General features: G+C 69.4%; 51 protein-coding genes and 6 pseudogenes (1 of these 57 cut by a window edge). 23 read left to right on the forward strand and 34 right to left on the reverse strand.

Annotated features, from left to right (window positions below; genetic code table 11):
- Window positions 1–88: 88 nt before the first annotated feature.
- Entirely contained in the window at window positions 89–460 is a 372-nt protein-coding gene (locus D7044_RS32105; protein ID WP_147434607.1) for a hypothetical protein, read from the reverse strand.
- Window positions 461–474: 14 nt separating this feature from the next.
- On the opposite strand from D7044_RS32105, the gene D7044_RS08650 reads away from it, so the two are divergent.
- Entirely contained in the window at window positions 475–705 is a 231-nt protein-coding gene (locus D7044_RS08650; protein WP_147434608.1) for a hypothetical protein, read from the forward strand.
- A gap of 355 nt (window positions 706–1060) precedes the next feature.
- Window positions 1061–1366 (forward strand): annotated as a pseudogene (locus D7044_RS08655) (hypothetical protein); the annotation flags it as partial.
- A 456-nt stretch (window positions 1367–1822) separates the two neighbouring features.
- Here D7044_RS08655 and D7044_RS08665 read toward each other — a convergent pair.
- Window positions 1823–2707 carry an ABC transporter substrate-binding protein gene (locus D7044_RS08665; RefSeq protein ID WP_120688494.1) on the reverse strand — a complete coding sequence of 295 codons (885 nt, stop codon included), beginning with the start codon at window positions 2705–2707 and terminating at the stop codon, window positions 1823–1825.
- Between the two features lie 98 nt (window positions 2708–2805).
- On the opposite strand from D7044_RS08665, the pseudogene D7044_RS32910 reads away from it, so the two are divergent.
- Window positions 2806–3395: pseudogene (locus D7044_RS32910) on the forward strand (IS3 family transposase); the annotation flags it as partial.
- Between the two features lie 472 nt (window positions 3396–3867).
- Here D7044_RS32910 and cas2 read toward each other — a convergent pair.
- The 14 genes from cas2 to D7044_RS08750 form a co-directional block, all read right to left on the reverse strand.
- Window positions 3868–4155 carry a CRISPR-associated endonuclease Cas2 gene (gene cas2, locus D7044_RS08675; RefSeq protein WP_199716540.1) on the reverse strand — a complete coding sequence of 96 codons (288 nt, stop codon included), beginning with the start codon at window positions 4153–4155 and terminating at the stop codon, window positions 3868–3870.
- A gap of 124 nt (window positions 4156–4279) precedes the next feature.
- Window positions 4280–5611, reverse strand: coding sequence for a CRISPR-associated endonuclease Cas1 (gene cas1, locus D7044_RS08680; RefSeq protein WP_120688495.1), 1332 nt, complete (start codon window positions 5609–5611; stop codon window positions 4280–4282).
- Window positions 5612–5616: 5 nt separating this feature from the next.
- Window positions 5617–6012, reverse strand: a complete 396-nt coding sequence (locus D7044_RS08685; RefSeq protein ID WP_120688496.1) for a reverse transcriptase family protein — start codon at window positions 6010–6012, stop codon at window positions 5617–5619.
- A 537-nt stretch (window positions 6013–6549) separates the two neighbouring features.
- The gene (gene cas6, locus D7044_RS08690; protein WP_120688497.1) at window positions 6550–7248 is read right to left on the reverse strand and encodes a CRISPR system precrRNA processing endoribonuclease RAMP protein Cas6; all 699 of its coding nucleotides are present in this window, start codon (window positions 7246–7248) and stop codon (window positions 6550–6552) included.
- A 12-nt stretch (window positions 7249–7260) separates the two neighbouring features.
- A complete protein-coding gene (gene cmr1, locus D7044_RS08695; RefSeq protein ID WP_120688498.1) occupies window positions 7261–8559 on the reverse strand; it encodes a type III-B CRISPR module RAMP protein Cmr1 in 1299 nt (432 codons plus the stop codon).
- 36 nt (window positions 8560–8595) lie between these two features.
- Window positions 8596–10122, reverse strand: coding sequence for a hypothetical protein (locus tag D7044_RS08700; protein WP_147434609.1), 1527 nt, complete (start codon window positions 10120–10122; stop codon window positions 8596–8598).
- 116 nt (window positions 10123–10238) lie between these two features.
- Entirely contained in the window at window positions 10239–11171 is a 933-nt protein-coding gene (locus tag D7044_RS08705) for a hypothetical protein (protein ID WP_147434610.1), read from the reverse strand.
- The gene (gene cmr6, locus D7044_RS08710; RefSeq protein ID WP_120688501.1) at window positions 11168–12157 is read right to left on the reverse strand and encodes a type III-B CRISPR module RAMP protein Cmr6; all 990 of its coding nucleotides are present in this window, start codon (window positions 12155–12157) and stop codon (window positions 11168–11170) included. The genes D7044_RS08705 and cmr6 overlap by 4 nt, the downstream gene beginning before the upstream one ends.
- The gene (cmr5, locus tag D7044_RS08715; RefSeq protein WP_120688502.1) at window positions 12154–12594 is read right to left on the reverse strand and encodes a type III-B CRISPR module-associated protein Cmr5; all 441 of its coding nucleotides are present in this window, start codon (window positions 12592–12594) and stop codon (window positions 12154–12156) included. The genes cmr6 and cmr5 overlap by 4 nt, the downstream gene beginning before the upstream one ends.
- On the reverse strand, window positions 12591–13562 hold the full coding sequence (gene cmr4, locus D7044_RS08720; protein WP_233564943.1) for a type III-B CRISPR module RAMP protein Cmr4: 972 nt from the start codon (window positions 13560–13562) through the stop codon (window positions 12591–12593). The genes cmr5 and cmr4 overlap by 4 nt, the downstream gene beginning before the upstream one ends.
- Before the next feature lie 5 nt (window positions 13563–13567).
- Window positions 13568–14659 carry a type III-B CRISPR module-associated Cmr3 family protein gene (locus D7044_RS08725; RefSeq protein ID WP_158609964.1) on the reverse strand — a complete coding sequence of 364 codons (1092 nt, stop codon included), beginning with the start codon at window positions 14657–14659 and terminating at the stop codon, window positions 13568–13570.
- Window positions 14660–14664: 5 nt separating this feature from the next.
- On the reverse strand, window positions 14665–16542 hold the full coding sequence (locus D7044_RS08730) for a Cas10/Cmr2 second palm domain-containing protein (RefSeq protein ID WP_120688504.1): 1878 nt from the start codon (window positions 16540–16542) through the stop codon (window positions 14665–14667).
- A gap of 869 nt (window positions 16543–17411) precedes the next feature.
- Window positions 17412–18077 carry an NIPSNAP family protein gene (locus D7044_RS08745; protein WP_120688505.1) on the reverse strand — a complete coding sequence of 222 codons (666 nt, stop codon included), beginning with the start codon at window positions 18075–18077 and terminating at the stop codon, window positions 17412–17414.
- A complete protein-coding gene (locus D7044_RS08750; RefSeq protein ID WP_267901591.1) occupies window positions 18074–18538 on the reverse strand; it encodes an Rrf2 family transcriptional regulator in 465 nt (154 codons plus the stop codon). The genes D7044_RS08745 and D7044_RS08750 overlap by 4 nt, the downstream gene beginning before the upstream one ends.
- Window positions 18539–18691: 153 nt before the next feature.
- Here D7044_RS08750 and D7044_RS08755 point away from each other — a divergent pair, with 153 nt between their 5' ends.
- Both D7044_RS08755 and D7044_RS32585 read left to right on the forward strand, forming a co-directional pair.
- Window positions 18692–21832, forward strand: coding sequence for a discoidin domain-containing protein (locus D7044_RS08755; protein WP_120688507.1), 3141 nt, complete (start codon window positions 18692–18694; stop codon window positions 21830–21832).
- A 54-nt stretch (window positions 21833–21886) separates the two neighbouring features.
- Window positions 21887–22105 carry a hypothetical protein gene (locus D7044_RS32585; protein ID WP_199716541.1) on the forward strand — a complete coding sequence of 73 codons (219 nt, stop codon included), beginning with the start codon at window positions 21887–21889 and terminating at the stop codon, window positions 22103–22105.
- Here the strand turns inward: D7044_RS32585 and D7044_RS08765 are convergent.
- Entirely contained in the window at window positions 22083–22601 is a 519-nt protein-coding gene (locus D7044_RS08765) for a hypothetical protein (protein ID WP_120688508.1), read from the reverse strand. The genes D7044_RS32585 and D7044_RS08765 overlap by 23 nt on opposite strands.
- Before the next feature lie 42 nt (window positions 22602–22643).
- On the opposite strand from D7044_RS08765, the pseudogene D7044_RS33395 reads away from it, so the two are divergent.
- Window positions 22644–22741 (forward strand): annotated as a pseudogene (locus tag D7044_RS33395) (IS5 family transposase); the annotation flags it as partial.
- Between the two features lie 137 nt (window positions 22742–22878).
- Here D7044_RS33395 and D7044_RS08770 read toward each other — a convergent pair.
- Window positions 22879–24108: a PucR family transcriptional regulator gene (locus D7044_RS08770; protein WP_120688509.1), complete on the reverse strand. Its 1230-nt coding sequence runs from the start codon at window positions 24106–24108 to the stop codon at window positions 22879–22881.
- A 270-nt stretch (window positions 24109–24378) separates the two neighbouring features.
- Here D7044_RS08770 and D7044_RS08775 point away from each other — a divergent pair, with 270 nt between their 5' ends.
- On the forward strand, window positions 24379–25701 hold the full coding sequence (locus D7044_RS08775) for a pyridoxal phosphate-dependent decarboxylase family protein (RefSeq protein WP_199716542.1): 1323 nt from the start codon (window positions 24379–24381) through the stop codon (window positions 25699–25701).
- 73 nt (window positions 25702–25774) lie between these two features.
- Window positions 25775–25912, forward strand: coding sequence for a hypothetical protein (locus tag D7044_RS32285; protein WP_158609965.1), 138 nt, complete (start codon window positions 25775–25777; stop codon window positions 25910–25912).
- Between the two features lie 9 nt (window positions 25913–25921).
- Here D7044_RS32285 and D7044_RS08780 read toward each other — a convergent pair whose 3' ends face one another.
- Both D7044_RS08780 and D7044_RS08785 read right to left on the reverse strand, forming a co-directional pair.
- On the reverse strand, window positions 25922–26740 hold the full coding sequence (locus D7044_RS08780; protein WP_120688511.1) for a thiamine pyrophosphate-binding protein: 819 nt from the start codon (window positions 26738–26740) through the stop codon (window positions 25922–25924).
- 410 nt (window positions 26741–27150) lie between these two features.
- Window positions 27151–28383, reverse strand: a complete 1233-nt coding sequence (locus tag D7044_RS08785) for a cytochrome P450 family protein (RefSeq protein WP_199716543.1) — start codon at window positions 28381–28383, stop codon at window positions 27151–27153.
- 895 nt (window positions 28384–29278) lie between these two features.
- Between D7044_RS08785 and D7044_RS08790 the strand changes: the two genes are divergently transcribed.
- Window positions 29279–31027 carry an FAD-dependent oxidoreductase gene (locus tag D7044_RS08790; RefSeq protein WP_459178188.1) on the forward strand — a complete coding sequence of 583 codons (1749 nt, stop codon included), beginning with the start codon at window positions 29279–29281 and terminating at the stop codon, window positions 31025–31027.
- A gap of 68 nt (window positions 31028–31095) precedes the next feature.
- On the opposite strand, the gene D7044_RS33510 is transcribed toward D7044_RS08790, so the two are convergent.
- Window positions 31096–31584, reverse strand: coding sequence for a hypothetical protein (locus D7044_RS33510; RefSeq protein WP_158609967.1), 489 nt, complete (start codon window positions 31582–31584; stop codon window positions 31096–31098).
- Between D7044_RS33510 and D7044_RS33255 the strand changes: the two genes are divergently transcribed.
- The gene (locus D7044_RS33255) at window positions 31571–31696 is read left to right on the forward strand and encodes a hypothetical protein (RefSeq protein WP_267901592.1); all 126 of its coding nucleotides are present in this window, start codon (window positions 31571–31573) and stop codon (window positions 31694–31696) included. The genes D7044_RS33510 and D7044_RS33255 overlap by 14 nt on opposite strands.
- A 168-nt stretch (window positions 31697–31864) precedes the next feature.
- On the opposite strand, the gene D7044_RS08800 is transcribed toward D7044_RS33255, so the two are convergent.
- Genes D7044_RS08800 through D7044_RS08825 form a run of 6 tightly spaced genes read right to left on the reverse strand, consistent with a single transcriptional unit; the run spans window position 31865 to window position 38193 of the window.
- Window positions 31865–32821 (reverse strand): NHL repeat-containing protein, encoded by a 957-nt coding sequence (locus D7044_RS08800; RefSeq protein ID WP_147434636.1) that lies wholly within the window; start codon window positions 32819–32821, stop codon window positions 31865–31867.
- A complete protein-coding gene (locus tag D7044_RS08805) occupies window positions 32821–34020 on the reverse strand; it encodes a DUF1501 domain-containing protein (RefSeq protein WP_120688514.1) in 1200 nt (399 codons plus the stop codon). Before D7044_RS08805 ends, D7044_RS08800 begins: the two co-directional genes overlap by 1 nt.
- A 10-nt stretch (window positions 34021–34030) precedes the next feature.
- Entirely contained in the window at window positions 34031–35371 is a 1341-nt protein-coding gene (locus D7044_RS08810; protein WP_158609968.1) for a DUF1800 domain-containing protein, read from the reverse strand.
- Window positions 35368–36369: an ABC transporter substrate-binding protein gene (locus D7044_RS08815; RefSeq protein ID WP_120688516.1), complete on the reverse strand. Its 1002-nt coding sequence runs from the start codon at window positions 36367–36369 to the stop codon at window positions 35368–35370. The genes D7044_RS08810 and D7044_RS08815 overlap by 4 nt, the downstream gene beginning before the upstream one ends.
- Window positions 36370–36391: 22 nt before the next feature.
- A complete protein-coding gene (locus tag D7044_RS08820; protein ID WP_120688517.1) occupies window positions 36392–37189 on the reverse strand; it encodes a heme ABC transporter ATP-binding protein in 798 nt (265 codons plus the stop codon).
- Window positions 37186–38193: a FecCD family ABC transporter permease gene (locus D7044_RS08825; RefSeq protein ID WP_199716544.1), complete on the reverse strand. Its 1008-nt coding sequence runs from the start codon at window positions 38191–38193 to the stop codon at window positions 37186–37188. The genes D7044_RS08820 and D7044_RS08825 overlap by 4 nt, the downstream gene beginning before the upstream one ends.
- Window positions 38194–38795: 602 nt before the next feature.
- Between D7044_RS08825 and D7044_RS08830 the strand changes: the two are divergent.
- Both D7044_RS08830 and D7044_RS33515 read left to right on the forward strand, forming a co-directional pair.
- A pseudogene (locus D7044_RS08830) lies at window positions 38796–38966 on the forward strand (transposase family protein); the annotation flags it as partial.
- A gap of 128 nt (window positions 38967–39094) precedes the next feature.
- Window positions 39095–39254 (forward strand): annotated as a pseudogene (locus D7044_RS33515) (transposase); the annotation flags it as partial.
- A gap of 188 nt (window positions 39255–39442) precedes the next feature.
- Here the strand turns inward: D7044_RS33515 and D7044_RS08835 are convergent.
- Window positions 39443–39889: pseudogene (locus tag D7044_RS08835) on the reverse strand (permease); the annotation flags it as partial.
- A 326-nt stretch (window positions 39890–40215) separates the two neighbouring features.
- Window positions 40216–43521 carry a S8 family serine peptidase gene (locus tag D7044_RS08840; RefSeq protein ID WP_120688520.1) on the reverse strand — a complete coding sequence of 1102 codons (3306 nt, stop codon included), beginning with the start codon at window positions 43519–43521 and terminating at the stop codon, window positions 40216–40218.
- Between the two features lie 430 nt (window positions 43522–43951).
- On the opposite strand from D7044_RS08840, the gene D7044_RS08845 reads away from it, so the two are divergent.
- Window positions 43952–44344 carry a Fur family transcriptional regulator gene (locus tag D7044_RS08845; protein WP_233563011.1) on the forward strand — a complete coding sequence of 131 codons (393 nt, stop codon included), beginning with the start codon at window positions 43952–43954 and terminating at the stop codon, window positions 44342–44344.
- Between the two features lie 204 nt (window positions 44345–44548).
- Here the strand turns inward: D7044_RS08845 and D7044_RS08855 are convergent, their stop codons facing one another.
- The gene (locus tag D7044_RS08855) at window positions 44549–45271 is read right to left on the reverse strand and encodes a class I SAM-dependent methyltransferase (RefSeq protein ID WP_120674114.1); all 723 of its coding nucleotides are present in this window, start codon (window positions 45269–45271) and stop codon (window positions 44549–44551) included.
- Window positions 45272–45387: 116 nt separating this feature from the next.
- Here D7044_RS08855 and D7044_RS08860 point away from each other — a divergent pair, with 116 nt between their 5' ends.
- Window positions 45388–46236 carry a class I SAM-dependent methyltransferase gene (locus D7044_RS08860; RefSeq protein ID WP_411710974.1) on the forward strand — a complete coding sequence of 283 codons (849 nt, stop codon included), beginning with the start codon at window positions 45388–45390 and terminating at the stop codon, window positions 46234–46236.
- Window positions 46237–46377: 141 nt separating this feature from the next.
- Window positions 46378–46755, forward strand: a complete 378-nt coding sequence (locus tag D7044_RS08865; RefSeq protein WP_233564907.1) for a helix-turn-helix domain-containing protein — start codon at window positions 46378–46380, stop codon at window positions 46753–46755.
- On the opposite strand, the gene D7044_RS08870 is transcribed toward D7044_RS08865, so the two are convergent.
- The 4 genes from D7044_RS08870 to D7044_RS08885 are packed head-to-tail and all read right to left on the reverse strand — an operon-like array spanning window position 46694 to window position 49573.
- On the reverse strand, window positions 46694–47116 hold the full coding sequence (locus D7044_RS08870; protein ID WP_120688521.1) for a Fur family transcriptional regulator: 423 nt from the start codon (window positions 47114–47116) through the stop codon (window positions 46694–46696). The genes D7044_RS08865 and D7044_RS08870 overlap by 62 nt on opposite strands.
- A 5-nt stretch (window positions 47117–47121) precedes the next feature.
- Window positions 47122–47991: a class I SAM-dependent methyltransferase gene (locus D7044_RS08875; protein WP_120688522.1), complete on the reverse strand. Its 870-nt coding sequence runs from the start codon at window positions 47989–47991 to the stop codon at window positions 47122–47124.
- On the reverse strand, window positions 47988–48251 hold the full coding sequence (locus D7044_RS08880; protein WP_120674120.1) for a type B 50S ribosomal protein L31: 264 nt from the start codon (window positions 48249–48251) through the stop codon (window positions 47988–47990). Before D7044_RS08880 ends, D7044_RS08875 begins: the two co-directional genes overlap by 4 nt.
- Entirely contained in the window at window positions 48248–49573 is a 1326-nt protein-coding gene (locus D7044_RS08885) for a CobW family GTP-binding protein (protein WP_120688523.1), read from the reverse strand. The genes D7044_RS08880 and D7044_RS08885 overlap by 4 nt, the downstream gene beginning before the upstream one ends.
- A 45-nt stretch (window positions 49574–49618) precedes the next feature.
- On the opposite strand from D7044_RS08885, the gene D7044_RS08890 reads away from it, so the two are divergent.
- The 8 genes from D7044_RS08890 to D7044_RS08925 form a co-directional block, all read left to right on the forward strand.
- Entirely contained in the window at window positions 49619–50146 is a 528-nt protein-coding gene (locus tag D7044_RS08890; protein WP_120688524.1) for a winged helix-turn-helix domain-containing protein, read from the forward strand.
- 53 nt (window positions 50147–50199) lie between these two features.
- A complete protein-coding gene (gene rpmB / locus D7044_RS08895) occupies window positions 50200–50436 on the forward strand; it encodes a 50S ribosomal protein L28 (protein ID WP_120688525.1) in 237 nt (78 codons plus the stop codon).
- Window positions 50436–50603 (forward strand): 50S ribosomal protein L33, encoded by a 168-nt coding sequence (gene rpmG, locus D7044_RS08900; RefSeq protein ID WP_095565727.1) that lies wholly within the window; start codon window positions 50436–50438, stop codon window positions 50601–50603. The genes rpmB and rpmG overlap by 1 nt, the downstream gene beginning before the upstream one ends.
- A complete protein-coding gene (rpsN, locus tag D7044_RS08905; protein WP_120688526.1) occupies window positions 50603–50908 on the forward strand; it encodes a 30S ribosomal protein S14 in 306 nt (101 codons plus the stop codon). The genes rpmG and rpsN overlap by 1 nt, the downstream gene beginning before the upstream one ends.
- Before the next feature lie 91 nt (window positions 50909–50999).
- Window positions 51000–52472, forward strand: coding sequence for a choice-of-anchor M domain-containing protein (locus D7044_RS08910; protein ID WP_199716545.1), 1473 nt, complete (start codon window positions 51000–51002; stop codon window positions 52470–52472).
- Between the two features lie 310 nt (window positions 52473–52782).
- Window positions 52783–53919: a WxL protein peptidoglycan domain-containing protein gene (locus D7044_RS08915; RefSeq protein WP_411710976.1), complete on the forward strand. Its 1137-nt coding sequence runs from the start codon at window positions 52783–52785 to the stop codon at window positions 53917–53919.
- Window positions 53920–54026: 107 nt separating this feature from the next.
- Window positions 54027–55595 (forward strand): TIGR03773 family transporter-associated surface protein, encoded by a 1569-nt coding sequence (locus D7044_RS08920; RefSeq protein WP_120688529.1) that lies wholly within the window; start codon window positions 54027–54029, stop codon window positions 55593–55595.
- 225 nt (window positions 55596–55820) lie between these two features.
- Window positions 55821–57013, forward strand: partial view of an anchored repeat ABC transporter, substrate-binding protein gene (locus D7044_RS08925; protein ID WP_233564945.1) — the 5' portion only. 361 nt of this gene lie beyond the right edge of the window; the window shows 1193 of its 1554 coding nt (coding positions 1–1193); it begins with the start codon at window positions 55821–55823; its stop codon lies beyond the right edge, outside the window.

Consider the following 57013-nt stretch of genomic DNA (forward strand, 5'->3'; position numbering starts at 1 on the left):
CGTCACCGCTATGGTGGCCACGAGGTCTCCGGTATTCAGGTTCTTCTTCGTCGATGAACCCTCTACCGGAGACCTCGCTATCTATCGATCACCGACACGCGCCATCTGACTTCGAGACACGACCTAGGCGTTCTACATGCTGACGACTGAGGGGTCGGCTCCGGCGCCGAGGGCGGCTCGGTGGCGCAAGTTTCGCGTCGCGTTCGGCGATGGTTGCGTGAGCGGCGGCAACGGCCGGGGCGGGCTGGTTGGCCAACTGGGCGTCCGTCATTGCGGTGATCGTCGTTCTGAGGTGGCCCGGAGTGAACGCGGTGGCGAGCCAGGTGTCGAGTGGATCGGTGAGGGCGTCCTCGCGCAGGTAGATGTCACGGGGGTGGTCGATCTCGTTGGCGAGGGCGTATTCACTCACGTGTCCTTCAAGATCTGCGACGATGCAAGAAAATGGATTGCGAATAGTCATGTCCACTCTTTCCGTTGAACGCGATGCCGGATATTCCGCTTGACCGGTACGGCCGCATTCTGGCCGGCGAGAACGAGGGCTACTTCATCCGCATCCACTTCGACGCGGAGGTCACTCACGGGTACTACGTGTTCTTGGTCGACGATATCGATAGCCCCACTGACGGCGGTGACTACTGGGTTATGGACATGGCTGAGTTGGCGAACATGTTCCACGGCTCTGAGTGGCGCATCGAGTGGCTGTGAGGAAGTCAGCAGCGCTGGCTGACCACGCTCGTGGTCTCTGCCCGGCTCGATCATTGCCGGGTGTTGCCGATCTTCGCTCGGAGTTCGGGTTCGGAGCGGGTGCGTTCTGCCAGGGTTGGGCGACGGGCGACGGGCGCCCGGTCGCCACATGACCACTGCGGCCGCAGGCGCGTAGAGCTGTGTGAACAGGGACATCTCTATGATGCGGGGGGCAACGATCCCCGCCCGTACGGCTCAAGCGGCGGTTTCGCCGGTGCTGCGACGCCAAGGCCGGTTCGACGACACCAACGGTCACTACTACGCACGAAACTGACGAAACCATTCTGATGGACATGCTGATCGGTTGCCGCCTGGCCGCGGTCACGCGGCTGGCTTACCGTCCGCTGTCATCGCCGCCGACGTCCGCGCCGGCCTGACGCCGACCGAGCGATGCGTCGCCCTCCTCGCGGCGGTCCGCGACGGGCACCTCGTCGCCCGCCCGTCGTTCTTCCAACTCCAGGCCGTACGCAAGGCCCGCGCCGGCGGCACCCCGCTGCACCTGATCACCCACGAGGACGTGCTGATCTTCCGCCGCCCCTCGATCGACTCGAGTTCAGCCAGCCTGGACAACGACACACGCACCGTGACCGGTCTCGTTGACGGTCCGGAGGTGCGTGATTGACCACCGAACCCCACCACGTATCGGATTCTTGTGCACCGGCTTCGGCGGACTCGACCTGGCCGTCGAGCTGGTGCTCGGCGGCCGACCCACCTGGTACACCGAGGTCGACCGACACGTCCGCACCGTCCTGGCATTGGATGGGCATGCGGTGCGCTTGACAGCCCGCCGAGTTGTGCGGCGGATTCCGGCCGCTGGCCGAGATCAGGGGCGTTCCCGAGTACCTTGACTACGACGCCGGCGGTTGGTGGTTGCCGGCTTGGCCGTCTCGATGCTGGCTACGGCTGCGGCGCTCGTGCTGGCGTATCCGTCGGTCGCCGCGACCATCTGCCCCGCTGCCACGTGGCTGGTGCTGGTGCAGTAGGGGCTCTATGCCGAACCGGGCTTGTCCTGTGCCGACCGGCAGGGCCTCCGGCTGCTTCCAAGCGGGAACCACCGGCTGTAGAGGGTTATCCGTCGTCACACCACCCGGGCGACGGTGCCCACGGGAGGTTCGGGAACGGCGTCGGGGTGCAGGATCGCGGCGATCGCTTCGACGCCGTCGACGAGCCGCGGACCCGGGCGTACGACGAGGCCGTCCGCGTCGATCGCCCACACCGCGGCCCCGGGAAACCTCGGTGCGACCGTTTCGGCCTGCTGCGTCGCGCCGTCGAGCTGGAATCCACAGGGCGTGACGAGTACGACGTCGGGAGCGGCGTCACTGAGTTCCTGCCAGGTTGTCTGCACCGACCGGTCACCGGGGCGGGCGGCAACTGGGTTGCCGCCGGCGCTTCGCACCAGGTCGGGCACCCAGTGCCCGGCGGTGAACGGCGGGTCGACCCACTCCACGATGGCGACGCGGGGTCGCGGCCGGCCGGCGACCGCCGCCGCGACGGCCTTGAGCCGGGCGCGCAGGCTGGTGACCAGCGCCTCGGACCGTTCGGGTACGCCGGCCCGGGCGCCTACCGCAAGGATCGTGTCGAGGACCTCGTCGAGCGTGTGCGGGTCCAGGGACAGTACGTCGGCGCGGCAGCCGAGGTAGTCCAAGGCGTCCGAGACCTGGCCTGAGGGCAGGGCGCACACTCGGCAGAGGTCCTGCGTGAGGATCAGCTCAGGTTTCAGGCCGGCCAGCGCGCCCCCGTGCAGGGTGTAGAGGTCGCGGCCTGCTGCCATCTGTGCCTTAACGTAGGCGTCGATCTCGTGTGGAGTGAGGCCGCGGGTGTCCCGGCCGCCGACCACGACGGTCTTGTCGCCCCGTGCGGCGGGCGGCACGTCACACTCGAACGTCACGCCAATCAGGTCGTCACCTAAACCGAGGGCGTAGACGATCTCCGTCGCGGACGGCAGCAGGGATACCAGACGCATAAGGCCATCCTGCCCGTTCCCGCCGCGATGAGCGAGCTGACTCAACCGTGCCGTGACGGCGCTGTTGCGGTTCTCTGATCGGCGGACGCGTTGAACCCCGGTTCGTCGCCGACCACCAGCAGCGCTACGGCGTGAAGCGGTTGTGTCAGATCATCGGGGTGTCTCGATCCGGCTACTGCTGGCGTTCGGCCGCTGAAGCGCGCGCCGTCCGTGACGCTGCGGATACGGCTCTCGCGGTCCGGATCCGAGCGCGGTACACGCGGAGTACGACGGCACGTACGGAACACCACGAATCACCGCCGAACTCCGCGATGCCAGCCTGCCGGTCAACTGTAAGCGGGCCGCACGGGTGATGCGCCGCTTCGGCATGCAGGGCCTGCGGCTGCGCCGCCGCCTCCGCACGGTGGTGCCGGACCCCGCCGAGGCGAAGGCCCCGGACCTGATCCGCCGGGACTTCACCGCCCCCGCCGTCAACCAGCGCTACGTCGGCCACATCACTTACCGATCGGTCGGGGAGCGCGGCTTCCTCCACCTGGCCACCGTCCTCGACCTGCACTCCCGGCGCCTCGCGGGCTGGGCGATCGCCGAGCACATGCGCATCGACCTGGTCATCGACGCCCTTCACCCAGCACAGCGCCCCCGCGGCAGCCTGCACGGAGCGTTCATGAACACCGACCACGGAGCCCAGGGCGGATTCAAGCGGTCGTCGCGGCTGTGGATGGCGATGACCATGTCATGGCCCTCCGGATTCAGCTCGGTTTCTATGCCCGCTGGGGTGGGCGGTGGATGGCGATGGTCGACCATCTGGACGATCCTCTGGGCGATCCTCAGCGTTTCTATGCCCGCTGGGGTGGGCTGTGGATGGCGATATTCTCCTTCAATCTGTGCAGACATGGAAGAGAAGTTTCTATGCCCGCTGGGGTGGGCTGTGAATGGCGATCCTACCGGGGAATCGGTGGGTCTGACGTGCCGGGATGAAGATCATCGCGCACGCCTCCGTGTGTCGGCGTCCAGGGGTGGTGTGTCCCAGGCCACAGGCACCGGGAAATGCTGGTCTCAGCTGCCCATACAGGGTTTTGCGCACCTACGCTCCTGACGGGATCATCTGGCGAGTCCGGGTTCGGGTGGTATGTCGGAGAACTGGCGGGCGATGCTGATCGTCACACGATCCAGAAGTCGACGCGTTCCTCGATTGTTCGGCGGCCGTAGATTATCCGCTGGTTGAGGAGTTCGGGAGTCAGCCGGTAGAGGCGCACCTGGTCGTCGTCGGGGTCGATCAGGTCACGTAGGTGTTCCCGGAAGGCGGCTGCCGCGTCAATGTCGGGTAGTTCCACCTCGAAGACGGACAGTTGCACCCGTGGGCCGTAACCTGAGAGGAACATTGACACGTCGGCGCGGCGGTCGTCGTCGGCGATGTCGTACGCGATCAGGTAGCGGATTCGGCTCACCGCCACCCACCGGCCGGTATTCCGGCTTGCGGCCTGACAGCACGGCGGCGAGCGTCCGAGCCTGTGCCAGGAGGACGTGCCGCCAGGGGATCCCGTCGCCGTTCGGCCGGGTGGTGTACCAGGGTCAGCATGCGGCGTTCGTACCGTTGAGGAACGCGCGTCGGCCGTGGTCGTCGAGCCGGCAGCCACGGTCTTCGGTGAGGGCGAAGTTCATCGGGGTGACCTGCCCGGTGCGGACCAGGCGGACCACCATCGCGTCAACCACCACGGGCCGCAACCCCTCGACCAGGTCCAGGGCGAGGGACGGGCGGTTGCGGCGCGGCGAGTGCAGCATCCTCAGGTACGGGTCGAGGCCGGCGAGCTGACACGCGGCCACCGCCTCGTTGGTAAGTAGGGTGTAGCCGAAGGAGAGCATCGCGTTCACCGGGTCGGGCGGCGGGCGACGCTGCCGAGAGGTGAATCCCCACTCCGGTCCGAGGATCTGGGCCAGCGCGGCGAAGTAGCCGCGGGTGGCCGAGCCTTCGTATCCCATCAGCTCGGCGGCGCTGTCAGCGGCGAGCGCCGACTGTCGCGCGGCCGCGAGCCGCGCCTGCCGTTCGGCCAGCTCAGGGGCTTGCTGCGCACGGGCGGCGCGCAGCAGGCCTACCCGCATGTTCGTCACCTTCCCGGCCACCATCTGGCGGGCGATGCGTAGCGCCCGCCGATCGTCGCCGGCAGCACGGTACTGCGCCAGCCTCAACTCCGGGTCCGTACCGTCCAGACCGGACACCCGGGCGGCATGCCGGCCGTCCTCATACAGCCAGGCCAGCTCGATGCCCCGCTCAACCACCCGCTGTAGCAGGGTAGACGTGACACCCACCCGGCCGAAACACACGATTTGACGTACCCGCTTGAGGTTGACGTTGGCGAGTAGCCGGTCACCGTCCTGCACCCGCAGCCGTTCGCCCTTGACCCGGAGCAGGGCACCCTGCGTGGTCACAAAAACGGTGCCCTGCAGCGGCTTAGCCTGCGCGTCCGCGGTCGAGCCGGAGGTGGCGGTGACGACCTGCCCACAGAACGGCACTCCCTCGTCGAACCCGATCACCCGCCGATCGTCTGCGTTGAGCCGAAGGCCGAGCGCGTCAGCCTCGGCGGCGGCGAGTTCGAGCACCCGCAACCCGGTCGGGCGATCGGATACCGGGATCGCGATATCGTCGCCGTAGCGCACCACACGATGGCCAAGCCGCATCAGTGCGCGGTCGAACGTGTCCAGGTAAAGATTCGCCAGCAGCGGCGACAGGCGGCCGCCCTGATGCAGGCCACGCCCACCGTTGGTCCGTTCACCAATCACCGGCCGGGCGACCAGCTGCTCCACGAGCGCCACCAGCTCCGCATCCGGTACGAGCTCACGCAGCCGACGCAGCAGCGGCCAGCGCGGAATGCTGTCGAAGCAGTCGTCGATATCGCAGCGGGCCACGAAAGTCAGCCCCGACTCGCGACTTCCGCCAAGGCGCGTACGGCGTCTTTGACCCCGAGCCCCCGCCGGTAGACGAAACTCCAGGGCGACAGCGTCGGGTCAACCACCGGATCGAGTACATCCAACAGTGCCCGCTCCACGATACGGTCCTCAATCGCGCCGATCGCCAGAGCGCGGGTGCCACCGTCCGGCTTCGGAATCGAAATGCGTGTCATCGGCTTCGGCTCGTAACGGTCGCTGGCCAAGTCTTGCGACAGCTCGCTCAGCCGGACAAGAGCCCGCGAGTCGAATGCCATGACCGCGGCGCTCGGCTGCCCATCGTCGTACGCGTTCTCCCGCACCTCCTCCCACGCGCGCAACAGCGCGTCACCAGTCATCGCCCGCGCCAACAACGCCCCCACAGGTTCTCCCTTTCCCGGCCCACCCGCAGATACCGATAGTGCCGCTGGAGCACTTCCTTCGCCCGCTGAGGTGGGCTGTGGATGGCTATACAGGGCAGTCGAGGATGCAACAGCTGCTGTGGGGGTTTCTATGCCCGCTGGGGTGGGCTGTGGATGGCTATGAAAGATTTGTTTCGCCGGACTTGCTGTAATGCTGGGTGCGTTTCTATGCCCGCTGGGGTGGGCTGTGGATGGCTATTCCGAGAGGACAAAAGCAATCATCATCCCCTACCTGTTTCTATGCCCGCTGGGGTGGGCTGTGGATGGCGATCCTACCTGATATGGGTGGGTCTGAGCTGCCCCAATGAAGATTATTCCGCGCCTCGCGGAGCGTTGCCCCTGAAGCGACGTGGGCCAGGCCACAACTGCGATGAAGTTGGCGTTGACGTGCGCAAATGCGGTTGCGCGTACCTCGGCTTCCGAGCGATGCATCTGGGCAGTCCGGGTTCGGGTGGTTTGCCGGGGTAGTGGTCGACGCGGACGCCGGCTGACCACCGATCACTGTTGCAGGAGTTCGGTTGAGCCGAGACCGTGGGTGGTGCCGTGCCCGAGGCCCGCGATCACCATGAAGCCGTTGAGTGTGGCGAAGAGTCGTGAGACGCCTGGTGGCGCGGTGCGGGGCAGGCCGAGCGAGATCGTGCCGAGGAAGCCGGCGCTACGGGCGCCGTGCCATGTGTAGGGCTCGGTGTGGATGTTGTGGGCGTAGAGAAGCGCGGTGCGGCTCAACTCTCGTACGTCGTCGTCGGTTGCCTGGCCGCCTGCGGACCGGAAGCGTCGGGCGAGCGTCGAGTAGATCAGGTAGGGGTCTGGTAGGGGGTAGTCCCGCCCGTGCTGGCGGAACTTGGCCGGTGTGGTGACCATGAGCCGGACTCGCCGGGCGGGAACGCTGTCGGTCAGTCGCTCCAGCGGGATTCGCTGGATGCGCGCTTCGGTCACCTCGCACCAGTGGGCGCCGAAGCGTAGTCGCTGTGGTATCCCGGTGGCCGGGGGTGGGGTGTCCGGCAGCCAGCTGAGGATCACCCCGGCGCACTTGTCGGGCGGGCCTTGCAGCCGAGCGGTGAAGGGCTTGTCGTCGGCGTGATGTGCCTCGTCGCCCTCCTGAAAAAATCCGCAGGCGAACGCGTGCAGGTGGTCGTGGTACGGCTGGGCGCTGAGATCGACCGGTGTCGCGAGATTGATTGTCCACTGCGTCGGCATCCGGGCCCGCTCTTAACGGGTTGCGGCGCGGACGAACGAGTCGCCTCGGCTCAACGTGGTTATCCAATTCGTGCTGAGTTCCCTGACGTCGGCCACGCTGACGTCGAGCTTTTTGCTCTGTGGGCCGCGCAGGAAGACCTCGGCCTCGCCGTCGGGCAGGAAACGACCGAGGAACGCGAAGGAGAGCAGGCGCCACCCGTTGTCGCCGTCCTGTACCGGTCGTAGCCACAGCGGAGAGGCACGGCGGAGGGGGGCCTTCCCGCCGGCGGCCGCAGCGGTCTTCTCCGGCTGCACGATGTTTCCGTCTTTGAAGTTGACCGGGAGTCCCAGTGCGCCCAGCGCGAACCGGCGGTCGTTGCCCCGGACGGTGTGTAACCATTCGCGGGTCTTGATCGGCGGGTGGTACGGCGCGCCCGGTGCCGGCTCGGTGGCCCGGAACCAGCGGTACTGCTCGCCGGCGAAGCCGAGGACCGCCGGCCAGTCGCCGAAGGTACGGGCGCTGAGCCCGGCGATGAATATGTCGGGGCCGCCGAACACGGGATAGGTGGGCAGGTCAGCCCAGCCTTCGGGTGCCGCCTCGCCTACATCCTGTCGAGCCAGGGCGGCGATTCGGGCCAGCGCCGGTGCGCACGCCGCGATCTCCGGCGGCCGACCCTGCTCGTCCGAGTCCAACCCGTCGCCGGATACGACGGCGGCGGCGCACAGCCTCTCGGTGGTCCAGGGCGTGGGCAGGTGACCTTCGACCGCGATGACACGCAGCCCGCCGAAGCCGCGACGGGTGCGGGCACCGAGGCCGCCGTAGCGGCACAGGGACCATAGTGCCGCCATGACGAGCGCGGCGGTGTCGTCGTCCCGGGGGAGGCGCAGTTGCAGGTCGAAGGTCGTACCCGGCGCGACGAAGGGGCGGGTGAGCTGACATCCGCGGCCGGCGGGCTTGGACAGCCCTTGACCGGCGAGGTAGCCGATCCACCTGGCGTCGTCGCGTTTGCACCAGTCAGGCTGGCTGTTACGGCTGACCGGTGGCGGTTTCGGGACTCGCATTGCGACCGACGACGCTCGCGTGGTGCTGCCGAAGACCCGGCTCTCCAGTGCGGCGAGTACGTGGATCTGGTTGCCCACCTCCGCACCGGCGATCGCGCGCAGCCAGTACCGCATCGCGCCGCGCAGGGATGACACGCGTATCCCGGCGTCGGCGTCGAGGTTTCGGGCGCTCCGGCTGTTTCCGCCTTCCGTCGATTCGGACGGTGCCGGCTGATGGCCTCCGTTGAACAGCGGGGTGGTTACCTGCATGGTCAGCGTCGTCCAAGCCATGGCTGCCTCTCGTCGTAGTGCCGCTGTGTCGGAGGGTCACCGGCGCCAGCGCAGGTGGGCCAGGGGCGCGGTGATCGGACGGTCGTCCCAGAGGATCTGGGCGAAGACGCCGACGGTCAGGCACCAGGCGGTGCCGAGGCCGAGGGTTGCCAGGCCTGCGGTGGTCGACCCGTTCTGCCATGCGTCGCGCAGTTCGCGGCCGTTCTCCATCAGCGCGGGCGCGACGGCGACCAGGCCGATGACCGTCACCAGGAACGCGTGTCCGGCTCCGACCACGGCGAGCGCGGTGGCGCGGCCGATCGACGTCACGGCGGCAACGCCGTGGTTACGTGCTTCCACGACGAGGTAGCCGATGCTCGCCGCGGTGAGGGTGAGTGGCGCCCACCAGGTGCCGGCGGGCTGCTGCCACCAGTGCGGGTGCAGGGTGAGCAGCGCGAACAGGCCGACCGTGCCTGCGGCGGGCAGGCGCAGCAGCCATGCGGTGGCCCAGATCCGTCCGAACACGACGACGAGAACGCCGAGCAGTGTGTAGGTCGCCGCGGCGGCGGCCGCCGCCGCGTGAAAGTGTCCGCGAGCAGCCAGCGTCAACGCGCCTGCCGCGCTGAGCAGCGGCAGCATCCCAGCCCACCGTCTCGACCAGCGGGCGGCCGTAGCGGTCCAACCGTGTTGGTGCGGTGCCGTGACGGCGGCCGGGTAGGTGGCGGCGCGGAGCACCCGCCCCAGCCGCATTCGGGGCAGCAGATGCCGATCGAGTACGTCGTCGAGCAGGGCCGTGTCGTCCGCGGTCATCGGCGCGCTCGCATCGTGGATCACGTCCCAGTCGGTCACCAGCGGCGGGCCCGGCGGGCCGCCGCGCCAGGGGGCCGCCGGCCGTCCTCGTCGCGGACGGCGGAAGGCCAGCGCGTCGATCTCGCTTTCGATTTCGGCTGGCGTCGCGGCGGCGAGCAGCGGATGAGACTGATACGCGTCGAGGCAGTGGTGCCACTCCCAGCGGGCCTGCCGGCAGCGCAGCACCACCAGGTGGGCCGTGTTGGTGCCGAATACCGTGCCCAGGTCCAGGGCGGGGTCAGCCGTGCCGTCCCGCCACAGGTCGCGGTTGTCCGCTGACCCACCACGGAATGCCTCGCTGAGCACAAGGAACCGCAGCCGGGCCGCCGCGGGACGAAGCAGCTCAGCGTCCTCAGGTACGGGACGACGTGGCGTGGCGTCCTCGGGCGCGGGACCATGTGGCTCGGCGTACTCAGGTGCGGGACTTCGCAGCTTGGTGTCCTCGGGTGCGGTGTCGGTGACGGCCTGCCAGGTCGCCTCGGAGATCCAGCACGCCCACATCCATACCTGTTTCGAAAACACGTCGGGCTCGTCGAGCACGGCGACGATCCGCTCGGGTAGCCGTCCCGGTGCGAGCAGGACGGCCAGGAGCGCGGGTCGGTCCCGGCTGAGCCGATCCGCCGTCCTCCTGATCGCTTCTGCCACGTCCTCCGGACCCAGTGCGCTGCGGCGCGGCAGGTGTCCGTCGAGATGAAACAGGTCGGTCCAGAGCGCGGGGTCGGCCAGGGCGGTCATGTCGTGCGATTCCCTGTGTGGTGGGCGCCAGCGGCTGATCGCCGCTCCCAGCCCGGTGCCGAGGCGGTCCACCAGCCCGGACACCCCGCTCGGCGCTCCGCTGGCCGTCAACACGGTTAGCCTCTGCCGATCGCTTCGGCGGGGATGCCCAGCAGGGTGCGCAGCCCGGCACCGAACGGGGTGAGCCGGGCGGTGCGACCTACCAGATCGGCGGTGTACGCGTAACCGTCCATCGACCGTTCGGCCGGCAGGCCCTTGCGGGAACCGTCCGGCGCGAAGCCGGCCAGCTCGTTGCGGATCGCGTCGGGGTAGAGCGTGCGCAGGGGCAGTTGGATGACGTTGTCGCTGGTGTCATGCAGCACGTACGCCTCGACGTCGGCCACTTGCGAGGGCGGGAAGGACCTCAGCCCTTCGGCCAAGCCGATCAGGTAGGGGATGGCCGCCTTGAAGCCGCCGGAAAGGTGCAAGCGGAAGTTGACGGGTTGTCCGCCGCTGGTCGGCAGTAGTGCGTGGCCCAGCGCGCCGAGCCCCGACATCGCTGTGATGAACCCACGTTCGTTGCTGGCGTCCAGGTACGGCACGCGTACCAGCGCCACTCCGGGGGCTGGGGTGATCGAGGCGGGCTCGGCGACGTACCGGATCCGGTGATGCTCCCCATCGGCTATGCCGACCGCGGTCCACAGCCCGGAGACGAGGCCGGCGACGGTGTCGGTGGCGAGGAGGACCACCAGTTCGTTGTCGTCGGCGACGCTGTTTCGTCTGGTCACCCGGGTGAAGGTCTCCATCTCGGCGCAGACCGTGGCCGGCCAGAGCCGCGCCTCGACCGCGGCGATCAGGCTCGCTGGTTTCTCCGGAAGGTGGCCTCCCTCGCCGAACCAGGCGGTCAGTCGGCCGTTCACGCCGTCGGTGCTGGTGCCGAGATCCGCGAGGATATTTTGCGGTTGGTGTTTGGTGATGACCGGGCGCAGGTGGTCGCCGAAGAGTTCGCGCTTCTTGGTGAACGTGTCGAGCAGGCTGCGTCCCACAGAGATGAGGTGCACCTCCCTCACGGCTGGTCCTCCCGTACGGTGAGATAGCCGTAGCCGGCCGAGGTCTTCGCCCCGACACCCAGCTCGTCCACGGCGGCGGCGCACCATGCCGAGGCGACCGTCACGTCATCGTCGACGGTTGCTGATGTGCAGGTCCCCGATCCAGGGACGCCGGCCGGGCCGACGAGGTCGATGGCGAACGCCCCGCCGTCCACGACGAGGAATTCGCTGGGGATCGGCTGGTGGTGCTCGCCCGGGGCCAGCCTCTGCTCGTCGTCGTAGTACGGCTGCTGGTGTGGGGTCACCACGTCGCGGGTGACGCTGACCGGTCCGCCGGCCGGCAGCGCGTCGAGAAAGACCACACTGCCTCGTACGGCGCTCTTACCGCCACCGCCACCGCCGCGGCTGTCGCCGCCGTCAATCTCCGGTGGAGAGGCTGGTGCGTCGGTGTCAGCCGTCGTCTGGGCGCGGGGTAATCCGAAGATCCGGTCGAAGCGCTGCGGGTCGTCCCGATCGACGCCGCATTCTCGGGCCCAGGCGCGGGTCAGGCCCTTGATGGTCGAGCCGGGGATGATCGGCCAGCCGTAGGTGCCGTGCAGGGACAGCCCGATCTCGTACGGGTTGAGGCGGTTGCCAACGCCGACCGTCATCCGCCACTGCGGGGTGACGTGCCGCCGCTGCCAAACCAGCCTGCCTTTGCTCTGGCGGACCAGTGCCTCCAATGCCCGGGTACGCCGCCGGGCGGCCACCGCGAGCAGGCCGGGTTCCTGACCAAGCCCGGTGTCGGCCGCCCAGCGCAGCACGGCCGCCTCAGTCGTGGTGTCGAACACACCCTTCCCGCTCACGAAAGCCGCCCGGTGCAGCACGACGAGCGGGTTCGCGCCGGCACCCAGCGCCCCTCCGTGACCACGGATCAGCAGATCCCCGGTCCACAACACCCTGCCGATCGGCCCGGCCGCGGCTCGGCGGGGAAACTTCTTCTCCGCCTTGGCGTCCTGGCCGGTCACGGTCGGCCCCCGCCGTCCGCGTCGCTGTCGTTTACGCACCCGCCGGCGGCGATGTAGCGGGCCTCGGCGAGCCGACTCAGCCAGCCGGCGAGCACCTGCACCTCGGCCGAGACCCGGGCGTAGACCGACGTGTCGAGTTCGGCCAGGGCGTGCAGGAGCTTCTCGTTGGTGTCGATCTGGGCCGCTGCGACCAGTCCGCTGCGGGTCGTCAGGTGGGTTCGGATCCCGTCGGCGACTTTCTGGTAGGCCGGGCCCCTCTTCGTCTTGGTGCTCTTGCCGATAAGGTACGCGTAGGTGGCCGCCAGCCCCGAGACGCGCACCAGCACCGGCAGCTGCCGATAACGGGTACGCAGCTCAGCGTCGATCTTCTCGGGCAGCATGGCCGCGGCGGCGGCGGCCATCTGCTGGTCGACCCGACGTACCCGGCTGCCGCTCACCGCCCGGCCTCCGCCGCGTTGTCGGCGGCCTCCGGCGCGGCCACCGCCTCGACGTCGTCCGGGCGCAGCAGACGCGCCCAGAGCAGGCCCTTGCCGATCGTCTCGTCGCCTCCGATCTGGATCAGCTTGTCGTGCAGCATGTCGCGGAGCAACTCGACGGCGTCCGCGGTCGTCAGCCCACCGTCGGATCGCATCGGGCGCAGCGACAACGAGGCGGCGAGGATCGTCTCGGTGGGCAGGTACTCGCTGTGGAAAGGGCCGTTCTGCACGGTCTTGTCCGCGTTCAGCTGCACGCGGGCGACGAACTCGGTGCACTCGGTGAGCAGCATCGGCATGACGTCCGACCCGACGGCGAGCAGATCTTCGCGGAGCTTGTCGCCGAGCGGCGCCAACGGCGCGGAGGCGTCGGCGTCACCGAGGACGTCGGTGGCGAGCTGGGCGGCCCAGTGCCGTAGCTGAGGGTGTGGTGCGGCGCCCAGCTCGACCAGGCACGGCCCGAGCACTTCGCTGCGGGCGCGGCGGCCGTCCCCGGTCCAGGCTTCCGAGGCGGCGGCTCCGCCCCCGGGGGCGAGCCTGGGTGGCTGCGGCAGCCCGGTCACCGCGAGCCGCGCGTACTTGCGCGCCAGCCGGTGCAGCGCCAGTTCCGAGGTGACCCAGGCGAAGGTGCGTCGCAGGGTGGGTACGGGCATCGCCACCACCTGCGCGTCGCCGACCGTCAGCAGCCCCGCGCTCAGCTCGATCTCCGCGTCGTCACTCCCCGGCGCCCGGACCGGGGCGCCGAAAACCGGCACCACGAGGTCGCCCAGACCCGCGTCCAACGCCGCCTGACGTAACGCGCCCTTGAGGCTCTGCCCCCAGATCACCGGGTACCGGGTGGTCGCCTCCCGCTGCACCGGCAGATCCAGGACCCCGAGACTGTCGGCCGCGCCGGCGTGCACGGGCGACTCGGCGTACAGGTGGAGCAGCATCTCCGTCACGACCACACTCCTGTCAGAACCACTCCGAAACCCGCCGTGCGCAGCCGATCCTTCGCGGGGCGGCCGTACGCGGTCCCGTGCGCCCCGACGCGATCGCCGTCGCCGATCGCCCAGGCCGCCGCCGCGTCGGCATTGTCGAACTGCAGCAGGTACACCGAGCCGGGTGGAACCGCCCAGCGCAGCACACGAGTAGCGCGTACACCGCCGGGGGAACGCGGCGAAGCCGTCGCGATCGGCTCCGGCGGGCCGACGGCGGCGGCCACCAACCGAGCACCGGGCGGCACCGTGATGCGCCAACCGTCCGGCCAGACCGCCGGGGTGGCCACATAGACCAGCACCCGGCCCTCGGTGAACTCTGCCGGCGGGTCCGGCCAGGCGACACCATCCACCTCCGCCACGTCCGCGAGCCGACCACGCCCGCCGAGCGCCACCGGCCCCGCCGCCGTGCGCTGCCAGGCCGGCGGCAGTACGCATTCGGCTAGCAGCGCGACCCCGTCGACCGGCCGCAGGAACGTCGCCTGGTAGAGCAGCCCGTCCCGCGCTACCCGCTCCGCGGTACGGCCGAGGCCGACCCGCGGCTCGCGGGCCAGCGGCCCAGGGTCGATGTCCGGGTCGTCACGAACGAACCCCAGGTCGAGGTCATCGACGGACCGGTGAGGATCAGCGCCGGTGAAGAGTTCGCCGCGCAGGTAAGCGCCGAGGGTGTCGCCCGGCAGCCACCCGTCCAACGGGTCACCCTCGCCGACCATCAACCGGGGACATCCGTCGCCGAGGTCCGTGACCGCGGCCGACTCGGTCGGGCGTAACCGGGTCACCAGGCTGTGATCGTCAGCGGAGCGGACCAGGTCGGCCGGGGCCGGGAAGTACGGCGTCCACCAACCGCCCGCGTGCCATTGGGCGAGTACCGGACCGCGGATCTCCTCGGGTTCCGCGCCGGGCAACCCGCCATACGCGCTGAAGATCGCGCCGCCGACAGTGCTCGGGGTAGGGCGGGCCGGCTCGGCGGACGTGTCCGCGCCCGCGTCGAACCGCCGCCCGTCCCGGATCAGCAGCGCGTCGCGCGGGGTGAGTGCCAACCATTGCCGCATGCCGGTCACCGCGCAACCCCGGTCGAGTGGGCCGGCAACGGCCGGCATTCCTGGCGCAGGAACACCGCGACCCGCGCCGCCCGCTCCGGCGTACGCCGCCCGTCGCCGCGTGCCGGCCGGCCGGCACGCTCCAGATAGCCGAGGCAGGCCAGCGCCTTCGCATCCGCCGGTGCGCCACCGTGCCGCACAACCAGCCGGGTCAACTCCGCCTCGTAGAGATCCTCCGGCAGGTGCCGGTCGGCGAACTCGTCGGCGTCGCGGGTCAGCTCGCCGAGAAGCCGGGGGGAGAGCCGCCGTCGCTGCGGCTCGGCGGCGAAAACGGCGAGCAGGTCCGCCGCTGTGCCGCCGGCGGGAAGGGCGGTGGCCAGCTCCGGCGCTGGCACCCACGGCTGAATAGTGCTCTCGCGCGCGCCGCTGCGCCGCAGGAAACCAACCGCCAGGGCGTGTTTGTCCGGGTGGCTGTCCTTCGCGTCATGCAGCAGTCGGGTCACCTCCACCACAGCCCTGCGCAGGGAGGACCCGCGATGGAAGTACAACACCGCCGTGCTTGCGGTGGGCAGCGCATCCAGTGGCACCAGTTGGTGACAGTCGCGGGCCGCATCGATCGCGGTGGTGGCCGGGGCGAAGGCCAGCAGGTCGTCGCCGCCGGTGTAGACGGGTACGCCCAGCAGCCGCCGTGCGCGTAACGCCGCCCGCTGGGCGCCGGCCAGCTTTGACAGCCGCGCCGATATCTGGCGGTGTACCGCCGGGCTGACCGATGCCCGGTCGTTGAGGAACCGGCCCATGCCGTCGAGGTCCTGGGCGACGACCGCCAGGTATGCCGGTGGCTGGAGGCCATCGGACCGTTCCGGGGCGAGGGCGTGGGCGAGGCCGTTCGTGGCGCGACGGCCGGCGGCGGCGAGACGGCCGAAGTCCCGCCTGTCAGCGGCGTCTCGGCCGAACTCGCGGTGCAGCCGCCGGGCGTCCCAGGCATCCGGGTAGACCCATGGCCCCGCCGACTCCGCCAGCCAGCGCGCCAACCCAGCGTGCTCCGCGTCCGGTGGAACGATCAACCCGGGCACCGGCGACTCCCGCACCCGGGTCAGCGGCCGCACGGCGTCGCGCAGGGCGGTGACGGCCTGGCGTACCTCGTCTTCGCCGAGCCGGTCCAGGATCAAGCGCCGGTAGGGCGCCGAGGCGATGGAGCTGGTGGAAGGGAAGCCGATGCGTTCCTCGTCAGCCGTGCCCGGCCCTCGTCCCCACCGGCGTTTCACCCAGTTTGCGGCGCTGAGCAGGTCGGTCTCGTGCGCTGGCGCATCGGGCGGCCGTTTGTCCTCTGCCGGCCAGCGGGGGCTCTGGGCGCAAAGCCGCTGGCCGGGCCATTCGCACTGGCCGCCGCCGGGAAAATCGCGTACCCGCTTGCGCGCGGCGAGCGCTTCCTGGGCCAGCTTCCACTGCGCGGGATAGCCGCCGGGGCCGGCCGGCACCGCGACCCACTGCACACTCGGCATACCGGGAGTTGGCACCTCCCGGTGGAGGACATCGCGGACCCATCCGGCCCACTGCTCACGTATCTCAGCGGCGGCAGCCGCCGCGACCCGCGCTCCACTGCCGGACCTGACCAGCGCCACCACCCGATTGGGTACCGCAACAACCGCGTCGGCCAGGCCGTCCGTAGCAGACGTCATGGCGCTCACCGCCGAGGGGAAGACGACCTCGGCATCAACGGCCGCCGCGCAAACCTCGGCAGCGGTAGACGCCAGCCGACCGACAATCGCGCTCGCCGCGTGGAGATCGGCGGTCGTGCGGGACTCGGCGATGAACGACTGGACCCCGGAGAGCGCGATCATCACCAGATCCCTGCCATCGGCACCGGTCGTGGCCGTGACGTCCGGGTCAGACACCCTTTCCCCTTCGTCGAAACCCCTCCGGGTTGTCCGTCGTATTAAGGTCTGCAGCTAGCCGCGAACGTCCATCCTGGAAGGTCGATTCCTGTCGGCGCAACCGCTGCCGGCGGTCGCTTCTGTCGGCTAAGCGACAAAAACGGTAGCGAAGGTGATGAACTACCGTGAACGACGCAGGTCCGGAAAGATCTACATGGGCGGCCCTGAAACACTGCCCCGTGAGGGCGAGCAAAGAGCAGCACGCTGTGACATCGCACGATCCGGAGCTCGGTCCGAGGCCGGTGTTCACCCCGAATTCGCGTCGCCGCGATCGAGGACAACATCGCCGGCGCCTGTACGGTGCCAATACCTGCCGCACACGCTGTGAGCTGGTCCCTCGCGGAGCTGCTGGCGCTGCGACACGAGGTCGCGGTGCTCCGCCGCCAGGTCCACAGCCGACCACGGCTGTCCTGGCCAGACCGGCCAATCCTGTCCGCTCTCGCCCGGTTCCTACCCCGTCCGGTCCGCGCCCACCGGATCGTGACCCCGGCGACCCCGCTGGCCTGGCACCGACGGCTGGCGCGACGTCGCTGGACCTACCCCAGCCGTGTCGGCCGCCCGCCGGTCAGCCCAGAGATCCGGGAGTTGCTCGTGAGCACTGCCCTACACCAGCTACGTCGATCTCGACCTGAGCTTCGACGCCCTGCCGGCCGGTTCACGCCTGGCCATCGGCGACCGGGCCGTCATCGAGGTGACCGACCAGCCGCACAACGGCTGCGCCAAGTTCGCCGCCCGGTTCGGACGCGACGCCCACAAGCTCGTCTAGACCGAGGATGGGAAGCGACTGCGACTACGCGGCCTCAACGCCCGGGTGCTCGTCGGCGGGACGATCAGGGCAGGCGACCCGGTACGGCAGGGGTGACGGCGGATGTGGGGACGTCCGGTGCCCGGGTCGGCGTGCCGGTCGCCCTTTCAGCGCAGGCTGGAGCGGCGGGTGGGCGCAGGCGCAAGCTCTCGGTCTTCACCACCCCGGCGGGAACGTCCGCCGGTAGGGGCGATCGGGTGAACCAGACCAGGGCGTGCTCCTTCTCCCGGACCGGCAGCCGGGGAAAGTCGTTCACGGCGTACTCGGTCCTCAGCACGGCCACGGCCTCCTCCGGGTTGGGGGTGGGGTCGGGGAAGGGGCCGGCCCAGTACCAGATCGTCGCGTGCAGCACGGTCTCGGAGTCGTCGGTGCCGCGGTCGAAGACCGGCACCGCGACGAGTTCACGCAGCAGGAGCACGTCGTCCGAGTCGAGCATCGTCGCGTTTGCCGCTGCTGCGTGCCGCGCCCACACCGGCCCCGAGTAGAAGGCCGCCAGGCTGGTCCGGCGCGATGGCATGTCGGCGAATCCGCGCAGCCATACGAACTGGTCGGGCCGGTCGAGGTCGCGGAACTGGCCCAGCACGGCCATTCCCCACTCCTCCTGGCTCTCCACGAACTCGCGGTCGAACAGGTCGATCAGCTCGTCGCGGCGTCCCGCACGCAGGGTGTAGCGGCGCAATTCGACGATCATGCGAGGATCCTTTGCAGAATGTCGGCGACGGTCGAGCGCGCGAGCGCCGCCCGGAAGGTGTCGGTCGCCTCGTCGTACAGGTCGGTGAGCACCGGCCGGATTCCGCGTCCGACCGGGCACTCCAGGTTCGGTTCGCAGTGGTGCAGGGCCAGCAGCGGCTCCGGTGAGACGGCCAGCCAGACGTCCAGCAACGTGATCTCCGTCGCCGACCGCGCGAGGGAGTAGCCGGCGCCGTTGCCGCGGCGTGCCCGCACCAGGCCGGCCCGCTGCAGGTCACCGAGGCTGCGTCGGACGATGACCGCGTTCGTGTTGACGCTGGCGGCCACCTCCTCGGAGGTGAGCACCTCACGACCGCGCCGCCTGGCCAGTTCCATCCAGGCCAGGGCATGAGCCGCGATCGTCACCCTGCTGTTGGCCGCCACCCCGGCAGTCTCGCCGACCCGTGTGGCAAAAGTAACCATCACTGTTACGTTCGGCGGCCGTCGCGCGCCAAGCCCGGGTGTCCGTGGCGTCGAGCAGGCGGTAACGGGTTCGCGCGCCTTGACATCCGGAGAAGATCATCGAAGCCTGTGGGGATTGAGACAACGTTGTCAACGGGGGAGCGAGGCCATCCCATGTCTGATTTCGCGTTGAGCCGCAGGCGGCTCCTCGTCCTTGCCGGTGCCATCGGCAGCGGCCTCGCCATCGCCTCGCCCGCCGGCAGCGCCCAGGCCGCGCCGCTCGCGCCCACGTCGCCGGTCGCGGCCACCGACCCGGTCGCCGCCACCTACCACGCACTGCTGCTCGCCCACACGCGATGGTCGGAGCAGCAGTGGGATCCGGCGCTCAACGCCTACCGTCTCGCGGACTTCCGCTTCGCGGTCGTCCTCGGCAACGCGGTCCTGCTCACCGCGCCCGGATACGACGCGGCAGCCGCTGGCGTCGACCGGGACACCCTGCACAGCCGCACCGTCGCCACCATCCGACGGTACGCGGCCACCAACCGCCTTGCCGGCGGCACCGAGTGGGGCCAGCGACTCTTCTGGGACAGCACCTTCGAGCTCTACTTCATCCTGGCCGCCCGGCTGCTCTGGGCCGACCTGGACGAGGCGACCCGCACCAACGTCGACAGCATCGCCCGCGGACAGGCCGCGTACGCCTCCGACCTGGGCACGGGTGACGACCCGCTCAGTGGCGACTGGACGCCGAACGGCCTGACCGGTGGCTGGATCGGTGACACCAAGCTCGAAGAGATGGGCGTCTACGCCCAGGCGATCGCGCCCGGCCTGGCCTGGGCGGCGGACGACGACCGCGCCGCCGAGTGGCGCGAGCGGTTCCTCACGTGGACGATCAACGCGACCGGACTTCCCCCCGCCGACCGCGCCAGCCACGCCATCGTCGACGGGCGGACGGTCGCGCAGTGGAACACCGCCCACAACATCCACGACACCTTCCTGGTCGAGAACCACGGCTCCTTCGGGCCGCACTACCAGGAAGAGCTCTGGCGTACGGCGGGCCGTACCGCAGCACACTTCCTGACCGCCGGCCAACCACTCCCCGAGGCGCTCACCCGGCAACCCAACGGCGCTGAGCTGTGGCGGACCATGCGACTGATGGCCAGCGACGCCGGCGAACCGTTCATGCCGATGGTCGCGGACCGCTACCACCTGTACGGCCGCGACGTCCTGCCGCTGGCCTTCCTCGCGCAGGTCCAGGGTGACCGGCACGCGGCCCGGGCCGAGGCGGACCTGGCCGACCGGCTCATGCCCTACCTGAACTACCCGCCCGAGGACCGACTTACCAAGTTCAGCGGCGAACCGAAGTACGAGCCGGAGGCGCGGGCCGAGGTCGCGATCAGTTATCTCTTCCACGCCTGGCGGGCCGCCAACGGCGGTGTCGTCCAGCCGGTCGACAGCACCACGTTCTTCACCGCGGCCGCCGGCACGAGGGACTTCGGGGAGCAGGCCGGCCTGACCGCCCAGCAGACCGCGACCGCCTTCGCCGCGGCGGTCAGCAAGACCGGCTTCGTGTCGTTCCTGTGGGCCCCCGCCCACGACAACTGGCTGTTCGACACGCGGGCCGCCTCGCTGCTTCCGAGGCAGTCCGCGCCCGTCCTCGGCCGCACCTCCGCCGCGTACACCGTGGCGCGCGACGGTGTCGACGCCACCGCCACCGTCCTGCGCGTCGCCGGCGGCACCGCCGGATACGCCACGCTCCCCACCGGCACGGTCGTGTACGCCACCACCGGCATCGCGGAAGACGAGGGCGTCCTCACGCTGTTCAACCTGGACATGCCCGGCGTACCCGGGCTCACCGGCACCCGCACCTTCACCGGCGAGCAGGGGTCCGTCACCCTGGCCGGACAATCGGGCCTCGGCGACGGCGGGACCGACCAGGTCAGCCTCCCGCCCCGGTCAGCCCGGTGGGTGCGGATGCTCGGCCAGGCCCCCGCCACCCAGTACGGCTACTCGCTGTTCGCGCTCGCCGTGCTCGACGCCCGCGGCGCCGACCTCGCCACCGGCCGACCCACCACCGCCTCGTCGGCCGACCCGGCCTACCCCGCACGAAACGCCACCGACGGCAACACCGGAACCCGCTGGGCGGTGGCTCGCGAGGAGCGCGCCCGCCCGGACAGTTGGCTCGCTGTCGACCTCGGCGCGCCGACGGACATCAGCGGCGTACGCCTGGACTGGGAGGCCGCCTACGGCACCCGGTACGTCATCCAGACCTCGCTCGACGGCGTCACCTGGAGCGACGCGGCGGTGGTGCCGGACCGCCCGACCATCGCCGGCTCCTGGCTGGACGTCGACGGGCGTGCCGGCCTGGTGGTCCACAACGGCCAGAACCCGATCACGGTGACCGGCACCAACGTCACCCTCTCCAGCGGACCGGCCGCCGGCAGCACCCGGCTGATCGTCGAGGGGTACGCGGACGCGAACCACTCGGCCCTGGCCGCGGCGGCATCCCGTGCACTGCCGAGCGGCGGGCCGGAGGCGTTGCGGGTCAGCGACGCGGACGGATACCTCAGCGTGTTCAACCTGTCCGACGAGGACATCACGACGGCCACCGTCACGCTCCCGCAGCCCACGACGCCGCGCCTGTACCGCGGGAGCCAGGTCACCGGATCCGGCACCACCGACTACCAGGTCGACCTCGCCGCCGCCACCGCACGCGTCGAGCCACCCCGGTTCACCGCGACCCCGGTAGCGCCCGCGAGGGCGGTCCCCGCCGGCACCCGGTTCGACGTCACCGACTCCCACCACCTCACGATCACCGCACCCGCCGGCGACATCGTGTCGGTACAGGTGGAGTGCGCCGCCAGCGGTGCCACCCGTCGGGTGACCGTAGCCGCTGGTCGTAGCCGCGACGTCGAGTTCGCCGGTGCGCCGGTGACGCCGACCAGCGACCTCGCCCGGTCCCGGACGACCTACCCGACGTCGCCGCTGCCGGCCGGCATGACCGACCCGTCGGCGGCCGTCGACGGCGACCCGGGTACCTCCTGGGAGCCCGGTCCGACCGGCCGGATGGTGATCGACCTCGGAACGCGCCAGGACCTTGCCTCGCTCCACCTGACCTGGACCCCCGGTCGGCGCCGGCCGGTCACCGTGGCGGTCTCCGCCGACGGCCTCGACTACGTCGAGGTCGCCTCCGTCGCGCGTCCGCGCCCGGAATCCGACATCGCCGTCCGGACCTCCGGGCGCTACGTGGCGATCGCGGTCGCCGACTGGCGGCACGGCGACGCGCGGCTGACCCACGTGGAGGTCTTCCGGGCCTGATCCGTCACCGGCGGTGGGCTGCTGACCGCCGAGGCGTTCCAGGCGCTGGGCAACATGCTGGGCACCAGCAGCGGGTCGCACACGCTGCACTACCTGCTCGAGGACGCCTTCCTGGCCGGCGACGAGCTGTCCGACACGTTCCTCGCCCAGGTCCAGGGCCACCTCTCGTACGCGAGCGCTTGTTGCTCGGCCGGCAAGGAGATCGCCTCCGCGCCCTTGGAGCCACGCAGCGGTTGCCCCGATGGTTGCCTCAGTCGTCGGCGGCGACGATGAGAATGATCTGCCCGACCGAGCGGTCGATGAGCACGAACTCGTGAAAGTAGTCGTGCACACGTCCCCAGTCATGATTTGCCTCATCGCCGAGCTCGGCGAGGTAGTAGATGCCATCGGCTGCGGCCAGGCGGGCGAACACCTCCCGCTGCAGATCGGTCTCCAGCTCGGTGGGCATGTCCCAGAGCGGATCCAACCAGTCACGCAGGATCTGTACGGCCTTCTCCTGGCTGATGGGCTCGTAGAGTTCGGGAGTGATCACCCGCAGCCAATACGGGCCGTGCCGGGGCCCGTCCGGCAGCACTCCACCACCTGCATAGTCGTCCCGGAACTGCTCATGCCCGATGAGTGCGGCAAGCAGCCCTCTATCGTCCGCGGACTCCGCTGAGAAGTGGAGCTGCTTGATGTCGACCCATCGGAACCCGTGCTCCCTTGGATCCGGGGCGTAGCGTCGAAAGTTGATGAAGGAGCTACCCGCGTGAGTGAGCGCGTTGTCCATGGCAGCAGCCTAGAAGGCGGGCAAGAGGCCCTGCCGATCCACCGACCGGCGTCGTCGGTATCGCGGCTCGGTGGGCCTCAACAGCGAACCTCATCCGTCGGCTGACCGGCACGGCCACGCCGTCCTGGCGCGACGCATGACACCGAACTTGAGCAGACCGTCGATCCTGGAACTGAGCACCGAACGCGAAGGCGCCACCGGTATCACGGCCGAACGGCTACGCGAGCAGATCGCCACACTTACCGACCAGCTCACCGCGGCCGACGTCGCGCAGCCTCTAACGATCGGGATCTTTGCCGTCAACGGCGTACGCGGACTGCTCGCCCCGCTGGCGCTCGGCGAGCGCGATGCTCAGCAGCGACCGTTGTAGACCGTCCAGGGTTCGGGGATCCCAGCCGGCGAGGTGTTGCCAGCGGTCGAGCCGGTACTTGACGGTGTTGGGATGCACGTGCAGGGCCTCGGCGCTGGCGGTGATGGAGAAACCGTGGCCGGCGTAGGCGCGGACGGCCTCGCACAGGTGCGCCTGCTCCGTCGCCCGGCCCGAGTCGAGCAGCGGGCGGAGCCGATCGAGCTGCGGGGACAGGGTGGCGAGCAGCCAGGAGGAGCTGAAACGGACGACCTCCCCGGCGGGCGCGCCCTGCGCGACGCCCAGCGCGCGCTCGGCGTCGACGACGCTCTCGGCGGCGCCGACGAGGCCGGGACGGGGCAGGCCGAGCCCAGCGGTCGGTTGCCCGTCGAGACCGTCCAGCGCCTGGATCACGCGCGGCTCGGGTAGCCCCTGCGACACGACCACCAGGACGCGGCCGCGCACCATCGCGCACTCGGCGCCGCCGTTGTCCCGCAGGCGCCGCCGCAGGCGGTCGAGGTACTCGCTCGCGGCAGGTGGCGCCGGGCAGCAGATCGCCTGGAACAGCCCGTCGGGGTCGAAGCCCAGCGCGCGCGCCAGCATCTCGGTCTCCTCGGCCGTGGCGCGACCGGCGTAGAGCGCGTCCAGGAACTGGTGACCGAGTCCGATGCGGATCTCGTCCCGTGACCGGGCGGCCTCGGCGTGACCGTCGGCGAAGGCGCTGGTGTTCCTCCGCAACCAGATCAGCGTCAGATCGACCAACTCCAGGACCAGCGACGTCTGCTCCGGCTCGTCGGGGCGTGCGCGAGCGGCCAGCGCGTTCCAGATGTACTGGTACGCCCGGTGGTAGGCGCCGAGCACCACCTCGACCGGGAGCCCCTGCTGGGCGCGGCGGCGGCCCAGCGCTCGCGCGTGATCGGTCTCCGTGGCGGTCGGCGGGCGCCGTGCCGCCAACCCGGCCAGGAGCAGTACCGCCTGCTCGTGGATCCAGGCCTCGTGTTCCGCCCGCGACACGTTCACGTACGCGGCGGACTGGTCTCGGCGGATGTCATCCATGATCTGTGTCACCAGGGTGGCGAGGCCGCTCTCGACCTCTCGACAGATCGCCGCGACCGCCGACCAGTCACGGGTGGTGTCGTCCTGCGTACTGCTGCGTGTCACGGGGGCGCCATTCTGTGGATTCCACAAACTCCGGCCAGGATATCTCAGGAAAAGTGCCCTACACGGTCTGAATCTTGGCGAATAACGTGAATCTAGAGCTGAAGTGCGGAAGCGCGTCGCCGTTGCCGAGCGGCGGCGGATTCACGGAGAGACGGTATGAAGCACACTTATCCCCTCGAGCCTGATCACGCCGAGATGGTCCGTACCGGACGTCTGGTCCTTGGGCGCGCGGTCGACTTCATTGAGAGTCTGCCGGATCGGCCCGCCTTCGTGGCCGACGAACCTGACGCTCGCGGGCGTGTCGGCGCCCTGCTGGTCCCGCCCCCGGAGGGACCGCAGGAACTGTCGGAACTCCTGGATCGCATCGACGCGGCGGCGGGGCAGGCGATAGAGACCACCGGCCCCGGCTTCCTCGGGTACGTGCCGACCGGCGGCCTCTACGCGGGGGCGCTCGCCGACCTCTACAAGAGCGCGCTCAACCGGTACAGCACCCTCGCCGCCGCAGCCCCGGGCATCACGGCGATCGAGGAGAGCGTCGTCCGGTGGATCGCCCGCGACGTCTTCGGGCTTCCCGGCGGTAGCGGTGGCCTACTCACCAGCGGCGGATCCATGGCGAACTTCTCCGCCGTCATCGCGGCGCGGACCGCGCGGACCGTGCGGTCCGGCGCGAACCTGTCCGACGCGACGATCTACGTCTCCGAGCAGACCCACCACTCCGTCGGCAAGGCCGCCATCCTGGCCGGGTTCTCGCCGTACCGGATCCGGGTCGTACCGGGCGCCGACGACCTGCGGATGGACCCGGTGGCCGTGGCTGACATGATCAAGGAGGACCACCTCGCCGGGCTGCGTCCCACCATGCTGGTCGCCACCGCCGGATCGACCGACACCGGCACCGTCGACCCGCTGCACCGGCTCGCCGACCTGGCGGCGCGCGAGGGCATGTGGTTCCACGTGGACGCCGCCTACGGTGGCTTCTTCGCGCTCAGCGAGCGCGGCCGCGCGCGACTGGCCGGCATCGAACGGGCCGACTCCATCACCGCCGACCCGCACAAGAGCCTGTTCCTCCCGCTCGGGGTCGGCGCCATCCTGGTCCGCGACCGAACCCGCCTGGCCACCGAGCAACTGTCTGCTCCCTATCTCGACGACGTGACCTCCGACGACCTGCTGCCCGACTACGCCGACCTCGGGCCGGAACTGACCCGCGAGGCACGTGGACTGCGGGTCTGGCTGCCGCTGCACCTGCACGGAATCCGGGCGTTCCGGGACGCCCTCGACGAGAAGCTCGACCTCGCGACGATCGCCTTCGAGCGGCTGCGCGCGATACCGGAACTCGATCTGCCCTGGACGCCGGAGCTGAGCACCGTCGCCTTCCGGGCACGCGCCGAGGGCCGCACCGGCGCGGCGGCACGGCGGGCCGACGAACGTACGACCCGGCTGCTGGAACAGGTCAACGCCAGCCGCCGCGTCTATCTCAGCAGCACCGTCATCCGGGGCCGCAAGGTGATCCGGATGTGCATCCTGTCGCACCGTACCCACCGCGACCGTGTCGAGGAGGCGCTCGACCTCGTAGAGAAGGCCCTCGCCGGCCTCTAGTGAGTGTGCGGCCGGGCGGGCGAATCTGATGAGGACGGATGGTGGCAGGCGGTGAAGTGAAGGCGAGAGGGCGATGACGAACCGTGTGACCAGCGCCGTGGGCGAGGCCGCCGACGTGCGCGGAGCGGCCGGGGCCGGTGGCGAGGCTTCCGGCGGGGCGGTGAGCGCCGGACCGGACTGGGACGCCACGACGGGCCACCGCTGGCAGTAGCTCGGCCAGCTACGGGGCGCCGGCCTGTCGAGTGGTATAAGCGTTGAGCCGGGCGCCGAAGCTGATGATAAGGTCCGCCGAATCGATGACTTCGCGGGCAACCGGTCCGGCCAGCCCGCCCGCAATACCCAGGTCGAACGGATCGCCACGGAACAGGTCCTTCGCCTTGAGACTCGTCGTCCTAGGCGCACCGATGCGCTCCGCCAGCCGCAGCAGGGAGGTACGCGCGGAGATGGGCCCGTGTCCGGCGAGCATGACAGTTTTTCGCGCTGCGGTGATCAGATCCACGGCCCGCCGGATCGATGTCGGGTCCGGGTGAATCCTCTGCGAGGCCGGTAGGTCCAGCGGAACATCGAGATACTCGATGTCCTGCCACGTGTCGTCCGACGGAATGTTGAACACGACGGGACGGCGTTCGACGATGGCCCGCCGGATGGCCACCCCCAGGTCCGCTAGCGCGCTCTCAGGTGTCCGCGCCTGCTCGAATCCTGCGCCGGTGGGCAGCACCACGTCACGCTGCGGGATGCCCTGGAGGTTAGCTCGGCTGCCGGTGGCGGTGTCGCCGGCGACCAACAACATCGGTACCCACCCTCGCACCCCCTCCACCAAGCCGGTGAGCGTGTTGGTGAGGGCGGGACCATGCGTAACCGTGACCACACCCAGCCCACCGGTCCGGCTGGGGTATCCGAACCGCATGAACATGGCGCCCGCCTCGTGCGCGGCGCCGAGGTAGTCGCTCCCGTCGAAGACAAAGCTCTGGACGCAGAACATCTCGGCGTCGCCGATCAGCCCGAACATCGCCTGTACGTCGCGGCTTGCCAGGCACATGCATGCGCCGCATGCGGCTTCATCCTAGGTACCCCGCAGACGGCCTGGGTTCGAGCCAACGCATAACGGCTGGCGTCGACGGCCTCGGAAACGAACGCCTCCGGCAACCAGCTCGCATGGTTGTCCATGGCAGGAACGCGAGCCTGCGTCCAAACGTTCACACCAGAGACATGCCTCACGGTCTTTCACCGAAATTGCCTGGACTACCCCTCGTCGACGTCGTCCCAGGCCGGCGTAGATGGCGAGGTGTCCGGGGCTGGCGAACGTGCTGCCGTCGCCGACGTCGAGTCGGATCCCAGTCCCTCAGCGAGGATTGAGCGGCGGATAGCCGACGAGACGCGCGGCCTCGGCGACGACGCCGAGCCGCACGTCAACTCTGTCCGCTGCGGATTATCGGACCGGCCGGCGCCTCAGGCGGGGTCGGCCGTCGTCCTCTCGCCCACGGCCGTCGGCGTGAACCGCACCGGCAGGCTGAGCGGACCGCGCATCATGCCGGTCGGCGTCCAGGAGAGCCCCGGCAGGTCGGCTGCCGGGCGCAGGTCGGGGAACCGCCGCAACAGTGAACCGATCGCGATGGACGCCTCCAGTCGGGCGAGCGGGGCGCCGAGACAGTGGTGGATACCGTGCCCGAACGCGATGTGCCGGGCCGCGGCTCGCTCCACATCGATCACGTCGGGCTCACCGCCGTTCTGCTGAGGCGCATCGCGGCTCGCCGAGCCGAGTGCGACGGCCACCACGTCGCCGCGCCGGATCTGCCGCCCGCCCAGTTCCAGGTCCTCGGCGACGTACCGGTTCGTGGACAGCTCGACCGATGAGTCGTACCGAAGAAACTCCTCCACCGCGGTCGCCATCAGCTCGGGCCGGCTGCGCAGCAGGTCGGCCTGCTCCGGCTGCCGGAACAACCCGATCATGGTGTTGGCCAGCAGATTGACCGTGGTGTCGTGGCCAGCGACGACGAGCAGCACTGCGGTACCGAGCAACTCGGCCTGGGTCAGCTGGCCGTCCTCCTGGTTCTGGACCGCGATCAGCGCGGACAGCAGGTCGTCTCCCGGTTCGGACCGCTTATGTTCGATCAGAGTGGCGAGGTACTGGTTGAGCTTGAGCGCGGCCGCCCGCTGCTCGTCGGACAACCGGCCCAACGTGGCGCTGGTCCAGCTGCGGAAGTCGCGTCGCTCCGGCCCCTCGGGTACGCCCAGCAGCTCACAGATGACTTTGATCGGCAGCGGGCCGGTGAACGCCTCGACCAAATCGACCTCGCCCTGTGGTGCCATCGCGTCCAGCAGGTCGTCGGTGATCTGCTGGATACGCGGGCCGAGCTGTTGGATACGGCGCGGGCTGAAGGCGCCGGCCACCAGGCGCCGCAGCCGGGTGTGCGTGGGCGGGTCGGATTCCAACATGTTTCCGCCAAGCCCCACCCCAGGCTTGTTCATGATGAAGCCAACTGCCGCGAGCGCCTTCTCCGCCGGGGTCGAATCCTTCAACAATGCCGGATGGGTCAGCGCGATACGCGCCTCCTCGTAGCTGACCACTACCCACGCTTCGAGGCCGCTGCCGAAGCGGACCCGATGAACCGGTCCCTGTGCGCGGAGCTCGGCATATCGACGGAGAGAGTCCGCCTTGAATTCGGGGGTGATGGTCAGCACCGGCCGACGCTGATCGACCTCGGTTCCGCTACCGTACGACATACGACGCTTATCTCCCTGGTAGGGCGAATGTTGACAGAACATTCCCGCCAACAAAGTGACCCTGTTCGAATCGAATTCGTAGGTCTATTTCGTGAACGACGTTTCCGGCGAACCTGGTCGGTGGTTTCAGCTGATAGAAAGCAATATGCAAATGTCCGCCTGTGTCGCACGTGTCGCCGAGCCAGCCAAAACCAGGTGCACTGGCCGGTCACGTGATCTCGGATCGGCCGCCGAGGCACTGCCGTAGCCTAGCGGTTAACAGGACTGTATAGTCCAGACTAGGGTCCCCGGGAAGTGCTGTTGGACACGGTCGGATGATCGTGGGCGCCAGCAAGCAAGCGCCCGAACGTTCCTCCCGACCTGTTCGGCACCCGAAGTAGGCTGCCGGACTCGGCGGGGCGAGACCAGGCTCACAGCCTGAACGGCGGTGTCTCGAAGTCCTAGATTGGACCAATTGGTCGACAACGTATGTGCTTCCCGTCGTGACCACGGTGTTGATTGCTCCGTGGGCGGCCGTGCCTTCTACCGAGCCTCACCGCGGGTTCCCGTCGCTGAGGTCGCGGCGTGCTGCGGCCTCCGGTCGGCTACCCACTTTCCCAAGCATTCCGGGCGCGCTTCGGCATGCGTGCACAGACCTGCGTCGGCAGGGCTGGGTCCGCCGGTAGCTATTTGATTCCGCCACAGTTTCGTATTTCCGCCGCGTTACTGCCTGTACTTCCTGGGGCAGCGCCGCGCCGTAGCACACAAGGTCACGCGAGTGGCACCTGCTCGCACGCCGAGCACCGAAGTGGAGAGAGCGATCGTGGATTTAAACGACGGGATAGCGGAGACGCGGCTTCCCCAGGGTTCGATGGTGACGACCGACGTCGTGGTCGTCGGCTCGGGCCCCGCGGGAGCAGGAGCCGCGTTGTTCCTGTCCACGCTGGGCATTCCGAACATCATGATCACGAAGTACCGTTGGACCGCCAACACCCCGCGGGCGCACATCACCAACCAGCGCACGATGGAGATCTTCCGTGACCTGGGCATCGAGGATCAAGCGCTCGCCGACGCCACTCCGCACGAGCTGATGGGCGACACGGTCTTCTGCACCTCCATCGCTGGCGAGGAGATCGGGCGGATCCTTACCTGGGGGACCCATCCGGCCCGGTTGGCCGACTACCGGCTCGCCTCACCGTGCCTGCCGGCCGATCTTCCCCAGACCTACCTGGAACCAATCCTGGTGCGTAACGCGGCGCAGCGAGGTACCCAGGTCCAGTTCTCCACCGAGTACATGGGGCACCGGCAAGACTCCGATGGCGTCGACGTCGACGTTCGGGACCGCCTTACCGGCGAGCAGTACACGATCCGGGCCAAGTACCTCATTGGAGCTGACGGCGCCCGCTCCAAGGTCGCCGCCGACCTCGACCTTCCGACGGAGGGTGCGATGGACATCGCCGGCTCGATGAACATCACCTTCAAGGCCGACCTCGCGGCGTACGTCGCGCACCGGCCTTCGGTGCTCTACTGGGTGCTACGTCCCGGTTCGGACATCGGTGGAATCGGAGCCGGGCTGGTGCGGATGGTGCGGCCCTGGAACGAGTGGCTCGTCGTTTGGGGCTACGACATCAACCAGCCTCCCCCGGTCGTCGACGAGGCGGCCGCTGTCCAGATCGTGCGCAATCTGCTGGGTCTGCCGGATATCGACGTGGAGATCACCGGCACGTCGTTGTGGGGCAACAACGAGATGTACGCGACGCACCTGCAGTCGGGGCGCGTGTTCTGTGCCGGAGACGCGGTCCACCGTCACCCGCCGAGCAACGGACTGGGGTCGAACACCTCGATCCAGGACTCCTACAACCTCGCCTGGAAGCTGGCAGCCGTTCTCCGTGGGCAGGCCGCGCCTTCGCTGCTGGACACCTACTCGGTGGAGCGGGCTCCAGTGGCCAGGCAGATCGTTCAGCGCGCGAACAAGTCCAGCCGCGAGTTCGTCCAGTTCTTCGAGGTGCTGGGCCTGCTCGACGCCAAGGATGAGGCCGAGATGGTCGCGCGCATCGAGGAGCGCAAAGCCAACACTCCCGAGGGGGCAGCCAAGCGGGCCGCACTGGTGTCGGCCATGGAGCTGAAGAATTACGAGTTCAATGCCCACGGCGTCGAGCTGGGGCAGTTCTACGAGTCGGATGCGGTAACTTCCGACGGCACTCGCCGGCCGGAGCCGAGCCGGGACTCGGAGCTGTACTACGAGCCGTCCACCGTTCCGGGATCCCGGCTGCCGCATGCTTGGGTGGGTGATGCCCGGCACAAGTTTTCCACTCTCGATCTGGCACCGATGACGCAGTTCACGCTGTTGACCGGTATCGCTGGGGAGCCGTGGGTGGCGGCTGCCGACAAGGTCAGCCACGAACTCGGCGTGCCGCTCGAGGCCGTGCTGATCGGCCCTGGGCATCGAGTGACCGACCTGTACTACGACTGGGCACGGCTGCGGGAGATCGACGAGGACGGCGCGCTCCTGGTGCGTCCGGACAAACACATCGGCTGGCGGTCGATTCGGCTGCCCGCCGATCCGCACCGAGCGCTGCACGAGGCGATGTCAGCGATCCTCGGTCGGCCGGTTGCGGCGTGAGAGTCAGCTCACCCAGGAGACGCTGCCGCAGCGGGCGGTGCTTGCGCCTTAGAGACCGGGTGACCGGGTCACCAGCTGAGCGCGAAGCTGCTCAACGTTGATGCGTTGAGCGGCTTCGCGATCGAGGGCGTTGGCCCAGCGGATTGCTTGACCAGCCGTACGTATAGCCATCGGTCGAATTGATTGCTACCGCGACGATGACGTCGGAGATGGCCGTCAACCGCCACGGCTACATCGCCGTCTTCATCGCTGGCTTCAGCAGTGTCGAGATCGTCGGCACATGCCAACGGCTCGGCAGCCCCCAGGCATCCGTGTGGGACCGCGTTCACCTGTCCAACGTCGATGCGCTCGGCGGCGCCATCGCCTACGACGAGGCCGAGGACCAGATCCTGCCGCATATCCACGTCAGCATCGGCCTCAAAGGAACACAGCGCCGCCGGCAGCCGCTCGCCCTTGACCCGGAGCAGGGGGCCCTGCGTGGTCACAAAAACGGTGGCCTGCAGCGGCTTGGCCTGCGCTTCGGCGGTCGAGCCGGAGGTGGCTGTGACAACCTTCACCGCCCCGCAGGGGCTGGAGAGCTTCCTGACCGACCCGGAGCCGGTCGCTTTGCGGGCCGCGCTCGGCGACGCCGCGCCGGTCAGCCAGGTGCTGCGGGTCCACGACGTCTGACGTTGGGATGTGGGAACGGGTGACCCGGCCGGGTGACCCGGCCGGGTGACCCGGCCGGGTGACCCGTCCCCACACTCACCGACAGGGCCATCGCCACCTGGCAGCAGCCTGTGCAAGCGGTCTCGTCCCGCGCGATGTACCTCCGGGGCGTCGCATCATGCGGCCGAGTTACACCGTCGGGTAGACCTGGAGTCGATGGTGTGCGGTGTCCGCCACCAGCACGTCCCCGTCTGGCAAGGCGCAAAGCCCACCCGGCCGCCCCATGAGCTGTTCCCCGGCTGGATCTGCGGCTGCGTCGCGGCGTTCGGCGATGGTGTCGAACTCGGCGAGCCGCTCCCGCCCCCACGGTGACAGATGCGCCGACCCGTACCACACCCCGATGCGCCGCAGCCGTTGATCGAAGCGATGGAGGCAACGGTGCCCCCAGTCGGAGACAACGAATCCGCCGTCGGGCATGGGGAGCACTGCGCTTGGCCGCAGGAACGGCTCGCCTCCAGGCGAACCGAGTGCCTGTCGGCACGTTCCCTGGGGGTCGAGGACCTGGATTCGGTCGTTGCCCCAGTCGGCTACCCAGAGGTGCCCCTCGCTATCGGCGTTCACCATCCACGGCCGACGGAATTGGCCCGGCCCCAGGCCGGTCGAGCCAACGACGGCGATCGGCGCGCCGTCCCAGGTGAGTCGCTGCAGCCGGTCGTTACCCGCGTCGGCAACCCAGATGCCATCCGGGTCAGCGGCGATACCGGCGGGGTGATCGAACAGGCCAGGCGCCGTCCCGGGACCGCCGATGCGGCTGATGAACCGTCCGTCGCTGCCGAACACCGTCACGGTGTGGCTGTGTTCGTCGGTCACGGCGATCCGACCTGTCCCGTCGGTGGCCAGCGCCACCGGGGCCATCAGCTGGCCGGTCTCGGAGCCATGCCCTGCGAACTCCGCGACCACGTCGGCATCAGGGTCGGGTCGATCCAACACGCTGACACGCACGGCGCGGCCGTGCGGCGAACTCCAGGAGGTTGAGCGGTTGAGCACCAGCAGGTGTCCCGTTGCCTCGTCGAGGCAGGCGTCAACCGGGTGAGCGAACCCCCGAGACTTGTTGCCCCATACGCCGATACTGAGTGCTGCGGTCATCACGCCACCGTCCGATCCAGCCGTAGGCTTCCCAACGCCTTGCCGAGCACCGCCGCAGCGTCGACGTTCAGGAACCGCTGAAGGATCGCGGTATACACCTCGCGCAGGTCCAACGATGGGCGCAGGTCACCGTCGATGCTGTCCTCGCGGCGCAGGCTGGGCATGTCACCGTAAATGCCGCCGGCCACACCGTTGCCGACCAGGAACGCGACTCCAGCTCCGCCGTGGTCGGTCCCGCCGCGGGACTCGGCGATACGGCGTCCGAACTCGGAATGGATCAAGATCAGAGTACGATCCAGTGGATCGCGCTGTGCCAGGTCATCGAGGAACACAGTGACGGCCTCGCTCAGATCGGCCAGCAGCCTGTGCTGCGTGGCGAACTGGTTCTCGTGCGTGTCGTAGCCGTCATGGGTGGTGTGAAAGATCTGCGCCCCCACACCGGCAGTGGCGATCCGCGCGATGATCTCCAGGCGCGCGGCGATGGGATTGAACGGCGGATACTGCACATCGGTCTCGCCGCGATCGGGAACCGCGTCGAAGGACCGGATCCCACGTATCGCCGATACCCCGACCTGTTGCGCCGAGCCCCACGGATTGGGGAGCGCCCGGCCCTGGTACAAGCTGGCCGCAAGTGCGGCCAGATCGGCATGAGCGACACCCCCAGCGCCGCCGCCGCCGCGGCGGTCGGCCGGCGAAAGCAGGCCGTATCCTCCGATCGACTCCAGCGACGCCGCCATGACGCCAGGGGCGGCCAAGGCCAGCGGCATCGACCGGCCGATGTTGGTCAGTAGCACCGGGTTGTCGTGCTGCGGGTCCAACACCGACGCGACTCGGCCCAGCCACCCGTCACTGCGGACCTGGTGCGGTTCGGCGGTGTGCCACACGTCCAGGGATCGGAAGTGCGACCGGTCCCGCTCCGGGTAGCCCACGCCCAGCAGCACGGCCAGTCTGCCCTGCTCGTACAGGTCGCGGAATCCGGTAAGGGCGCCATGCAGGCCTAGCGAGTCGTTGATCGGCAGCACGCCCGACCCACCCGGCACGTCCTCGCGGCCCGGACGACGCAGTGTCGGCAGCTCAGAATCCGGCTGCAGGGCGAGGGTCGGGCGGACTGCGATGTAGTGCGGATCCGTGAAAGGCACGACGGTGTTCAGGGCGTCGTTGCCGCCGGCAAGGTGTATCACTACGAAACTGGAGGACATGGCCTTCCTTTCAGCAGTACTGGAACTCGGGCACTGCGACGGCAAGGGTCATGGCCCGACCGCTGGCGGGTCCCCCGTCGTCGCCGAGGCGCCCGATGGCCCGCGCCAACGAGTCCCGCGACTGCTCCGACACGTCATCAAGGTCAAGCGCCGACAGGCAGGCGTCCAACACGGGAAGCCCGGTCTGCTCGGCGCGGCTCGCCAGCAACGCTGACGCGCCGACCAGGCGGGCGGCGAAGTTGATCCGCTCCAGCAGGTTGGCGCCCTGGAGCCACGCCTCGCCACTGGCCCAGCCGGCAACGTTGGGTGGCGTCAGCAGGCGTTGCCCCATGAGGGCGGCCGCGTCGACGAGCTCACCGAGCCGGTGGTCGGGAACTGACCAGGACTGTGCGGTCCGGGCCAGTCCCACCACAAGCTCGACCGGCGACTTCACTTGTACGCGGCGTACTGCCGGGTCGAGAAAGCGGCGGCTGGTGAAGAGGGTGCGCAGCACCGCGCGAATGTCGCCACCGGTCAGGGTGAACGTGTCCGCCATGGCAGCGACGGTCTCAGGGTGCGGGCTCTGCTCGGAGAAGAAGAGGTACAGCCGGGTTGCGATGTATCGGGCTGTAGCAGGCTGCGCCATGATCGCCGCAACGACGTCGTGGCCGTTGGCGACATCTCGGCCCAGCATTTGTTGCGGGCTTCCGTGGTGGCGCTGCGCGTCGTAGTGGAACCACATCGGGCGAGCCCCGAGGTGGAACGCCGACGGCCCGGGACGGACCGACCACCCGGTGAAGGCCAGGGCGCTGGCGTGCACATCCTGTTCGTCATAGCTGCCGCGCCCCATCGAGAACAACTCGAGGAGCTCCCGGCCGAAGTTCTCATTGACCCGGTCGGCCGCACTGAGCTGGTTGTCCAGCCACACCAACATCGCGGGGTCGAGTGACAGCCGGACCAGCAGGTCCGCGAAACTGCCCAGGCCGTGTCGGCGGAACATCGCGATCTGGGCTGCCTGATCGACGCCGGCGTTGCCGTCCTTGAACGCGGTGGCGAACAGCCCGTGCCAGAACAGCGCGACCTTTTCCCTCAGGGGGTGTCCGCTGGTGATCAGTTGCCACATGACCTCGGGAGCGGCCATCGCGGCCTCGATCGGCAATTCGGTCGCAGGGAGATGCCGGTGCACGAGGTACTGCTCGTCATCGGCGGGCGGAGGTGGGCTCAGCAGCCGTTCGACGGTGGCCCGGTAGCCGAGCAGCTCCGCCTGGTCCAGCTCGGCGTCGGTCGGCGTGAAACCCGCCCTCCGCAGCAGATGGGCCAGCTCCGCCCGCGGTTTCCCAGCGGCAGCGCGATGCGCATGCGTCTGCGTCACTGCACCTCCCGCGCGGCGTTCGGGTCGTGCAGCCACTTGGCCATCAGCTCAAGTCCCTCGATCCCGGCCTGCGCGGGGGAGAACATCCGGTCGGGCAGCACCAGGATCCGGTCCTTCGCGATGGCGGGAACACTGGCGAGTGCCGGATTCTTCAGGAATCCGTTGGTGAGCTTGTCGAGACCGACCCCACCGGAATCCAGCGTCACGATATGGGTCGGTGCCGCCTTGACGAGCTGTTCCGGATCCAGATAACCACTGCTGTCGAAGCCTGCGTCCTCGATCGCGTTCGCTGCTCCTGCGAGCGTCACCAGGTCATGGTTGATGGTCCCCGGTCCGGTCGCGTACGGGCCGTTGTCGAGCCACATGGAGATGAACACGACCCGTGGCTTCACCGTGCTCCCGGCAACGGCCTCCTTGACGGCATCCAACCGGCCACGCAGTTGACCGACCAGTTCGGTCGCCTTCTGCTCGGCGCCGAGCGCTTCACCGATCAGCGAGATGTCTGCCAACGCGTCAGTGGTGACGCTCGGGAAGTGGCTCAACACGAGGGTGGGCACGCCGGCCTGCTGCAGCACCTTGAGCGCGTCGCGCTCGGTGTCGTGAGCCAACGTGATGAGCACGAGGTCCGGGTTGAGCGCGAGAATCTGTTCCGGATCATTCGCTACCGTTCCGACGGTGTGCCCCACCTGGCGCGCTTCAGCGGCGAACGGACTGTGCCGGTCTTCGGTGGACCACTCGGGGACGCCGATCAGCCGATCCGGGCCGACGAGGGAGAGCGCGATCTCCGCGGCGTTGGTTGACGCCGCGACGATGCGCTCGGGGCGGGATTTGATGGTGACGTCCCCCAGGTCCGTTTTGATCGTCCTGGGGTAGCCGTCGGCGGCCGCGGGGTGCTGGTCCTCACTCGCGCCGGCGCCCGCGCAGGCCATCAGCGCTGACGTCATGATCAGCGCCGCGACCAGCGCCAGAGCGCGGCGTACGGCGGTTGGTGCTCTCATGTCATTCCTTTTGAGGTAGTTACTAGGACTTGTTGTTCGGGGTCGGGATGTGACGCAGCGCCGTCACGGTCTGCGCGCCGGTGTCGGGACTGGGGCGCACAACGCTGTGCACGTGGTATGCGTCGCGCAGCAGGTCCGCGTCCAAGACCGTCTCCGGTGGCCCGTCGGCGCTGACGCGGCCGTCGACGAGCAGGACCAGCCGGTCGCACATCCGCGCCGCCAGGTCGAGGTCGTGGACCACGACGATGACGGCGAGCTGCTCGGCGGCCAGGTCCCGGACGAGCTCCAGGACCCGGAGTTGGTGGCTCAGGTCGAGTGCGGACGTCGGCTCGTCGAGCAGCAGGGCGCGGGGCTGCTGCACGAGTGCCCGCGCGATCGCCACGAGCTGGCGTTCGCCGCCGGACAGGGTTGTCACGTTCCGGGACGCGAATGCGGAGATGCCGACCTTCTCCAGTGCCGCTGTCGTGTGGGCAGCATCCGCTGCGCCCTCCGCCTGGAAGCGCCCCAGGTGGGCGTGCCTGCCCAACAGGACGTAGTCACGGACGCTGAAGTCGAACTGCATGACCGGGTGCTGCTCGACAAGTGCCAGCTGCCGCGCCAGCATCCTGGGCCGCGCGCGGGCGACGTCCACTCCCGCGATCGTGATCTCGCCCTCGTCGGGGATGACCACGCCCGCGATCGCGCGCAGCAGCGTGGACTTGCCGGCGCCGTTGGGCCCGATGACGCCCACGACCTCCCCGGCGGAGGCTGCGACATCGACCGCGTGGAGGATGCGGGTGGCACCCTGACGCAGTCCCACGTTGCTGGCGTTGACGATCATCGAAGACCGCCCGTGGTCCCGCGCCGCCGCAGCACCAGGGCCAGGAAGACCGGCGCCCCGAACAGGGCAGTGACGATGCCCACCTGCAGGCTGGTGGGGCTGAAGGCGACGCGCGCGATCAGGTCGGCCAGGACCAGGAACGCCGCGCCTCCGAGCGCGCTGGCGGGCAACAGGATCCGGTTGTCCGGACCGATCACGAGGCGCAACGCGTGCGGGACAACGAGCCCCACGAAGCCGATGACCCCGCTGACGGCCACCGCCGCACCGGTCAACAGCGAAGTAAGCCCGAGGATCACCACCCGTTGGCGGGCCACGTCGAGCCCGGCCGCACGGGCACCGTCGTCACCGAGCAACAGGACGTTCAGGTCTCGTCCGAACACGGTCAGCAACAGGCAACCTGCCACCACCGGTGCTGCGGCCAACTGGACGTGCTGCCATGTTCTGGCACCGAGCCCGCCTTGCAGCCAGAAAACGATGCCGCGCAACTCCTCGTCGTTCGCCGCTGTCGCCACCATGACCGAGATGAGCGCGCCGAAGAAGGCGCTGACCGCGATGCCGACCAGCAGGAGTGTCACGGGGCCCCGGTCCCGGCGCAGGGCGGCAACCATGAAGACGAAACCCATCGCGGCGACGGCACCGACGAACGCTGTAGCCGGCAGCATCCAGGGGGTGAGCGCCGTCCAGCCGAAGTAGATCGCCGCGACGGCGCCGAGCGCAGCGCCGGAGGAGACTCCGATGACGCCCGGCTCCGCCAGTGGATTCCGGAAGACCGCCTGCATGGTTGCCCCCGCGATGCCCAACGCGGCACCCACCAACGCACCGACGAGCACCCGCGGCAACCGGATGTAGTTGATCACGGTGGTGTGCTGCCCACCGGCTTCGTCGCCCGGAAGAGGCAGTCCGAGGTCGTCGGCCAAGGCAGTGACCACCTCGAGCGGGGGAATCCGGACCGGCCCCAACGCCACACCGGCGACGACAGCGACTGCCAGCCCGCAGGCCAGCACACCGCACACGACGAGGAGCCGGAGGACGAACCGGCGGGGCACTGTCGCTTCAGCCCCGGAAGTCGCCGGCTCTCGGCCGCGTACCGGAGCGCTCTTCAGTCGGAGGATCCGCCGGATCTCGGCTGCCCTCGCCATCAGAGTTCGACCCGAGCGGCGCGCAGATCGCGTACGGCGGTTTCGGTGCTGTGTCGGCCGATCGTCCGCATGCCCTCGACGGGCATCGCTGTTCGGACGTGCCCGTCGAACGCGGACATCCGGTGCCGCCGCCTCTGCGTTCTGGGGGACGACCGGCGCGCAGGCCGTAGTCGAGTTCGGAAGACGGACTTGCCGAACGTGGGTTCACGTGTGGTGACCCGGTGGTGCCTTGACATGCTCTCGCCCTAACCGAAAACGGTAATCATTTTCGAATAACGTAGCGATAGTGCCTGGCCAGCGCAAGTCGTGCTCGACCCGGTCAGGCGCCGGGTGGCGGGCGGAGGCGAGCTGCCAGCGTGCCCGGCAGGAGTCGTTCGTTGTCCGTGATCGTCCGTTGGGCCTCGCGCTCCAGGTGCGTCAGGCGCACATCGTTGTCGGCGCTAGGTGTTAGAGCGGCTCGGCGGGAGGTGAACCACCTGGCCGAACGCATCAGCGGCCAACGCAAGCAACGCCGATCCAGGTGGCGGCGCCTCGAACCCGGCCGGCAGGCGCTGCTCGCTTTGGGCCATCTGCGCAATGGCGACACCTGCACCCGACTTGCGGCCGGCTTCGAGATCGGCGTCGCCGCCGCCTGGCGCCGTGGGTATGGTCCAGCTGCCGGAACATCGCCAGCGCGGTCTTCGCCGAATGAAGATCCTCATCGTCAACCCGGTTATGGTGTGTCCTGCCGACCCTGCAAGGATCAACCGTCGCCCATGTGCTGGTGGTGCGTCGCGGTGAGTTGACCGATGAGGCGTGGGTGGTGATCTTGCCGCTGCTGCGGAGCCGGGTGGTACACGAGGGCGGTGGCGGGATCACCGTCAGGTCATCAACGGGATTTGTGGACGCCGCGTACGGGTGTGCCGTGGTGTCACCTGCCGGAACGTCTGGCCAGCCTTCACCTGGTCGTCGTCAGGGTCGGGTAGCCCGCACTGGAGCCGACCGGCTGCCTAAATCCGCCGGTTGCTTGCAGCCTCGGGGCGTCGCGGCGGCTACTCGTACGGATCAGCGGGGGCAGTCACCTCGCGCCACGAGTTGACCTGGACGTACGGGATTTCTTCGTCGTTGATTGGGTCGCGTCAGCGGTGGCGGCGAGCACGATCGGGTTGATCGCTGGGGCGGCGAGCAGGAAGGCAAGTGCGGCGGCCGGGGTGACGCCGCTGCGGATCAGGGAGCCTGCGATCGGCACGGCGCCGCATTCGCAGCCTGGGAGTACGACGACGGCGACGCTGGTCACGGGAAGGGCGAGGGCAGGATGCCGGGGGAGGGCTCGAGCCCAGAAGCATCGGGGTACGAACACCGCAATCGCTGCGGAGAGGAGCACGCCGAAGACCAGGAAGGGTACAGCCTGCACCATCACGGAGACGAACACCGTCGTCCACGTCGCGAGGGCCGGTGCGGCGAGCAGGTCCGTCAGATGTTGACTCATTACGAGCAGGAGGAGCAGCAGGACGGTGAGGATCTCCAGGGAGCCGATCCGGTTGCCAATCGGTGATCGGGCTGCGCTGAGGCGGTCCGCCAGGGCATGCGGCTGGTCCTCAGCCGACAGCGAGGCGTCCGTCTCTTTCTCACCGGGTGGGGCGATGCGCTCGGGTGCGGCCAACGCCGGCCCCCTTCTCTTCCTGATCGCTCAAGCGGGGCTCTGCAGCTGTCATGGCAGGGGCTCGGGCGGGCTGCACGCTGAACCCGCGTATCCAAGCTCGGCGTTGGTCGGGTGGATCCAGTCAGTGGCGCGCGCCCTCGGGATCAGGGTGCCGGTAGCTCCTGGGCGAGCCGGGGCTTGGACTTTAGACGTTGGAGCCCGCTCCCGCGCCTAACGGGAGCGGGCTCCAACTCCGCTTTACGCCATTAGCTGACGGCGCCGATGTGGACGGCCCCACGGCCGACGATCGCGCCGTCGGCGGTGACGACGGCGAGCTCGCCATACAGCTGTCGGCCGGCCCCCGGAACGGATTGGGCGGTCACCGTCCCGTTCAGGGTGGCGGTGGCACCGTGGGGCAGGGCGAGGGCGGTGACGGGAGTGGTGAGCGCCCCCAGCGACGGGGCCGAGAACGAATCCCGGTAGTCGTAGGCGGTGGTGGTGCCCGGCCCGTCGACGGCGTACCCGTCGACGACCACCCGGTAGGTACCCGCCAGCGGGTTGGTGATGGTGACGGCCTCCTCGGAGTCACCGTCGGCTGACTGCCCAACCGCGGTGTCGTCACGGAACACCGTCAGGTCCAGGTCAGCGCCGAGGTTGGCGGTGTTGCCGATCCTGGCGGTGAAGCTCGTCGCACCGGCCGGCACCTCGACCAGATACTCCTGCTGGGCGCCCTCGGCGATGGTCGGCCGCTCGGCGTGCACGCTGGACAGGGCGCCACCCCGACCGGTTACCGCGACCGGGCCGAAGGCGTTGGTCAACGTCCAGCTCGCCGCGGTCGGCTGACCCGCGGTGACCGTCGGTAGTTCGATCACGTCCGGCTCGACCGTGACACCCTGCACCCGCGCCTGCAGTTGGAACGGGTTGTTCAGTGACGGCGAGGTCCGTCGTGACTCCACCTCGATCTCCCAGACCCCGGCGATCGGGTTCTGGTAGTCCCGCTCCTGCGGCTTGCAGGCAGCCGCGTCGGAGAAGTTGGTGTAGCAGGCGGTGCTGGCCGTCGGGTCCACCGGCACGCCGTACGGGTTGATGGCGATGAAGCGGGTCTGCGGCCCGGTGGCGATGCCCGACAGGTTCACCTGCAGCGCACCGGCGCCCGCCGGGACGGTGACGAAGTACGAGGTGAAGCTGTTGCGCTGCACCGACCCTTCCGCCGAGAAGGAGAAGCTCGGCTGGGTGACGTCGGTGGAGGCGACCACGACGGCGGACACCTCGAAGTCGATCACCGACGTCTTCGGGTCGTCCACGGTGACGATGGTGCCGTGCGCGCCGGAGGACCTCGGCTTGGCGGTGATGCCGACCGTCACCGTCTTGTTCAGCGGCAGGATGACGGACTTCGCTGCGGAGAACGTGCCGTCGTTGCCGCGTAGGGCCAGCTTGTGGATGACGGATCCGGCTGGGCCGCTGGTGCGGGTGAGCTTGACCTGGTAGGTCCGGCTCTGACCGATCTTCTGCCCACCTTCGCCCGAGGCGCAGCGGTTGTAGACGCCGGTGCCTCGGTTGGGGTTCGGCACGAAGCGGTTCAACTCGCGGTCGTAGCGGGTCAAATTCTCTGACAGCTCAGAGCAGACCGGGGCGTCGGAGGTGTACGACCGCGTCTCGACGTTCTTGGCGAGCAGCTTCCACGCGCCCGGCACGTTGACCATGCCGTAGCCCTGCGCGTAGGTCGGGACGTCGGCGATCGGCTTGCCGGAGGTGTAGATGGCGCGGCGAAGCGCGGCCGGGGTGACACCCTTGTCGGTGGCCTTGGCCGCCGAGAGCAGCAGCGCCGCGGCGCCGGTGGCCTGAGGAGCAGCCATCGACGTGCCGTTGAGCATCTGGTAGCCCGGCGGCAGCGGGTAGCCGGCCTCAGGCACTGGGATGCCCGGCTGCCAGGTCGGCGCGGTCGAGATCGCCGATCCGGGAGCGGTGATGTTCGGCTTGAAACCGCCGTCCTCGCGCGGGCCGCGGGAGGAGAAGTTGAACAACGCGTTGTTCGTACGCACCACCGAGCCGTAGTTGGCCAGCCAAGTGTCCTTGCTGATGTTCGCCGCGACGCTGACCACGTTCTCGGCGACCGACGGGTCTCCGACGGTGTTCAGGCCGGGGCCGGAGTTGCCGGCGGAGATGAACAGCTGCACCCCGTAGATGCTGATCAGGTCGTTGTACAGCTGGGCGCGGGCGTTGGAGCCGTCGTTGAGCGTCGGCAGGCCGCCGATGGACATGTTCACCACGTCCACACGGCGGTTGATGACCAGGTCCGCCATGCCGGTCGTCAGCGCCGCGGCGGTGCAACCGCCGCCCCAGGAGCAGGCGCGGGCAGAGACGATCTTCGCGCCCGGAGCGGCCCCGTCGAAGGCGGTGTTGCCGAGCATGTCGTTCGCGGCCGTGATACCCGCGACGTGCGTGCCGTGGGTCGCCTCGATGATGCCGATGTTGACGTAGTCCGAGGTACCCGGGATGTTCAGCGGCGTGGTGTCCACGTCCTCGCGGTACTCCACGACGAAGGGCATCTGGTCACGCACAGCGGTGGCAGGGTTGTCGGTGCCGAAGTGGCCGATGTCGAACCGCTCGCGGTACGGGCGCATCAGGTTCTCGTCGGTGAAGGAGTTGTCCTGGTCGACGTCGACCCAGATGTCGTGGCTCTGCGGGTCGTACAGGATGCCCCATACGTCGGTGGTGTCGCCGTCGCGGTTGACGTCACCGCCCGGGTCGCTGGCCGCCGTGATGGACTCCCGGAAGACGTTGAATCGGTAGGTGCCCGTCGGTGCGGTCCAGGTCGCGCCGGCGGCGGTGAAGGAGGGCCCGGTCACCTCGGTGTTCATCCGCCGCCAGGTGCCGTCGTTCTCGGTCACCGGGTCCGTCGCGGTGACCCAGTCGACGATCTTCCGCTCACCGGTGGTGGTCTTCTGCAGCGCCGGCTGATCCAGGTCGACACCGGAATCCATGATGCCGATGGTGACCCCGCGCCCGTCCCACTTCGGGTGGGCGGCCTTGAATGCCTCCGCGCCGGTCTCGTGCGTCGGCATGTACGGGTTGACCGCCCGGGTGCCGGCGCCGGGTCCCGCGAGGGTGGCGGCTTGCTTCACCGACTTTCCACCGCGAGGTGCGACAGCGGGCGTCGGGTCCGGCACCGGAATGACCTCGTCAAGGTCGACAGCGGCGACACCGGGCAGCGTGGCGGCCTTGACGGCCTTCGTGGTGGGCACGGTGGCCAGGACGTACCCGATCTGGTCGAAGCGCCGGTTGATCGTCCCACCGAGTGCCTTGATCCCGTCCGCGACCGCGTTCGCTTCGCCCTTTTCCGCGGCCACGATCAGCGTCACCGTCGGTGCGTGCTTCGCGGTGGCCTCGGCGAGGAGCTTGGCGTCATGCGCACCCAACGCCTCGGCAGGGGTCGCCTGCGCATTGTCGGGTGTGGAGGGGGTGGCGCTCGCGGTCGCGGTGCCACTCGTGACGGTCACGGCGCCAACGGCCAGGACCGATCCGAAGAGCGCGGCCAATGTTCGCCTGCTCAGGTTTCGGGATTCACTCACGTTCTCTTCCTCCAGAGAACAGGGCCCTGTCGATGCAGGGCGCGCGTGAGGGAATCCTTAGTGGTGTTGGTATTCGGTGTCGAGAGCCGAATCGACGTTGTGACATCCCCGTGACGTGGCGCCACCGTCGCCCCTCGCATCCACGACCCATCAGGCCGCGTAGTCGCCCGCCTCCGGAGGGCCTCGAACCGTCGTGCGGAGGGGCCGGGTGGACGCTGCCCTCCCGGTCAGTTCCGGCTCGGGTCGAGGCTGCGAGCGGTGGCGCGAACTGGCCGAGGGCTCGCCGGGATCGGAATCCGATCGGCGGCACCCGATAGGTGGCGTGGGCGCTGACACCGGACGACGCATAATGGCATGGCGGCAACAGGCCGTGTGCCGGCGGTCGGCCTGCGGCCGGCGTGATCACGAGAGGGCGACGGTGGACCAGGCGATGCCAAATGTGACTCGCAACACGCGGCAGCGGAGCGAGGTGCTGGCGTTGTTGCGAGAAGTCGAGGGCTTTCACACGGCGCAGCAACTGCACCAGATGCTGCTCGCCCGGAACGCGCGGGTCGGCCTGACGACCGTCTACCGGACGCTGCAGTTGCTCGTGGACGCCGGCGACATCGACTCCACCCGACTGCCCGGGGGCGAGCAGCTGTATCGGCGGTGCGGCCAGAGCAAGCACCACCACCACTTGGTCTGCCGCGACTGCGGGCGAACGGTCGAGGTCGCAGGACCGGCCGTCGAGCGGTGGGCGGACCAGGTAGCGGCTCAACACGGCTTCACCGACGTTGGTCACACCCTGGAGATCTTCGGTACGTGCGCTCAATGCTCGCGTTGATTCTTGCCTCGCTACGGCAGCAGCCGGTAACGCCGCGTGAACGACCCGCCGCCTTCTGCTCGATTCCGCTCGTGCGATAGGCGATCGTGTCGTTGCGGTTGCCCGGGTGCGGTTCACCGACAGCGATGACCAGGCGGGTGGGCCAGGCCTCGGCGTTTCGAGACGCCCCTGGAGACCCTGTCGAATGAACGCCCGACGTCGCCGCTAGGGTCGGCGCACCGCTCGTACGACGTCCAGTGGCCCGATCTCGCCGACCAGGCCCGCCTCGTCCAACTCGGCGAGTAATGCCTCGCCCGAGATGGTGTGCCAGCGGTAGTCGGTGTGATCCTCCCGCAGCGCGGTGCCGTCGTTGTCCAGGACCCGGTAGCGCATCCGCCAGGTCACCGCGTCCGAGCCGGACGGTTCGCCGGAGCCGCCACCTTCGTACGTGTGCCGGCCGACCCGCACGGTGCCGAATACCGAGAACGGGAGCGGTGCCGGCTCGGCTGGTGGTTGCAGGTTCAGCACCAGCGGTGCGCCGGGTGTGAGACGTTCGGCAGTCCGGAGCAGGAACGCCCGCCGTGCGTTCGGGTTGAGGTGGCCGATCATGTTCATCGCCAGGACGGCGCCGAGCCGAGTGGGCAGGTCGACGCTCAGCGCGTCACTGGCCACCACGGTTACCCGTTGCCGCAGGTCGGGGTGCGCTGCGATACGGGAGAGCAGTACCGCCCGCAGTACCGGCGACGGTTCCACCGCGACCACGTCGCCGTGCGGGATGACTGTGGCGAGGACCTCGGTGCCCAGTCCGCTGCCGGCGCCGACGTCGAGCAGGGTGGTGTCACCGTCGGCGCCGCGCAGCGCATCCGCCACTGGTGTCCGCAGGACTTGCCAGGCCTGCTCGCTGAAAAGGTGGAGGTATTCCCCGGAGACGCGGTACTCGTCGCTCATGCCGCCACCGTAGTGGAAACCGTTTCCGTTATCACGTAGGCTCGGGTTCTCGCCACCCGCCGCGTTCGGCGACTGGTTCGCCGTCTCCGGTCGGCCCTGCCCGACGAGAGGAGCACATGCTGATGACGGATCGAGCGCGGTCAAACGCTGCCGTCGAGGTGTTCGAGCAGGCTGCGTCGAGCTACGACCGGACCGGCGTCTCCTTCTTCGGCCCGTTCGGCGCCGAGCTCGTCAGGTGCGCCGGCATTCGACCGGGTGATCGTGTCCTCGACGTCGGTTGCGGTCGCGGAGCAGTCCTGTTCCCCGCCGCGGATGCCACCGGGCCCACCGGGCGTGTCACGGGCATCGACCTCGCGCCTGCCATGGTCAGCTTCACCGCGGAGGACCTCAGACGGGCCGGCCTGACCCACGTCGACGTGCGGGTCGACGACGCCCAGCAACCCGACTTCCCACCTGGAAGCTTCGACGCGATCCTGGCCGGTCTGGTCGTCTTCCTGCTGCCCGAGCCCCAGCAGGCACTGCGCACGTACGCGCGGCTGTTGCGACCGGCGGGCAGATTGGCGGTCAGCACCTTCGCGGCCCAGGATCCGGCTTTCGTCGCCGCGATGGACGCGTTGGCTGCACACCTGCCTGCGGACCAGCCGCGACCGGCGCCTGCGGCCGATCCGTTCGCTGACGAGCGGACGATAACGGCGACCATGGCGGTTGCGGACCTTGCTGTCACCAGCATCCGGGACTACCAGGTCGAGAGCAAGTTCCGCGAGGTCGGCCACTGGATGGAATGGATGTGGTCGCACGGCGGGCGGGCATTGCTGCGACACATCGTGCCCGAGCGTCACGACGCCGCGATCGCCGACGCCGCCCGGGCGCTCGAACCCGCGCGCGTGCCCGACGGTGGCCTGGCCCTGACCACCGCGATCCGGATCACCGTCGCGACGCCGCGCGCCGGCGCCCCCGCTTCGTGAGCGTCCCGACAACAGTCGACAGCACGGCGAGGCGCTGACGCTGCTGCGCGAGGTCGAGCGCTCCCACTCGGCGCAGCACCGGCATCAGGTGCTACTGGCCGAGTAGGCTCGAGTCTTACCAGCGATTATCGGACACTGCTATTGCTGGCCGAGTCCGGCGCGGCCGACCCCGCCCGGCTGCCCGGCGCTGAGCAATTAGCCGTCCGGTGCGGCCAGAACGGGCACCACCATCACTTGGTGTGCCGCGACGGCGGACGAACGGTGGAGACTCGATGTCGTCGGCGACCGTGCGCGGCTGTTCGGCTCGGAGTTTTTCCAAGAGCTTGTGCCAGGAGGTGCGGTGCCGCAGCCCCCATGATCAAGTCGACCGGCGAGCCGGCGCCTCGGCGGTCTGCCGAGATGACGATCCGGGCAGCTGTCGGACCGCTCGTCACCTGGTCGGGCACACAGGCGGCGGCTACGTGGTGGCGCAGGTCGCACAGGTCCCCCGCAGGTCGAGCCGGTCGGAGTGCGGGATGAAGCCGGTGTGGTGGTGCAGCTCGCGCAACCAGGTTGCCACCAGGTCGGGCGGGCACTCAAGCACCGCGTCACACCCGTCGCAGATCAGGTGCTGGTGTGGCGCCACCCCGCAGTGGCGGTAGGCGCGTTGGCCATGTAGGTCGAACGTGTGGAGCAGCCCGGCGTCGGCGAGGCTGTGCAACGCCCGGTAGACAGTGGTCAGGCCGATATGTCGGTCAGTGCGGTTCAGCTCGGCGTGTACCGCCTGGGCGGTGATCGGGCGGGAGCGTCCGAGCAGCAACGCCAGGACGGCCCGACGTTGAGCTGTAGGGATCAGGCCCGCGACCTGTAGTTGTTGGTCTGGCACAGAGGGCGTGGTCATGGTGATCAGGGGCGCACGCCGACGTGCACGCTGCGAGCGGAGAGCCGGAACAGATCACCGCGGTGTCTCAACCACTGCTCGTCCGCCGGTTCGAGGAGACAGTCCCAGGCGTCGAGATCGCCCGCGCTGAGAAGGCCGGTAGGTCGCAACCAACCGACCCGTCGGCTGAGGTGTGCCAGTACGGCCCGCCGTGCGGTGTCGTGCAGCGGTGACGGCTGTTCGTGCAGCGTCGTGCGTGTGGTGACCGGCGACAGACCGGCTCGGCGCAGCGCCTCGGTCCCCCCGTATGGCATCCGACGGCTACCAGGTAGGTCCGCGCGCATCCGGGTGAACCATCGGTCCTGCGCGGACTGGAGCCTCGCCTCTAAGCCGGGGTCGCCCAGGCCTACGTCCCAGGGCAGATGCTGTTCCGGCAGGCCACCCTCGGCGAGCGCGAGTCGTCCACCGGGGGCGAGCAGGCTGGCGAGCGTGCTGATCGCTGCCTGCTGATCGCCGAGATGGTGTACGGCGGCCGAGGCCCAGACGAGATCAGCCGGACGGTCGAGAGTCTCCCGCAAGGCGGGTTCATCGTGGCGAATATCGGCGTGACGCACCTCGACGCGTATCCGCGGATCGGACCACGCGTTGCGGATGTGATCTTGGGCTAGGTCGACCACGGCCGGATGCCCGTTTACCGCGACCACCTGACCGCAAGCCACCATGCGGGCGATCGCGAGAGCCATCCCGGCGGCACCGCATCCGACGTCGACCGCGAGCCGGTCGGCGGGGCCGACCAGCTCGCGGGCAATCGTCAGGTACCAGGCCCGGCCGCGCCGAGCAGCGTCGACCAACTGCGGCGCCAGCTCGGCCCAGGCAACGGGAACATCGGCACTCATCTGCCGCTCTGCGGTCCGCGGCGGGCGTACTTCTTGCGGAACTTCTCGACTCGACCGGCGGTGTCCAGCAGGCGCTGCTTGCCGGTCCAGAACGGATGACTCGCGGAGGAGATCTGGACGTCGATGACGGGATAGGTGTTGCCGTCGGTCCACTCGATGGTCTGGTCGCTGGTGGCGGTGGATCGGGTGAGGAAGGCGAAGTCGGCGCCCTTGTCGCGGAAGACGACGGGCCGGTACTCGGGGTGGATTCCGGGCTTCATGCGGGCTGAGCTCCTTCGGCGTCGGCGTCGGCGTCGGTGTCGGTGTCGGTGTCGGGTTCGGCCAGATCTTCGGTGCCGAGCGGAAAGCAGCCGGCGAACGGGTCGGGGTAGCGGCGCCAGGCCTCCTCACCGTCGGCGAGTTCGGCGTCGGTGAGCAGGCAGCCGGCGAGGGTGCGATGCAGCGCGACGGGGTCGACGTCGAGGCCGATGAAGACCAGGTGCTGGTGCCGGTCGCCGTAGTAGGGGTCCCACTCCAGCGCCGCGGCGAGCCGGCGCTGGTCGCAGACGTGCTCCCACCGGTCCTCGGGAAGGCTGACCAGCCAGTGCCCGAGGGAACCCATCGCCAGTCCACCGCCGGCGAACTCCCACGCCACCACCGTGTCCGGCTGACTGGCGAGCCAGAAGTGGCCACGAGAACGGATCATCTCGGCGTTGACGTCCTCCAGGACGTTGTGCAGCCGCTGGGGGTGGAAGGGGCGGCGGGCGCGGAAGACGGTGGAGACGACACCGCAATCGGCCTCCGGTTCGTGCGCGCCCAACGAGTAGCCCTGCAGGCCCCGGGCGAGGACGCCGGGGATCTCCGGTCGGTGCCGGTCGGTGTGGCGCAGCTGGCGGGTGAGCGCGTCGGCGTCCACGAGGTCGTCGTCGACCCGGAAGTGCGCCGCCCACGGAGCCATCCGCTCCAGCAGCACGGTCAACCTGCTGGTGTCGAAGGCCCCCTCGCGGGACTGCCCCCAGAGCACCAGGGTGTCGGCGTACTCGATCTGCCGGACCACGACGTCCGCCAGTGCCCGGTTGTCGTCATCGGCGGCCTGAATGCCGAGCGTTGTGAGGTCGTCGGTGCTGGCGAGGGCATCGAGCAGGTGCTCGGCGTCGAGGACGGTGACGTAGGAGTCGACCCGGATCAGGTCGGTGATTGGGGCGCCGTCGACGAGGCAGTAGGTGCAGGCGGCCGCGACCGCCTCCGGTTCCACCACTTCGGGCAGCATCAGCACCAGGTCCTGACCGGGGTTGTGGCGGGCGAGCCGGACGAGGGTGGGCAGGACGTCCTCCCGCAGGGTGCACGAGATGCAGCCGTGCCTCAGGTTGGTCCGCTCGTCCTCGATGATGCCGGTGCCGGAGCGGACCACCCGGCGGACGACACCGTCCCGGATCCCGGTGAGGTCGTGTCGCACGAGCAGCAGCGACGGGTCCGCGGCAAGCAGCGTACGGGCGACGGCGAAGGTCGTCGTCGGCCAGAACCCGGACAGCACCGTCAGCGACGGGCGGGTATCGGCGTCGGCTGTCGCGACGTGGGCCGGGGCCTGTGGTGACGACGACATGCTGTTCCTCTCGACGTACCTGAAAACGATTGTCATTCTAAGCAGATGGAAGCTGCTAACGCGAGCGAGCCCCTGGGGTCGCGACTGGGTCAGCCGAGCCGGGACGACAAGGTCCTCACCGTCACGGTGCAGGTGAGGCTTGATCCCGGTGCCCCTGGCGTGGATCTCGGCCGGTTCGAGGCCCTGCTGGCCCTGCTGGATGGGGGCGCCCTGTCGCCCTCCCCGCTGGCCGACGGGGAGGGCCCGCGTCTGCGGATTCATCCTGAGGCGCGAAGCGTGTACCGCGGACGCACCGAGATCGCGCTGACTCGGCGGGAGTACGACCTGCTCTGGTGCCTGGCCGAGCATCCACGTCAGGTCTTCACCCGACGTCAACTGCTGGACCGTGTCTGGGGGCATCCCTACACGAGTCCGCGCAGCGTGGACGTCCATGTCCGCCGGCTGCGCGTCAAACTCGGCGCGGATGTGCCGGTGGTGACCACGCTGCGTGGCGTCGGTTACCGCCTGGGCGCCGACTGCTCCGTGGAGATCATTCGGGACCCCGGCGCGGGTCTGACCGAACGGGTGATGTAAAACTGAAAACCGTTGTCGTTACCGTGAAGGCCAGAGCAAGAGGAGCGGCCACTGTGTCCAGACGTTGTGATGTCACCGGCGCGCAGCCGAGTTTCGGAAACGCCGTATCCCATTCCCACCGGCGCAACCGGCGCCGCTGGAACCCGAACCTGCAGAACCACCGCTACTGGCTGCCGTCCGAGCGTCGCTGGGTGCGCTTGACCCTGACCACCAAGGCGCTGAAGACCGTCGACCGCAAGGGCATCGAGAAGGTCGTCGCCGAGTTGCGTGGCCGGGGAGTGAAGCTCTGATGGCCCGCCAGACCGATGTACGGCCGATCGTGCGGCTGCGCAGCACCGCGGGAACCGGCTACACCTACGTCACCCGCAAGAACCGGCGCAACGATCCTGATCGCCTGGTCCTACGCAAGTACGACCCGATCGTGCGCCGACACGTCGAGTTCCGTGAGGCGCGCTGATGGCCCGCAAGAGTCTCGGCAACCGGCAGGCACGCCGCGAGGAGCTGGTGGCGCGGCACGCTGCGGCGAGAGCCGAGCTGAGGCGCCTGATCAGCCATCCCGACACCGAACCCGAGGTCCGTGCCGAGGCGGTACGCCGGCTGACCCGGCTGCCGCGCGACTCGAGCCCGGCGCGGCTGCGTTCCCGCGACCAGATCGACGGCCGCCCGCGCGGCGTGCTGACCCGGTTCGGGCTCTCTCGGGTGCGGTTCCGGGAGTTGGCCCTGCGCGGCGAGCTGCCCGGGATCCGCAAGGCCTCCTGGTGACGCCGGCGATCAACGCGCCTCCGGAGGTACGCCTGCAATCGCGGCCACATGCACCACCGCGCGCAGGGGCGCGCGGTGTGAAAGGGGAGGTATGAATGCAACATTGAGGGCTCGCGGTTTCGCGGCCCTGATGGCCGGGGCGGTGGTGGTCGCAGGCACGGTACTGGCGCCCGCCGCTGCGTCGGCGGCCGAGAAGGTGGTGCTTTCCAAGGGGCACACCGACGCGGTCGACGTGCACTACGAGGGTGGTGCGCTGTCGCTGAAGGTGCACGACGACACGGTCAGTCCGTCGGTGACGCGGGATCCGGTGGACGTGACGTTCCAGGTCCTTCCGGACGCGGCGATGGCCGTTCCGGATGATCCCCGGTTCGCCTTCCTCGGGCCGGTGGGGAGCCAGGTCTGGCTGCTGCCAATGACCCAGGACCCGGACCTGCTGTGGCCGGGCTGGAACACGACCACGCTCGACTCGGGCGTGTTCGCCGGGGACAAGGTGCGGTTGAGCCTGGTCGACGTGCAAGGGCCGGGCAACGTCACGCTGTTCACCCAGGACGCGTTCGGTGGTCCGATCATCAAGTTCCGCGGCGATGACGGCCTTCCGGATGCGATCGATGTTCCGGTGCACACCCACGCGCACTCGAACTGGGCGTTCAGCGCGTTGGGCAGCTACACCCTGAAGTTCCAGGCCGACGCGACGCTGACCAACGGCACGACGGTCAGCACCGGGCCGGTCGACTACTCGTTCGTCGTCGGCGAGCTGCCCGGCGGCGGACCGGAGGTCGGCCTGTCGGTCAGCGGCATGGCCGAGGAGTACCAGCCCAACGACACGGTGACGCTCAACGCCGTGCAGACGCCGCAGACCGAGCTGGATCACTACCACTGGTTCAGCAAGTGCCCGGGCGCGGACGACTACACGATCATCTCGGGTGAGGCGGGCGCGAGCTACTCCTTCACGGCGACCCGTGAACTGAACGCTTGCGAGTACGTGGCCAAGCTCTACGACGACGACCACGAGGTCGTCGCGGCCAGCGAGCCGGTGACCCTCTGGGTGGCGTTCCCGCCCGAGGAGCCGGGCACCTCGCAGACGATCACCGCGTCGATCGACGAGACGCAGGGCTCGCTGGTCATCAGTGTCAACCCGGACGACCGGGCCGTGGTGCTGCCGCCCGCGCAGCTCGGCCCGGCCGGTGACCGGTGGGAGAGTAACGGTGAGCTCCGACCGGTCACCGTGACCGACACTCGTGCCGGCCAGCCGGGCTGGAGCGCTTCCGGGCAGGTCCCGGCGGACTTCACCGGCCCGGACGCTGCGACGTTCAGCGCCGGCTACCTCGGCTGGACCCCGCAGGTCCTGGCTCAGGGTTCCGGTCAGGGCGTGGTCGCCGGTCCGCAGGTGGCGCCGTACGTCGTCGGAACCGGTGGCGGTCTCGGCAACAGCGCGGTGCTGGGCTCGGCGCCGGGCGGCGCTGGGCGGGGCACCGCGCAGCTGGGCGCGAGCCTGCGGCTGAGCGTGCCCACGGAGACGGCGGCCGGTACCTATACCGCCACCCTCACCCTCACCGCGATCTGATCGCTTCGATCCGTCCGGTGGTCGGGCGTTGAGCCCGGCCACCGGACGTCTGCGGGGTGGGCGTGCCGTTGCCGCGACCCGCCCGCCCCGCACCTCCTCTCGTCCTCCAGGAACGGACACCGTCCCCGCAATGCGTCTGCTCGCATCCATCGCCGCCGGGATCGCCCTGCTCGGCGCTTCGCCCGCACCAATCACCTCGGTGCCGGTCACCTCCGCGGCGACCGGGTCCTGGTCGAACGCATCCACGCTGACGGCAGCGTCGACCGCGCCGCTCGACAGCGCCCTTGCCTCGGGGGCTGCCGTACCGGCGCTGGCCGCGCCCACCCCCTCCATCCCGGCGGGCCAGCCCGGGACTTCGGCTCCGCCGTCTCCTGCATCGCCGGGTCCAACCGCGGTGACATGGGGAGTGGCACCGTCAAGCGCGAAGGGCCCGAACGGCCGAGCGGCGTTCAACTACAAGCTCGACCCGGGCGCCACCCTGACCGACTACGTCGCGGTCACCAACCACTCGACGCGCCCACTCACTCTGAGCCTCTACGCCAGCGACGCGTTCACCACGAAACAAGGCGGATTTGACCTGCTGGCCGGCGGCCAACAGCCCACCGACGTGGGCTCCTGGGTCCGCCTCCCCAGCCGTACCCTGACCATCCCGTCGACGTCCCGGCTGGACGTCCCGTTCACGCTCACGGTGCCGCGTAACGCCACGCCGGGGGACCACGCCGGGGGAATCGTCGCCTCGCTCGCCGCCACGGCGGCGGACGCGCAGGGAAGCCAGGTCTCCGTCGACCACCGGGTCGGCGCGCGCATCTACCTGCGCGTGACCGGTGAGCTACAACCCGCGCTGACCGTCGAGAACCTGCGAGTCCAGCACACCGGCTCCCTCAACCCTCTTGCCGGTGGCACGCTCAGCGCCACGTTCACCGTCCGCAACACCGGAAACGCGCGGCTCTCCGGGCAGCCTGCGCTCGGCGTGGCCGGACCGTTCGGCCTGGCCAGGCGGTCCGTGGATGGTGCAGCCCTGCCGGAGATCCTGCCCGGCGGCGAGCTGACCACCACCGTACCTATGTCGGGTGCCCTGCCGCTGATACGGCTGACCGCGAGCGCGACCGTCACGCCTGCCGCTGTGGGTGACCAGGTCCTCGACCCGCCACCGCGGGCCGGCGCGGCGGAGGCCACCGTCTGGGCAGTGCCCTGGCCGCAGCTGGCCCTGCTGGCCCTGCTCGCCCTCGCTGGCTGGGCACTGATCGTGGCCCGGCGCCGGCGGGCGGCGCAGCTCGCTCAGGCGGTGGCCGCCGCCCGGGAGGAGGGCCGCGCGCAGGCCGGCCGGGAGGCCGGGCAGGCGCCGGACGGACCGGATGCCACGGCGGACACCGGGACCAGTGTGCAGCCGCAGGCGGCCGGCGACGGTGGAACGCGTACCCGACAACCGCCCGATGCCGGACGTTGATCGTCCCGGTGAGCGTCCCGCCAACCGACAAACCGCTATCGACCACACGGGAAAGGACGAGAAGTGACTCGGCTACACCTGGGGAGCCACCAGTGAGGATCAGAAGTATGCGCGCCGGTGCCGCGAGCCTTGCCGCCGTCGTGCTGGCATTGGCCCCCGCAGCGACGCCGGCCTCCGCGGAACCGGCAGCCGTCACCGCAGCCGGCGCCGACCTAACCTCGGTTGCACTCGACGGCGACTCGATGTCGCTGCGTTTCCGGGACGCCTTGCAGGCGGCCAGCGGCGCGACCGGGCGCAACCCGGCCGACGTGGTGCTCGGGCCGGACGGCGGCCTGGCTGGCAGGGTGCCGGCCGGCGCAGCCTTCGCTTTCCTCGGACGTCCGGGCCACCCCGTGTGGTCACTGTCCGCCGGTGACACCGGGTTCCCCGCCCTGGACACCACCGGGGTACGCCCCGGCGCCGTCACCGGCGACCAGGTGACCCTCGCTCTGCACTCGACTGAGGGGCCGGGCACGTTCACTGCCTACACCCTGTCCGCCCCCGGCGCGGTGACCCCGCTGTTCGGCAGCGGTCCCAGCGCCAAGCGGTCGGTGCAGCTGCCGGCCGGCACGCGTACCGGCGGCCTGGTCTGGGCCTTCGACGCAGCCGGCGACTACCGGCTAACCCTGACCGCCTCGGCCGTACTACGTTCGGGGGAGAGGGTGCGCACCGAGGCGACGTACCGGGTCCGCGTTCCGGCGATCGAACCGGCCGAGCAGTCGATGCCCGCTCCGCTGAAGCCGGCCGCGCGACCGGGCGCGCAGGCATACGCTGCGCCGAAGCCCGCCGCCGCGCCGAAACCCGCCGCCGCGCCGAAGCCCGCCTCGGTGCCGAAACCCGCCACCGCGCCGAAGGCGGCGGGCACCACTGCGGCGGGCCGTCAGGTGATCAGTGACGGGCACCTCGACATGGGCCCGCAGCTGAACGGAGACAGCTGGACGATCCGGATCAAGGATGACCGCAGCAGCCCTCCGGTCTGGCGGGAGACCGCTGACGTAGTCCTGCACGCCAAGGACAAAGCGAAGCTGACGGTGCCCGCCGGGGCCGACTTCCTCGGCAAACAGGGCGACACCGTGTGGCTGCTGCCGCAGACCCAGCAGGCGGGTGTCGTCTGGCCCGGCTGGAACACCCAGCACGAGTCCGTCGTGTCCGGCCTCAAGGGCAACGTCACGTGGACGCTGAAGGGGGTCAACGGGCCCGGCCGGTTCGCCCTCTACCTGACCGACTCTTTCGGCGGCGAGGACGTACTGTTCGACTCCACCAAGCCGTTCCCGCAGAAGTTGGATATTCCGCTCAACACCCACGCGCACGGCAACTGGGCGTTCGGCAAGCCCGGCCTGTACCGCCTCGCGGTGCAGATGAGCGGAACCACCACCGGTGGCAAGGCGGTCACCGACACGAAGACGCTCACCATCGCCGTCGGCGACAGCTCCGATCCGAACGCCGGCTTCGGCTCCGGCGGTGGCGGGGATGGCGACGACCGTCCGGATCAGGGCGGTGGTGGAGCTCTGCCGCGTACCGGTGCGGGTTGGGTGCTGACGGCCGGAGCGATCGGGATTGTCCTCGTGGCCGTCGGTGTTCTGCTGCTGCTCGTCAGCCGACGTCGCCGCGTAGGCCTCGGCGACGCACGGCCCTGAGATTCCTCCCGGTCCTGAAGGAGCTGGGGCGGCCTCACCATCATCGAGGCCGTCCCAGGGCACGCAAGCTATCCGATAACAGTTCTCATTTTCATGTTAATGTTCCGGCGACGTGCGCAGGGCGGCAGTGGCTCCACGTCTGCGCTCGGGCCGAGGCTTCAGGGGGAAAAGGTGCGGACGTTCGCTGCCCGCGGGGTACACGCACGGGCTCGCCGCGGTGCACAGCTGCTGCTGTTTCCGGTCCTGATCGCGTTGTTGGCCACCGGCTGCCGGGCGGAGGCGCCATTGAGCGCGCACGACGAGCGCGTGCAGATCGTCACCACCACCGGAATCCTGCGAGACCTGGCAGCGCACGTCGGCGGTGACCGGGTGGCTGTCACCTCGTTGGTGCCCGACGGCGCCGATCCGCACAGTTACGAGCCATCGCTGCGGGACATCCGCGATGTCGTCTACGCCGACGTCGCGTTCAGCAACTACCTGCTCCTGGAAGAACAGGCCGTCATCAAGGCCCTGGACGCCAACCTGCGCGCCGGCGTACCGAACATCTCGCTGGCCGAAGGGGCGGTGAAGTACGCCGCGGAGATCATTCCGCTGGTCGAGGACGTCTCGCTGGACACCATCTGGCTGGGTATGCGGGTGCGCGGCACGGGCGCGACGCACGGCGCGAACCGCTCCTCCGACGTGCTGCTCAGCGCGACCGCGGCGGACGGCCCGGGCCGAATGTTCGCCTACCTGACCGAGTCCTTCGGCAACCCGTCGTTCTACGTCGACACCGCGGACGGGTTCGACCCCGCCGACGGCTACCGGGACGACACCGCCACCCTTCCGCCGGACGCGCACACGCACATGAGCTGGGCCTTCACCAAGCCCGGTGTCTACCGGCTGACCATGCGCGCACGGCTGGCCGTCGACCCTGAAGCCGCACCCATCCCGATGGGCGAGCAGAGCTTCACCTTCGCCGTCGGGGTGGACCCACACTCGGTGCCGGGCATGGCCGGCGCAGAGGTGCTGCACTCCGGACACGCCGACCTCACGGTCGATCTCGACAAACGAAGGCTCTACCTGTTCGCCGACACGCAAGGCAGCGGCGAGGCGAATCAGCGGGTGTACGACCCCGCCCACACCGTGATCGAAGTGCCGAACAAGGCGCTGCTCGAGGTGCCCGGCGACCGGAAGTTCCGGTTCCTCGGCCGCCCCGGCACGCAGGTCTACCAGTTGCCGCAGGCGGTCCTGGGTAAGCACGTGCATGGTGAGATCGACCCCCACCTGTGGCAGAACGTTCGTAATGCCATCTCCTACGTCGAGCTGATTCGCGACACCCTGATCGGGGTCGACCCGCAAGGCGCCGCGACCTACCGCGCGAACGCCGCGACCTACATCCGAGAACTGGAAGCGCTCGACACCTACGTCCGCGACAC

It is taken from the genome of Micromonospora musae (assembly GCF_003626635.1).
GTDB lineage: Bacteria > Actinomycetota > Actinomycetes > Mycobacteriales > Micromonosporaceae > Micromonospora > Micromonospora musae.

What these genes read in the sequence shown, in the direction of transcription:
- D7044_RS08755 (WP_120688507.1), top strand. Translation starts at nt 18,692, where the DNA reads ATGTCTGATTTCGCGTTGAGCCGCAGGCGGCTCCTCGTCCTTGCCGGT.
- D7044_RS08910 (WP_199716545.1), top strand. Translation starts at nt 51,000, where the DNA reads ATGAATGCAACATTGAGGGCTCGCGGTTTCGCGGCCCTGATGGCCGGG.
- D7044_RS08885 (WP_120688523.1), bottom strand. Translation starts at nt 49,573, where the DNA reads ATGTCGTCGTCACCACAGGCCCCGGCCCACGTCGCGACAGCCGACGCC.
- rpsN (WP_120688526.1), top strand. Translation starts at nt 50,603, where the DNA reads ATGGCCCGCAAGAGTCTCGGCAACCGGCAGGCACGCCGCGAGGAGCTG.
- D7044_RS08820 (WP_120688517.1), bottom strand. Translation starts at nt 37,189, where the DNA reads ATGATCGTCAACGCCAGCAACGTGGGACTGCGTCAGGGTGCCACCCGC.
- D7044_RS08665 (WP_120688494.1), bottom strand. Translation starts at nt 2,707, where the DNA reads ATGCGTCTGGTATCCCTGCTGCCGTCCGCGACGGAGATCGTCTACGCC.
- rpmG (WP_095565727.1), top strand. Translation starts at nt 50,436, where the DNA reads ATGGCCCGCCAGACCGATGTACGGCCGATCGTGCGGCTGCGCAGCACC.
- D7044_RS08845 (WP_233563011.1), top strand. Translation starts at nt 43,952, where the DNA reads ATGCCAAATGTGACTCGCAACACGCGGCAGCGGAGCGAGGTGCTGGCG.
- cas6 (WP_120688497.1), bottom strand. Translation starts at nt 7,248, where the DNA reads ATGCCGACGCAGTGGACAATCAATCTCGCGACACCGGTCGATCTCAGC.
- D7044_RS08870 (WP_120688521.1), bottom strand. Translation starts at nt 47,116, where the DNA reads ATGACCACGCCCTCTGTGCCAGACCAACAACTACAGGTCGCGGGCCTG.
- D7044_RS08745 (WP_120688505.1), bottom strand. Translation starts at nt 18,077, where the DNA reads ATGATCGTCGAATTGCGCCGCTACACCCTGCGTGCGGGACGCCGCGAC.
- D7044_RS08805 (WP_120688514.1), bottom strand. Translation starts at nt 34,020, where the DNA reads ATGTCCTCCAGTTTCGTAGTGATACACCTTGCCGGCGGCAACGACGCC.
- D7044_RS08860 (WP_411710974.1), top strand. Translation starts at nt 45,388, where the DNA reads ATGCTGATGACGGATCGAGCGCGGTCAAACGCTGCCGTCGAGGTGTTC.
- cmr1 (WP_120688498.1), bottom strand. Translation starts at nt 8,559, where the DNA reads ATGGCTTGGACGACGCTGACCATGCAGGTAACCACCCCGCTGTTCAAC.
- D7044_RS08765 (WP_120688508.1), bottom strand. Translation starts at nt 22,601, where the DNA reads ATGGACAACGCGCTCACTCACGCGGGTAGCTCCTTCATCAACTTTCGA.
- D7044_RS08880 (WP_120674120.1), bottom strand. Translation starts at nt 48,251, where the DNA reads ATGAAGCCCGGAATCCACCCCGAGTACCGGCCCGTCGTCTTCCGCGAC.
- D7044_RS08800 (WP_147434636.1), bottom strand. Translation starts at nt 32,821, where the DNA reads ATGACCGCAGCACTCAGTATCGGCGTATGGGGCAACAAGTCTCGGGGG.
- D7044_RS08890 (WP_120688524.1), top strand. Translation starts at nt 49,619, where the DNA reads ATGGAAGCTGCTAACGCGAGCGAGCCCCTGGGGTCGCGACTGGGTCAG.
- D7044_RS32585 (WP_199716541.1), top strand. Translation starts at nt 21,887, where the DNA reads ATGCTGGGCACCAGCAGCGGGTCGCACACGCTGCACTACCTGCTCGAG.
- D7044_RS08920 (WP_120688529.1), top strand. Translation starts at nt 54,027, where the DNA reads ATGCGCGCCGGTGCCGCGAGCCTTGCCGCCGTCGTGCTGGCATTGGCC.
- D7044_RS08750 (WP_267901591.1), bottom strand. Translation starts at nt 18,538, where the DNA reads ATGGTTACTTTTGCCACACGGGTCGGCGAGACTGCCGGGGTGGCGGCC.
- cmr4 (WP_233564943.1), bottom strand. Translation starts at nt 13,562, where the DNA reads ATGCTGCTCCACCTGTACGCCGAGTCGCCCGTGCACGCCGGCGCGGCC.
- D7044_RS08700 (WP_147434609.1), bottom strand. Translation starts at nt 10,122, where the DNA reads ATGACCGCCCTGGCCGACCCCGCGCTCTGGACCGACCTGTTTCATCTC.
- D7044_RS32285 (WP_158609965.1), top strand. Translation starts at nt 25,775, where the DNA reads ATGACGAACCGTGTGACCAGCGCCGTGGGCGAGGCCGCCGACGTGCGC.
- D7044_RS08780 (WP_120688511.1), bottom strand. Translation starts at nt 26,740, where the DNA reads ATGTGCCTGGCAAGCCGCGACGTACAGGCGATGTTCGGGCTGATCGGC.
- D7044_RS08875 (WP_120688522.1), bottom strand. Translation starts at nt 47,991, where the DNA reads ATGAGTGCCGATGTTCCCGTTGCCTGGGCCGAGCTGGCGCCGCAGTTG.
- D7044_RS08725 (WP_158609964.1), bottom strand. Translation starts at nt 14,659, where the DNA reads ATGCGGCAATGGTTGGCACTCACCCCGCGCGACGCGCTGCTGATCCGG.
- D7044_RS08815 (WP_120688516.1), bottom strand. Translation starts at nt 36,369, where the DNA reads ATGAGAGCACCAACCGCCGTACGCCGCGCTCTGGCGCTGGTCGCGGCG.
- D7044_RS32105 (WP_147434607.1), bottom strand. Translation starts at nt 460, where the DNA reads ATGACTATTCGCAATCCATTTTCTTGCATCGTCGCAGATCTTGAAGGA.
- D7044_RS08855 (WP_120674114.1), bottom strand. Translation starts at nt 45,271, where the DNA reads ATGAGCGACGAGTACCGCGTCTCCGGGGAATACCTCCACCTTTTCAGC.